A 42,752-nucleotide genomic window follows, 5' to 3' on the forward strand; every position below is an offset into this window, starting at 1 on the left:
ACAATGCTCGGCATAAACATCATCGCTGCGGATACCGATGAAAGGGCGAAGTGGCTAGCAACTTCTCACCAGCAGATGTTCCTGAATATCCGGAGGGGGATTACGACGGAATTCAAGCCGCCGATCGATGATGTCGACGCTGTCTGGAACGACTTAGAAAAGGCGGCCGTCGCGGAGCTATTGGAATGGCCATCGACGATTGTAGGCAGCCCTGACACAGTCAAACGAAAATTGGAAGCATTCATGGAAATGACGAAAGCGGACGAATGCATTATCAGCTCAGGCATCTTCAACCATGAAGACCGTCTCCGCTCGTATGAAATTGTCGCTGAACTGATGGAATGACCAGCTCTCTTTATGAATAAAATAGCCAAGCATCGGATTTGAACCCGATGCTTGGCTTTTCTCATCTATTCCTTCTTCTCTCATGCTGATCAATTAATTTTGTCCCAACGAGGTCGCCCGTGACGTTCACAGCGGTCGCTCCCATACCGATCAACGCGTCAATTGCAGTCAGCAACGCCACCGCCTCCATCGGCAAGCCGAGTTGTACGAACACGGTCGCAATCATGACGATACCTGCGCCCGGAACGCCAGCTGTCCCGATCGAAGCGAGCGTCCCGATCAATACGACCATCACCATATCGGCAATGGTGAGCGGTGTGCCGGCGACGTTGGCTGCGAATACAGCAGATACGGCGATGCGGATCGCGGCACCATCCATATTGACGGTCGCGCCGAGCGGCAGGCTGAAGCCGTATAAGCTTTTTGGAACCCCCATTTTTTTCGCCGCATCCAATGTAAGGGGCAATGTGCCCGTGCTGCTTTGCGTGACAAATGCGGTGATCATCGGTGTGCGTGCATATTTGAAGAATGGTCCAGGTTTGATTCCGAACAGAAGCATTAGGATGACATAGAGCACGATATGTACGAGCAGCGCAATGTAAAAGACGCCGATCATTCCACCTAATGACACAAGGGTATCGATGCCTTGGCTCCCGACCGTAGTTGCAATGATCGCGAAAATTCCGATCGGCACGTATTGCAGGATCGCTTTCAAAATAAGAAGGGATGCTTCATTCAACGCTGTAATCGTCGTCAGTAATGAATCGCCCAACCCGCCGTGTTTTGCAGAGGAGCGCATGGCGGAAATCGCAATGCCGAAAGTCAGCGCGGTGAAAATGATCCCGAGCAGATTCATTTCCGTAAAAGCAGTGACGATATTGGACGGCACGATGTTGAGCAGTACTTGGACGATGCCTGGATTGTCCGGAACGTCGAACGATTCATTGCCGGTGAGATGCATTCCCCTCCCTGGCTGCAAAATGCCCGCGACGAACAGGCCGACGACGATGGCAAGCGCCGAAGTGACTGTGTAGTAGATGAAAACCTTGCTGCCCATGCGCCCTAGGTTGGCGATGTTCGTCTGATTCACCCCGACGATCAGTGTGAATAAAATGAGGGGGATGATCAGAAAGGTGAGAAGACGGAGAAGGAGGTCGCCAAGCGGTGCCAAGACGGCGGCTTGTTCACCCAATACGAAACCTGCAACAACCCCGATAACTAAGGCAACCGATATTTTTAAAATTAATGAAGCGTGAAAATATGCCTTGACTATACTTTTCATCACGCCGCCTCCTTTTCAGAACCGCAACTAGTGAAGGAATTCTGAATTCAACGTTAATACAGTTGTGGCCGGCGTGTCAAAATACATGCTTCTGAAAAGGGAAGTAGCGCCAGTATGGCGAATAAGTAGGAAAGGAGGGATGGACGATGGTGCAGTTGCAAGAACAAGTGGATACTGCTGAACGGAAGGAATTTGTCGAGACACCCGTCAAAACATTGTTCCAAAAGTTCGCGGATAATAAGGACGTCTCGCTTGTATTCGGAGATCCAGTCGAAGTCGGCTTGACCAAAGTGATTCCTGTCGCGAAGCTGCAATACGGTTTTGGAGGAGGAGGCGACAACGCAGGCAATAACGGAGGCGGTGGAGGCTTTCGAATCAACCCCGTAGGTGTCTATGAAATCACACCAGAACGAGTTACATTCAAACCGACACGCAGCGGCAGGCAAATCATCGGTTTGGTGTTGCTATCAGGTCTGTTTTTCTTCTTGGGAAAGAAATCAAGTAAAAAACGGTAAATGAAAAGGACTCCCAGTATGCATAACAGGTTCGGTACATGGGAAGAAAACGATAAAAGCATAGCAAATGGGGACGCAATTCACACTTGAATTGATGTCCCCATTTTTATTGCTATACCGATGTTTAAGACGATTATCAATTAAAAAAAGCAATACAATTGGTAAACCAATTAACAGAGGCACATAAATTTTTGTGCCTCTGTTAATTGTACTGCTAATAAGATTGTTAATTGGGGGGTGGAAAAATGTTCTGGAAATAACTGAAAAAAATAAAGGGAGTATAAGATTTTGTGCTAAAATAGAGTTGCGAGAAAACGGACTATTCGGCAAACGGTCAGATTGCTGCATACAAACTGTTGCTTTCCGTTCCGGCGCACGCTTTCCGCGGGCACGGCCTCAGCCGCTTCCTTCGCTGCGCTCCGTCCAGGGTCTTCGGCTCGTGCTGTTCCCGCAGGAGTCGGCGCCTACACTTCAAGCATTGGAGCGTATTATGTATAAAGTGTCTATTTATCAATCGGGCCATATTGGAGAAGAAGAGAAGGAGGAATTTATAATATTATCAAGAATAGGTCATAGAGTCTGGGAGTCTGTATCTATTCAAAAAGTTAATACACGTTCATCTAACCAATGATTTAGAGGATGTGGTTTAGATTTGAAACTGAAATACTTGTTGTAGAAAAAAACTATGAAATAAAAAATCGTAGTCTATACTAACGGACGCTATTACGGCATGGTGGTGTTCAATCATCAGGCTAGATTAATGAAATATGAGGTATGGAAAAAATCATGAAAAATTCGATTGTGAGTTGGGGTTTAGTTGCAATTTTAGGTATATCAATTTTGTTATTATGGGCTTACTCCTACGAGTTGAAAAATAAAGTAATCCAACTTGATGACCGTAATAATTTAGCTTATTTTTCTGGGATCAGTAATGAGATAGCTCGTTATGAACAAATATTGGCATATGAAAAATCAAATATATCAGATGAAACGGATGGCTTAGAAAAATTTAAGAAAATTAATATTAATTCTATTACTGCTGGGGCATTGTTCCCGATGGATTTCAACGATGATACCGTTATAGAGATGAATCGATTTACAGATGAAATAAATTTATCAATATCTCTTTTTCAGAAAGCTTTAACAGCTGAAGAAAAACAAAAATATGCAAGAGAACTTGAAAGTTCTTTACTTAAGTACAAAGAAAGGTTTTATCAGCTTGCAGAGAAAAGGGGATATTGCTCTGACGATAAAGCCAATTTTTGTCCTTAATAGAGTTCATAAAACAAGAAATGCTTTTCAATCATTGGTCGCATTTCTTGAATAAAGAACTGCGCCTTATGTTCTGTAATCTAGCCATAGAAAGGGAAAGGTGAGTGTCAATGAATCGCTATATGAAAGTCTTTAAAGAAATTGTTGATATCGTACACCATGACTACGCAGGTTATGATGAAAAACGAGGCTGGGATGACCCTGCCCATTATCTTGGAGAAATTCAGAGATTGATAGCCGGCCGCCAAATCACACCGCAAGTTTTTACGGATCTCGTCAGCGAATATCTCATGGCTTTTCAAGATCGGCATATGTATTTCAATCTGAAAGGGTCGGATGACATAAAGGCGAGCACTCGCGGTTTCCGGACAAGGAGATTTGAGGATGCGCTCTATGTAGTGGAGACTTGCGAGGAAAACAGGTTTCCGATCGGCTCCAAGATCGTTTCGATAGATCACCAGGAAATCGAAACGATCATTACTTCGGATCGAAGCTTCTTGCGGGAGACAAGTGCAGAACGTGAGGATTGGACACATCTACTCAATAAATCATCATCCATTGAAATAGAGGATGAGAACGGAGAACTGTTAAGGTTCGATTTGAAAGATTACGAACCCGCCTCCAAAAAGTTAGCACCCTCGATGGAGGAAGTTGATGAGGAGACGTTGCGGATCACTTTACCAAGCTCCGTCAACGTTGATGGGACTATGGACTTTGTGAAGAACCATGAAGGGAAGCTGAAGGCATGTACAAATCTGATCATCGACGTACGAAACAATCATGGAGGAAACGGAAAATCTTTCTCGAACTTATTGCCGTATATTTTTCCACCACATGAACACCCGAGCACGGACGGTGAGTTGAAGGAGTTCAATTATACCGATCGAAACTCGGAGCTGTTCATTCAGCTCTGCCAGCAGCATAGGAAAGACATAACTGATGAAGAGACACTGAAATTCTTTGACTCAATTGAAGAGGAATGTGAAAAATATCGTGGTCAAGGTTTTGTTACAATGGACTTTTCGGATGAATTGGAGACGGAAGCCTTAAAGTTTAAAGGTACTGATTCCCCTAAGAATGTGATCGTGATGACGGATGTCTATTGCGCAAGTGCCGCCGAATACTTTGTGGAAATCTGCATGGAGTCATCCAAAACCACCGTAATAGGACGCGCCACAATGGGCGTCAATGACTACAGCGATTTGCTCATCAAAGAATGGGATGGCATGTACGCACTCTACTACCCAATGTCTCGCCGTATCCATAAGACGTCGAACGACCCGTTGCACGGAAAAGGGATCCGACCTGATCATTATATCCCTTGGACCCCTAAGCATATAGATGAAGATTTAGATCTTATGTTTGCGATGGACATGTTACGAGAAAGCAAGACTGCGGAAGCATGATTTGCGGGCGTTTCTGAGGGAATTGGGCGCGGTTGCTGGAGAAGGGCTGCGCTCCAAAGGGGCCAGATGATCGGAGTGGGGAAACATGATAATACTTAGAATTATTTTAGCGATCACGGTAATCACGTTATCGTGTTATGGTTTTATAACTGGGGATGTCGGAACAATTGTGCCTTATATGTTGCTGTCATGCGGACTGTTGTTTATTGTGATGGGAATTACTGAATTTAAAAAACGGAAAGCAGATGCTTTTTACTATTTTATTCTATCGGCATTTGTTTTATATATTGCGATTTATATCCTGTAAAGCAAGCGGGTGCGTTTGCTTTATAAGTGATCGCGCCTTTATCGCAATCAGGCCAGATTGTTGAACATTATAATTTATTTCAATTGTGAAATATGCGAGAGAGGAACGAATTTCTATGTCGATACCTCTGGTTACAGGGGAGGGGAAAAGTATTGTCAATTTACCATAAAGTAATTGGAGAAGGGTATCCAATCGTCATGTTGCATGGTTGGTCACTCGACCATCAAGTAATGTTCTATGCAATGGAACCTTTATTCGAAGTGCGAAGTGGTTGGAAGAGAATATATATTGACTTACCTGGAATGGGACAATCAACGGCAATACCGTCTATACAGAACTCTCACGATATTTTAGAATCGATATTACAACTCTTAGATGAGATTATCCCTGGTCAACCGTTTGTTATTTGTGGTAATTCATATGGCGGGTATATAGCCAGGGGGATAGTACATTCACGGCAGGGAACAGCTCGTGGATTACTTTTAATCGCACCATTGACTATACCTGAATTTGAAAAAAGGATAGTGCCGCTTCAAACAGTTCTAAAAAGTGACAGCAATCTACTATCCAAATTGCCAGCAGAAGATGCTAATCAATTTTGCTCAATGGGAGTAGTGCAAGGACAAACTGAATGGGAAAAATTTCGAAATGAAATTTTGCTTCCTTCAAAAAGGGCAAATTATGAATTCTTAGATCACATTCGTCACAATGGGTATGGCTTAGCCTACGATATTTCTTGTGAATTTGTGTATCCTACGCTAATTATCGCAGGGCGCCAGGACAATATAGTCGGTTATCACGATGCTTGGCGGCTTATTGATGATTATCCAAGGTCAACTTTTGCAGTTCTTGATATGGCTGGCCACAACTTACAAATTGAACAAAGCGATGTATTTAACGCATTAGTTGATAACTGGTTGAACAAACTTGAGTCCGAACTTTTTTGACAGTGGCTTACTTAGTTGATTGGAGTGGAAGCCGGCGACTCCTAGGGGTTAGCGAGAGCCGTAACGAAGTACGGCTTTTGCGAGTGAAGCGAAGCGGACCGAGGAGGCTCACCGCACGCCCCCAAGAAAGCCCGGCAGGAACGTAAATCAACAGTTGATAATACTATTCCAGATAGCGCGTTTATGGAACACGTGATAGGACAAGAAAAATGCCCAGGTTAGTATGCCTGAGCATTTTTTTATTGCTTTTTTCTATTGTCTAGTCGCGTATTGGGGTGTGTTTTTGTAACTTCACCCCACATCAACCGAACCCGTTACAAAAAGGGGGAATCCTTTATTCATTCCTATGGACGTGCGCCCTTCTGAACCGTAGCGATGACGTAACCGATTCCAGCGAACACGATGGCGGGGAGTATCCAACCAATCCCTTGTTCGTAAAGGGGCAAGTGGCGGAGCACATCAGTAACCGGAGCGATCGGTAGGCCGAATGCCTTCAGCATATCGGCAAATCCGACAACTCCAGCAGCAGCCAGTGCGAAGAGATACACTTCCCTATGTCCGTTGAACCAGTTATGGAAGAAACTGACCGTAATCAAGACGATTGCCAACGGGTAAATTCCGATTAGAACCGGTAATGTAATATGGATTAATTGCGTAAGACCGATGTTCGCAATGAACGCACTGAAAATGCAGATGATCAGCACCACGAGCCGATACGAAAACTTAGGAAATGTATCTGAGAAAAAGGCAGCACATGAAGAAGTGAGGCCGACGGATGTTGTCAGGCAAGCAAGGAGTACAGCCAAGCCTAGCAATACTTGTCCAGTCGTCCCAAGCAGTGAATAGACGAGCTGTGTTAAAACTTCCCCGCCATTTGCAGCATTCGGAGCAACAAGCCGACTCGTTGTCCCGAGGTAAGCGAGTCCGGCATACACGAGGCAAAGACCGGCAACGGCAAAGGCGCCTGCCTTCATCGTAATGGCGAGGGTCACTTTCTTATCCGAAACACCTTTAGCTTTGATTGCATTGATGACGACGATGCCGAATACGAGTGCAGCCATCGCATCCATCGTCAAATACCCTTCGATGAATCCTTTGATGAAAGGGTTTTGGACGTATGGTTCTTGTGGCGGTCCGATTGTCCCGGCAGGCCTGATAATCCCTATCGTGACAATGAAAGCGACAAGGGCCAGGAGAACCGGGGTCAGTACATTCCCGAAACGGTCGACTAATTTACTCGGCTTCATTGACAGCCAAGCGGTGACCGCGAAAAAGAGGAATGTGAATAACAGCAAAGCGATCCTCTCCGCCGAATCGGAAGTGAAAGGAGCCAGTCCCATTTCAAACGTGACCGTCGCCGTGCGCGGAACAGCAAACAATGGTCCGAGCGCTAAATAGACAATAATTGCGAAGACAAGGCCGAATAAAGGATGTGCCTTGCCTGCGAGATCCCTCAACTGGCTGCCACTCATCGCTACCGCAACGACACCGAGAAACGGAAGGCCGACACCGGTAATGAGAAACCCGGCAATTGCAATCCAAACATTTCCTCCTGCCAGCTGACCGACGAGCGGCGGGAAAATCAGATTTCCGGCGCCGAAAAACAGCGCAAACATCAGTAATCCTAACTTCAATGTATCCTTATTTGTAAAATCATTCATACCTGTTCCCTCCAACATATTTAGAAAGCGCATAAAAGCGATCTACACGCATTAAATGGTCATAGGTCCGCATAACCCACAATAGTTATGCATAAATCTCCCAATAAGTCCATAAATGTAAATGGTAACGCATAATTCGTCATAAAACGCCATTAACGATTTTATCATACCCATGCCATAACTTTTACCCATATTTGTCGAAAAGAGAAAAATTATTAATTTCTGATAATAACTATATACAACTTTGAAAGTATGCTATTATTCAGAAGAGCATATCATTTTGTGAAAATGAAATGGAATGGAGAGGAAATGGGATGTTAAACGTTACAGAAAATCGATTTGCCAACTACCCTCAACAGCCGCACGGGGGAAAACTGGTGGACAAAGTATTGACGGGGACGGAGAGGGAAGAGGAGCTGGAAAAGGCCAGATTGCTGCCTTCCATCATGGTGGATCTGGAAGCGGTCATCACACTTGAAATGATTGCCACAGGTGTCTTGTCTCCGAATGAAGGATTCATGAATGAAGTGGATTATAAGTCTGTGTTGACTGAAGGACGCCTGGCGAATGGAACGGTTTGGCCGGTTCCACTCAGCTTTGCTCCGATCGGAAACCGGAACAAGGAAATCATTGAAACGCTATCCGTGGGGGACGAAGTGGCGCTTTGCAATGAACAGAACGAGCCAGTAGCAATTTTACGTATTGACGATATTTTTGCTTATGATAAGGAGTACCGGGCTTCCCATCTATTCGGCACGACCGATCGCAATCATCCGGGTGTCGATGCGATTTTCAGGAGGATGGGCGATGTCGCGCTCGGCGGCCCGATCCGGTTATTGCAGCGGGTTGACTGGGGACCGTTTGAAAAGCTTCGTTTGGAACCGAAAGATACATGGCATGAATTCTATGAAGTGAAGAAATTCCGTTCCGCTGCAGGTTTCATTACAGGGGCGAATCCTTTGCACCGCGGACATGAATACATTCATAAAAATGCATTGGAGGAAATTGACGGTCTGCTTCTTCAGCCGCTTGTCGAGATGGCGAAACGAGAATATACACGCCATGAATTCCGGATGCTCTCGTATAGAAGTGTGCTGGACACGTATTATCCAAAAGGCCGGTCCATCCTTGCACCGCTCAGGGTGACGTATATCTTTGCCGGTCCGCGGGAGACGGTGCTTCATGCATTGATAATGAAAAACTATGGATGCACCCATGCGCTCATCGGTCGTGATCACGCGGGGATCGGCGATTATTATGATAAATATGCGAGCCATACCATTTTTGATCAATTCAAACCGGAGGAGCTTGGAATCGATATACGGCTTTTCCACGAGGTGTTCTACTGTACACGCTGTGACGCACCCGCGACAGAGCAGTCTTGCCCGCATGACAATCAATACCGGATCAACATTTCAGGAACGGGCATCCGGGAAATGCTCCGCCACGGCATCATGCCGCCGAAGGAAATCGTCCGTCCGGAATCTGCGCGGATCGCCATTCAAGGCGTTCAACCGAAAGGCCTCGATGAATCTGAAAGCGCTATCTCGCCAGTAGGAAAGGTTATTAAGAGCATGTTCCCATTCTATTTGGAGCGTACGAGGCTAGGAGGACGCAAGCGGAAATCGCCTTTGACGGTCGATGAATTGACGAATGATGATCTCGAAATGGTGAATTTGGATGTCCGTGCGAACGCCAATCGGATTTATCAAGACATTTTTGACGAGTATTCGAGCGTAGGCGACACGAACCGGGGCATGCAGCCTGAATGGGTGATGGACGCAAGGGATTCTTTGCAGACGCAGCAGCGGATGGTCATTCAGGATCTCGAGGAGAAAGTGAAGCAGGCGCCGGAGACCGCTTCGGATGAATTCATGTATCAGGATAAAGAGGAATCGCTGAGGGAATTGGAAGTGGCAAAGAAGATTCTCAGCGACATTCCAAAAGTGCTCCGCGCGGCCGATTTCGACTATCGGACGTGGAATGTCCTGCCGTATAAGCGCTACCGCGGCAGTGATGAACCGAATGAGGATAAGTAAGAGTAGACTGCAAGCTTTCCGCTGTACGAGTGGAAAGCTTTTTTGCGGTTGCTGATTGTGTGTGTGCTGGGAGCCGAATATTCCAGTGCCCAGCACCTAGCACTACCGTTAAAAGAAGGAATGAAATGGTATATAGGATTCCTTGATTCCATGGATCATTGCTTTTTTTATCGATGATTGACTAGTAGGTGCTGCTCGGAATGGGATTTTATACTTTTTAGCACACTCCTTGGCTAATCCGCTGCTGCGGTGGGATGAATGCTCGCTTGCTGAAATGATCAAGTCCATATTTTTAAAAGCGGCTTTGATACGGTTCCTGCTTTCATCCCCACTGAAAATCTCCAATGAAAAGTTGCCGTTTTCAGCAAGTGGCATGAAATCCGCGCTTCTGAAATCAGCCCCGATAATAACTATTTTTTTATTCTTTAATAAGTTCAATTCAATATCGGTCCACATATTTTCCTTTTTCGCTGTACCATCTTTATAAAAACTAGATGGTTTCGGTTCGGACCTCACAGGCTCACTCGTGCGTTCCGGGTAGCACCAGACCACACGGAACGATAAGGGATCGGATTCATGGTAAGCAATCGCCACTACGCTTCCATCTTTCAAACTATACGTATCGATATCTCTTTGGCTAATTAAAAATTGATAGGGAGACTCGCCGTCGAGTTTTATTCTCGTCAGCTTTCCATCTGCAATTGTTTGATCTGCAACTAATAATCCATCAGACGTATTTGTGAGGACACAATAATCGATTTCAATCCGATTGCTCTCTTCCTTAGTCACACTGTTTTTCCGTTTAATAAACACTAAATCTTTTAAACTATCCCCGATCGCTTCAATATAGTCTCCATGTTCGAACCCATGCATTCTCACAATCTTTTCCGGGACGTAAATATCCCCTTGCTTTCCTTTTAATATTCCTCCTTTCAACTTTCTTTCCATAGGTGTTCCCAGGTTCGACGCATCAGAACGAGTCGTGGCAATCATTTTTTGAGAAGTTTCATTTATTGAATTAAGACTTTCCTCTTCACTTTTATCGGGTTCTGCCAATACATCGATTGTTGGAATGGAACCCCATAATGTCAGTGACAGTTCGATGAAATCAAATAATTTATTGACGCGATCCCTCGTCTCCGTAACATTTTCATCCGTCAGTAGATGGATGCAACTTATTAGTTCCTCTGAAATCTGTTTCATTTATTCAACTCCTTTCAACTATTATAACCCAATATTCACAATACAGTGATAAGAGGAAAGTGCTGATGTGCTGCCCGCAATAACTTTTTTTGAAAATATCAAGCAAACCCATTGTGAAACTATCTATATTCATGGTAAGCTATGTCCTGTTTTGAAGATCTTAAATAGAAATGAAGGCGATAAATAGATGGCAGCAGTTGCAGCCAACGGCCCGGGGAAGAAACTTAATTTGTTTCATCTGACGTGGCCGATTTTTCTTGAAATATTTTTGTTTATGTTAATGGGGTTGGCGGATACATTCATGTTGAGTGCGTTGTCCGATGACGCGGTATCAGGCGTCGGGGCTGCGAATCAGTACGTGATGATCGCCATCCTAGTCTTGGAAGTTGTCGGAAACGGTGCGGCAATCGTTGTTTCGCAGTATTTGGGATCGAGGCGTTATATTGAGGCGTCGAAGATTTCTGCTATCGCCGTGTCTTTGAATCTGCTAGTCGGATTAGGAATTAGTGGTGTGTTCATTCTATTCACGAGCCGCATGATGAATGCGATGAATTTGCAAGGTGACGTACTTGCCCATGCGGAAGCGTATTTGATCATCGTCGGCGGCGGGATTTTCCTGCAGGCAGTCATCAATTCCCTCGCGGCAGTCATCCGTGTGCACGGGTTTACGAAACAGACGATGTTCGTTTCGCTTGGCATGAACATCATCCACGTCATCGGGAACTATGCACTCATTTTCGGGAAGTTCGGGATGCCGGAATTAGGCGTGCAAGGGGCGGCGATTTCATCTGTCGGCAGCCGGGTGATCGCAATGTTCGTCTTCATTTGGCTGCTGTATCAGGTGCTTGAATACCGCATCGAGTTCCGCTATTACATTACGTGGTCGAAGGACTACGTCAAAAAGATACTGAATATCGGGCTGCCTTCAGCGTTCGAACAAATTCTGTACCAGGCGTGCCAAATCATTTTCCTCTACTATGTCACCTTCCTAGGTACGGAGGCGCTTGCCGCGAGACAATATGCGACGAATATTTCGATGTTCAGCTATTTGTTTGCGCTCGCGATTGGTCTCGGGACATCCATCATCGTTGGCCGTCTCGTCGGAAGCGGCGAGAAGGATGAAGTATACCGGCAAGTTTGGGCATCTCTGAAGCGTGCGCTCGTCTGTACGGTCGTGTTGGTGGCGCTCGTCATGACGTTCCGTTATCCGCTCATGCGCCTGTTCACTGAAAATGAGCAGATCATCCAGCTCGGTGCTTCTGTCTTGCTGTTGTCATGTTTACTCGAAACTGGCCGGACGTTCAATATGGTTATCATCAATTCGCTCCGGGCATCAGGCGACGCGAAATTCCCTGTCATGATGGGAGCCATCTCGATGGTCATGATGAGTCTGCCGCTCGGCTATTTCTTTGTGTTCGTCCTTGACCTCGGCCTTGTCGGCGTATGGCTCGCCGTTATCATGGATGAATGGGTCCGTGCGATTGTCATGTCATTGCGATGGAAAAGCCGTGCGTGGGAAAGGTACGCGCTTGTTGAACCGGCACCTGAAATGGAACCGAAAGCGGAAACCGTTTGAATGGTCGATAAAAAGAGCAGGTCTCTCACTAGTTTCATAGTGAGAGACCTGCTCTTTTATTATCAAAAGAAGAAAAAGGGAAGTAGCGCAAAGGTTACGATTGAGCCGAGTGCAATGCCTGCACCGAAAGCGAACCCACGCCCAAAGCCAAATCCACGTCCTCCATAGCCGTATCCGTATCTAAATCCGTATCCGAATCCGCCTATATTTCTTTGACGGCCGAATGGTTCTAAAAATACTCGATTGCCTCTGACGCCTTGGATGATCCCTCTATGTGTTCGTCCATCTCTCGTTCCGATGACGACCGCTCTTCCGGTATGCCTGCTGCACAAAGCATGATAATTTTGAACTGACATCGTGTTGTCACCCCATTTCGATTCAACATAATACATCATATGTGAAGGGTTTTTCTTCAGGGGGGACAAACACACCGGTGCATCTGAACCTTTATAGCCGCGCAATTTCTGTTGACGGGAGGGACAATAAATCTTCTGCATGATAGTCCGTACTCTTCAGGAAATTCCGGACGACATAATAGCCGACCGCATACCCCGCCATATGTGGATAGCGGCTCGAACCATAAAGCACTTTTTCGTGGATCGGGCTCCCTTTTATGTGGTCCCTATTCGGGTAAACGAACTCTTTCCAGAACCTTTTTAACTGTCGGTCCGAATATAGTGAAGTCCAGGAAGAGGTGAAATCTTCGCCGAATCGTTCCGCGACAGCAACCTCCGCCAACCCCTCCAGGATGATCGTATCTATCAGCGTACAGTCTTCTTCTCGCTTAGGAAACAGATTCAGGCGGCATACATGGTTGTATTCATGCGTCAAGATCGCCTTGATTTCTGTTTCCGAATTATTGGGCGAAATAAATAAAAAAATCTTATCTGCAAAAGCTAACCCTGATTTCCCGTTGAATTCGCGAGTCAGGACTTTATTGTCTGAATCCGATGGGAAGATGAAGACAGGGACGGAAGGGCCATTCCATTTGCTGCGCAGCAGCTTAAATTCATTCGAAGAAATGTCCCATACGTTATTCGTTTGTAGTTTCTTTGTAAGCGCACTACCTTGTTTTGCGGAGATGTACATTCCGAACTGCGTTAAGTGATGCTGAATTTCCTTAGCGGAAGCAGAGGGGAAGTACCGGGATAATTTCGCGCAAATTTTCGCTGGATCTCCACCCGATTCTTCGATCCATTTGTCAGTCCCAATGACAGTCATACTGCGGCACCTCTTTTTGAAGTATCATATTCTAGACTGAATAGAATTGACTTCGCGTTGAAAGTCTACTAAATTACTATGTATTATAGGAATTAATCTGCTATAATCAATTAAACCCGATACGAGAAGGAGCTGAACGTCTTGCGAGTAGTGAATAATATCGCTGAATTGATCGGCGAAACCCCTTTAGTACGATTAAATCGCCTTCCCGATCAACAGGGTGCTGACGTCTATGTGAAACTCGAATATTTTAATCCGAGCAGAAGCGTCAAAGACCGGGCGGCATACAATATGATAATCGAAGCGGAAAAAGCAGGTTTATTACAACCTGGGGATACCATCATTGAACCGACATCCGGAAATACTGGCATCGGTATCGCGATGAGCGCTGCTGCGAGAGGCTATAAAACGATTATTGTCATGCCTGATTCATCGACAATCGAGCGCATCAATATATTAAAAGCATACGGTGCTACAGTAGTGCTGACGCCGAGCGACTTGAAAATGCCGGGGGCTATTGAAAAGGCGGAGGAAATTGCTGCAGACATTCCGAATAGCTTCATCCCCATGCAGTTTGAAAATGAGGCCAACCCGGATATTCACCGGCATACGACAGGACCTGAAATCATCCGGGCGATGGAATCGTTGAACCGCAAACTGACCGCTTTTGTCTGTACGGCGGGAACTGGCGGCACCGTTACAGGGACCGGTGAATATTTGAAGGGACACGATCATACGATCACAGTGCATGTAGCAGAACCGGCGGGATCTCCCGTACTATCCGGGGGAAAGCCCGGGAAGCACAAACTTGTCGGAACAAGTCCAGGGTTTATTCCATCGATATTAAACACATCCGTCTATGATGAGATTTTCAAGATCGAAGACGAGGACGCCTATAAAACAGTCCGGGAATTGGCGGCGCGGGAAGGATTGCTCCTCGGCCCGAGCGGAGGGGCTTCGGTGTATGCTGCGATGCAAGTGGCGAAACGGCTGACGCCGGATGACACGGTCGTCTGCATTGCGCCCGATAACGGCGAACGGTATTTATCGAGTGATTTATTTGATTTCTAAAGGAGAGGAATAAAAGTCCTCTCCATTTTCACAACTTTAATTCCGACTAAACAAATAAGGGAAGTCGAGGTGCGGAAAATGTATGTAACAATCGATGGGATTGAGAAGAGTTTTGTGAATGAAAGAAAAGAGCAGGTTCAAGTGCTTGACCACATAGATATCGAGATGGAAAAAGGAAGCTTCGTCTCGATCGTCGGGCCTTCCGGCTGCGGCAAATCGACGCTCCTCTATATGATTGCAGGGTTGGAAAGTGCGGATAGAGGCAGCATCCGAATTGCCGGGAATGAAGTGAAGAAGCCTGGTCCCGACCGGGTCGTCGTTTTCCAAGAGGCTGGTCTCTTCCCGTGGCTGACCGTTTTGGAAAACGTGAAGTATGGTTTGCTGCTGAAAAAGATGCCGAAACAAGAAGCCGAGGCGAAGGCGATCGACATGTTGAAAATGGTTCATCTGAGCAACTATATCCATTCCTATCCGCATCAACTTTCGGGGGGAATGAAGCAAAGGGTTTCGATTGCAAGAGCGTTAGTGATGGAACCGGATATTTTATTGATGGATGAACCTTTCTCCGCGCTCGATGAACAGACGAGGATGGTGCTCCATAAAGAATTGATCGACATATGGAAGAAGACGAAAGTAACAATATTTTTCGTTACGCACAATATCCGGGAAGCCGTTTTACTCTCGGAAAAAGTGATTGTCTTCGGCACGCGTCCCGGAAAGGTGAAGGACGTCATTCCCGTTCCGACATCGACGGACGGCGTGTTACCCGATAGTGTAACTTTGCATACGGAGCAGCGGATTTTAGCCATTTTGGAAAAGGAAATCGAGAAGGTGTTGAAGGAGGAAATGGGTGATGACTACAGCTTTACGACGAATCATCTTCATCGCAATGATAGCGGTGATATGGGAAGTCACATCTAGACTTTCGGTATTGCCGGATTTCATGTTTCCCCGGTTGACACAAGTGTTGGAGACGCTTTTCAACGGTCTTGTGAATGGTCAGTTTTTGGCGGCGATTGGAAAAAGCATGAGCCGACTGCTGATCGGGTTTGCCATAGCCATCGTCTTAGGCGTCATCATGGGCTACCTCATTTGGCGCTATAAGTTGGTCGAGGATACACTCGGCTTTCTCGTTACCGCGTTGCAGTCCATTCCGAGCATCGTCTGGTTTCCGCTCGCAATCATCTGGTTTGGACTGAATGACTTCTCGATTCTATTCATTGTTACGATCGGAGCGACATGGACAATGACCGTCAGTGCGACGAGCGGATTCCGGAATGTGCCGACGCTGTACCAACGCGTCGCCAAAACATTCGGTTCGACGGGACTGCATTTCATCCGAACCGTCATCATGCCTGCCTCCGTTCCGCAATTGCTATCAGGACTCCGCATCGCTTGGGCATTTTCATGGCGCGCCTTGATGGCAGGGGAATTGCTGGGCTCCGGCGGAGGGCTTGGGCAATTGCTGGAGACAGGGCGGTCCCTTGGTCAAATGGATCTCGTCATCTCAGTCATGATCATCATTGCAGTGATCGGGACGATTATGGACAATGTCGTGTTTATGCGTTTGGAGCGTTCTGTTCAGAAAAAATGGGGTCTCGCATGACCTATACAAAGGGGAAATGGATAATGAAAAAGTCATTGATCATGACAGTGTTAACGGTTTTAGTAGTGGGAATCCTAACTGCTTGCGGATCTTCGTCATCAGGCAGCAAGTCTGTCAAAATCGGATACTTCCCGAACTTGACGCATATCGCTACGATTGTCGCTCTTGAAAAGGGCTATTTTGAAGAGGAATTCGGGGATGATGTGAAGATTGAAACGAAAACGGTGAGCAACGGTGGTCTCTTCATGGAAGCGATGACGACGAAATCGATTGACGTCGGTACAGTCGGTCCCGGTCCATTGCTCAACTTCTACGTGAAAAACCCGACATTCCGTTTGATTTCAGGAGCGGTGAACGGAGGAGCAGTGCTCGTCGCGAGTGAAGGCGGAGGCGTTTCTGAGCTTGCTGATCTCGACGGTAAAAAAGTCGCCATCCCGGTGATCGGAAGCACTCAAGACGTCATGCTTCGAAAAGCGTTGAAAGAAGTGAATCTAGAAACGACATCAAATGGCGGCACGGTCGAATTATTTGCGGCGGCACCTGCGGATACTGCTACACTCTTCGTTCAAAACTCGGTGGATGCCGCAGCCACACAAGAACCGTGGGGAAATATCCTCGAAACGCAAGCGAACGGCAAGCTGATCCTCGATTGGGATGAATTTGCATGGGGGAAGGAATCCACGAACACAGTCGTTGCAGCTAGCGATGAATTCTTGAAAAATAAGAAGTTTGCCAAAGCGTATTTGAAAGCACATAAGCGGGCAGTCGAGTTCATCCAGCAAAATCCAGAGGAAGCACAAAAGCTGGTCATCCAACATCTTAAAGAGTTAACGGGCAAGGAAATAAGTGCAGAAGAGACAGCCGCGGCATTCGCGAAGCTGGAAGTCACTACTGAGGTGAATGAACAAGTCATCCAGGAAATGGCGGATATCAGCAAGGAAGCGGGCTATGTGACAAGCAGTGATATTAAGGGAATGATCGATGTTTCTTATTTGTTGGGGGAATAACCTAGGGGAAAAACGGAACCTGTTTGCCGGGTTCCCTTTTTTATTGGCAATAAAAAGAGGACCTCGCTGAAAAAAGAGGTCCTCTTTATTTATTAACAATCGGCTTTTGCTTCCCGTAGATTCCTAACCTTGCCGGTGGCAATTGATAAAGAGACTGCTGCGCATAGGAACGCAATGATGACGACCCCACTACCGACAGTCGGCATGCTCGTAACCGAATCGGTATAGCCGTATACGATCCCGCCAATCCCTGAACCTACTGCAATCCCGACTTGTATAGCAGAATTATTGAAGCTCTGATTAATATCAGATGTAATAGGATCCGCCTGGATAATATAATCCTGCAACGGCGGCGCAAGGGCCCAGCTTAATGCGCCCCACACCATCATGACGACAAGGAAGAACGGAAAAGAGAATGTCGAGTAGGGCAATGCGAAAAGGCTGATAGCGAAGGCACCAATAATGATTAGAATGCTTTTCTTCGATCCGATCCAATTTGCAAGGTTGCCCCCGAATGCTCCGCCGCCAACTGCCGCTAACCCAAATAGGAAATAACAGATGCTGATCCAGTATTGGTTCAGGTGCAAATTCGTTTCCAAAAATGGCGTGAAGTAGGCGTAAACCGTGTAATGGCCAGCCAGCATGAATACCATCGCCAAGTGGGCAAATACGATTTTTTTATTCCCCAGTGCTTTGATTTGCGCGGACAGCGGAAGAACATCTCCCGTCTCCATTTTCTCGAGGAATATGGAGATGAGAATGAAAGCGCCGATTGAAAGGACAGCAATCCCTAAAAAGACGCTGCGCCAGCCGAACGCATTCGTAAGAAGAATACCGACCGGCACGCCCAACACGAGGGAAGAACTAAGCCCCATGAAAATATAACCGAGCGCTTTCGCACGGTGGGGCGCTTCGACAATTCGCGCGGTAATCGTCAAGGAAAGAACGATGAGAAGCGCCGCACTCAACGCGGTGATGATACGGGCGATCATCAGGAATGTGAAAGTAGGACTGAAATAGGTCAAAATGTTTCCGATGAAAAAGACAGTCATTGAAATTAAATACAGCTTTTTCCTTTCAACTTTCGCGGTCAAAGATAATAAAACCGGACCGGCAATGGCAAACACGAGCGCGTAAACCGTTATGAGCTGCCCAGCCGTTCCGATTGAAACGTTCAAATCATCTGCGATAATCGGCAAGATGCCACCGACGATCAATTCAACGAGGCCGACTGTAATCGTTGATATGGCAATGATGAATACTCTAAAGTTCATGCGAAATCCTCCTCTGAAAAATAAAAAAACTCACGACTGCAAAGTGAGTTCCTTTGTAGTCAGGAGTTAACGGTTCCTGGTAGAGACCCTCAATCCATATTATTGAGGTTATACATATATATCGGACGTATAAAATTTTCTATTCATCAATCTATCACGGTTAGGGATTTATATCAAGAGAAATTTCCTATTCCGAACGAATATTGTTACATTACATGTAGAGGCATATCATTTTTTGGAGGAATTACTTTGTACGATCCGACAGTATTTGAAAATTTGACAGTCGCATTTGAAAACCAACTATATGATCTTGATACGATTGAAGGTGATATAAGGATCATCAACCGATCGGATCAAATGGATTTTGCTATCCTTGCTAGGAAATTCACTTTGCAATTTACGCTATTCGATGTAGAGGATGTATCAGCTGAGATTATTCTGGAGGCAGCTTTACAGGATTTGGCGAATGAACTACTGGAAATGCCCGGGGGAAATCCCGGCTGTTCATTGACAGTGCGCTTTCAAAAGCATGTCCAACGAGAAACGGAGCAATGCAGGCTCATAGAAGAAGCATTAAGCGATATATGGGAAAATGAAGTGCTCGTCACGCAAACATTGAGTTTTATGTACGGAGAGGAGCGAAACGGCCTCTCGAACAACATCGAAGTGAAGTTCAGGACGAAAATCAATGAGGAAAATATGCGGGAGATCCCGGACTTTCTGCATAGTGTCCTTTTGGCGCTACGAGTGCTGCATGCCGTTTGAGCGCGAAAACTTTTGAAAACGGTCTATCCCGAGAAGCGGAATCACTATATAATGGAGAACAGTTGGGTGAATGAGCGTTTATGCGCTATTGAGAGCGGTTATGCGTGCTTTGCGCCATTTATGCGTCGGAAAATCGTATTATGAGCTTTTAGGACGTTTTATGCGTGTATCCGAGGATTTATGTGTACTTCTACGGTTTTATGAGCAAATGCATGATTTTATGCGTTAGTAGGATTTTATTTTGACAGAAGGTAAAGGTGTACAATATATGAGTTTATTGACAGTAAGTAATTTAAGTCACGGGTTCGGGGATCGAGCGATTTTCGACGATGTTTCGTTCCGTTTATTGCAAGGTGAGCATATTGGGCTCATCGGTGCGAACGGCGAGGGGAAATCGACGTTCATGAATATCATCACGCGGAAGATTGAGCCGGATGCGGGAACAGTCACTTGGGCGAAGCGGGTGCGGGTCGGTTATTTGGATCAGCATGTCGTGCTGCAGCAAGGGATGAGCATTCGTGATGTGCTCCGGACGGCGTTTCAATATCTTTATGATCTGGAAGCGGAAATGAATGTCCTTTTTGCGAAGATGGGCGAAGTCGATGCGGACGAGCTTGAGAAGCTGCTCGAGGAAACGGGGCAGATGCAAGATGAGCTGACAAATAACGACTTTTACATCATTGATTCGAAAGTGGATGAAGTGGCGAATGGACTTGGCTTGGATGAATTCGGGCTGGAACGGGATGTCCATGATCTGAGCGGTGGGCAGCGTACGAAAGTGTTGCTCGGCAAGCTGCTCCTGGAGAAGCCGGATATCCTGCTCCTTGACGAGCCGACAAACTTCTTGGACGTCGAGCATATCGAGTGGCTGCGCAATTATTTGCAGAACTATGAGAGTGCGTTCATCCTCATTTCACATGACGTTCCGTTCCTGAACAGCGTCATCAACCTGATCTATCACATGGAAAATCAGCAGATTACGCGGTACGCCGGGGACTATGACGAGTTCCTGCGTGTCCATGAAATGAAGAAGCAGCAAGTGGAAGCGGCTTTTAAAAAGCAGCAGAAGGAAATTGCTAACTTGAAGGATTTTGTTGCGCGCAATAAAGCGAATGCCGCAACGAGCCGGATGGCGATGTCCCGTCAGAAGAAGCTCGACAAGATGGACATCATTGAACTCGATGCAGAAAAGCCGAAGCCGCAATTCGATTTCAAGCTTGCCCGTACACCGGGACGTTATTTATTCGAAACGAAAGGCCTCGTTATCGGCTATGATGAGCCGCTGTCGAGGGAGCTCGATTTGACGATGGAGCGCGGACAGAAGATTGCGTTGTCAGGTGCGAATGGAATCGGGAAGACGACGCTATTGCGAAGCATCCTCGGTGAAATTCCATCGCTTGCAGGGTCAGTGGAATTAGGCGACCATCTGGAAATCGGCTATTTCGAGCAGGAGATGAAGACGGAATCAAATCGAACTTGTTTGGAAGAGGTGTGGGACGAATTCCCGCATTTCACCCAGTACGAAGTGCGTGCGGCGTTGGCGCGATGCGGTTTGACGACGAAGCATATCGAGAGCAAGGTGAAAGTCCTGAGCGGGGGAGAACGGGCGAAAGTGCGCCTTTGCAAGCTCATCAACCGGGAAACGAATCTGCTCGTCCTTGACGAACCGACGAATCACCTTGATGTCGATGCGAAGGCTGAGTTGAAGCGCGCTTTGAAAGAGTATAAGGGCAGTGTTCTACTCATTTCCCATGAGCCTGATTTCTATGAAGGCGTCGTGACAGATATATGGAACGGGGAAAATTGGACGACCAAAATGTTTTGATGTACTAAGCGCTAAACGTGAAAAAGCACCCGGACGAGTTCAAATCGTCCAGGTGCTTTTTTTCAACTGTATCCGTTGATCCGCGATTTGTTTTCTTGATTGATTTCCTCTTGCAAACCTTCTATTGCTTCTTTACGGCGCTCGTTCTTTTCTTTGATGGTAGCAAGCTCTGCGCCCTCTGCTGTTTTCGCCGCTTCGTTCGCCGCTTCCATATTGCTGATCGTCTTTTTCAACCGGTCGACATTATCGGCGGAATCATTCGGTAGTGGTCTAGGCATGGTTGTTCCTCCTTCTTTATTCAAACATAGTCTTTCCAAATGACTCATAATTATGTATGACCTGGCAATCTCGCATAATTGAAAAATGTCCTATATAATACCTCTAACAAAGAAAGGGGGCGAAAGTCGATGGAATTGGAGCAAATTATTCAATCACCCGAAGCGCAGCGAAAACTCTATAAACGCTCATTAATTGTTGTTATTATTTCACAGATTTTTGGCGGGGCGGGACTTGCGGCGGGAGTAACTGTCGGCGCGCTCATCGCCAAGGATATGCTTGGCAATGAAGGTTTTGCGGGTGTGCCCGCAGCATTATTCACGCTCGGTTCTGCGCTAGCTGCCTTTTTAGTCGGCCGCATTTCCCAGCGATCCGGTCGCAGGTATGGACTGTCGCTCGGCTTCATTGCCGGTGGAATTGGGGCAATCGGCGTAATCCTTGCCGCCGCTTATGACAATTTGTTCTTATTGTTCATATCATTATTCATTTATGGCGCGGGAACGTCGACGAATCTTCAGGCACGTTATGCTGGAACGGATTTGGCGGATGAAAAGCAGCGTGCGACGGCGATTAGCATCGCAATGGTTTCGACTACATTCGGCGCTGTGGCGGGCCCTAACTTGGTGGAGCCGATGGGGGAAATCGCGCTTGTCTTGGGCATTCCGGCTTTAGCGGGTCCATTCATTTTAGCGGCGGTCGCCTATTTACTTGCGGGCTTGACGTTCCTGATTTTTTTACGTCCTGATCCATTTCTGGTCGCAAAAGGGATTGCCGCAGAGCAAGAGAAGCATATAAAGCGGAAGTCGAAGGATGTAAATCATTTATTGCAAAGAACTTCAAATCGCGTCGGCGTTTTGGCAGGTGCGGCCGTGCTGATATTGTCCCATTTCGTCATGGTCGCCGTTATGACAATGACACCAGTTCATATGCAAAATCATGGAAGCGGTTTGTCAGCCGTTGGTATGATTATCGGTTTCCACATTGCGGCGATGTACTTGCCGTCCCTAGGAACCGGTGTATTGGTTGATAAGCTTGGACGGACGTTCATGGTAATCGCTTCAGGTGTCACGCTGTCGCTTGCCGGATTACTGGCCGCTTTTGCTCCGGGGGAATCCTTCTTTTGGCTTGCGATTGCACTCGTTTTGCTTGGGATCGGTTGGAACTTCGGTTTAATTAGTGGTACAGCGATCATTATCGATTCGACTGATATGAAAACCCGTGCTAAGACGCAAGGCACGGTAGACGTTTGGGTGGCACTTTCCGGCACTGCAGGCAGCTTGCTATCCGGCGTCATCGTCGCCTATTCAAGCTATGCCATCTTGGGCTTCGTAGGAATGTATTTATCATTGCTTCTCATTCCGCTTATTATTTGGGTCCATGTAAAAGGGAGAAACAAGAAAGTGGCGAAAGCCGTCACGTAGAACGGCTTTTGCGAGTAAAAGCGCAGCGTTACGAGTAGATAATTTTTAAGAGAATAAATGAGGTAGGCAACGGATTTAATTCGGTTGCCTGTCTTTTTTTTATTTCCGACCCCCACAAAACGACAAGTACCGTCGAATAACTATTATGTCCGACAAAAGGGCAAAAAATTGACGAGGTGATTTATTCATGAAAAACAGATGGAAAAAAACAGGTGCGGCATTACTTATCGCAGGATTGACAATTAGCGGGACAGGCTATGCGCTAGCGGATGAAAAAGCAGGTAAACTTATTGATCTGACACAACTTAACGAAGACGCTTCGACTGAAGCAGTGGAAGAGACTCCGGTAACTGTTGACAGCCCGGTTAAGGAAGTCGTTAATGAAGACGAAACAGACGTAGATGCTGATAAAGAAGCTGGCACAGAAACGGACGAAGAAACTGACAAAGAAGCTGGCACAGAAACGGACAAAGAAACTGACAAAGAAGCGGACGTTGATGCAGATAAGGAAGCCGGTAAAGAAGGCGAAGCAACTGAAACTGATGAAAACGAACTACCTGAAATTCCAGAAGGTTATACAGCAGGGAATCTTGCTGCCCTAGCAAAAGCGTATGAGCAAGCTGGAAATCCAACTGCAAAAGCGGCGATTAAACGCAATATGGAACGCGCCATCGCGAAATGGGAAAGCAAGCAGCCGGTAGTGGAAGCTCCTAAAGAAGAAGTGAAGGAAACAGCACCGGTAACTAAAGAAGCGCCTAAAGTTGAAGAACCTGCAAAAGAAAATCAAGTTACAGAAAAAGCACCGGTCCAAGAAGAGAAGCCTGCTAAAGTAAAAGTGAAAAATCCTCAAGCCGAATTGAATGCAGTGCATAAAGAGCAAAAAGAGACATTGAAAGCGGCTCAAAAAGCTGAACGCGAAACATTGAAGGAAGAGCGCAAAGCTGCAAAAGAACTTGAAAAACAAGAGAAAAAAGAGAAGAAAAACTAATTTACCATAGTTTACTGCTTCCTATTTTCCGTTGCACCTATTAGAATCATAGCAATCGGAATGGATGGGAACGGAGGGTTATACATGCTTTTGACCATCATACAAGGGATTTTCAACAAGAAGTCTGATACAGGATTGAAAGAGCTTGTATGGAAGGCGAAGACTGGCGATGAGAAGGTTATGAACGAACTTCTCATCGCATTTACTCCGTTTATGAAGAAAACGGCTTCTTTTGTATGTGATCGATTCATTGACGAAAGTGATGAGGAATTCAGTATTGCGATGGTCGGATTTCACGAGGCGGTTTTGATATACGATCCTGAAGAAAAGGCATCGCTTACGACTTTTGCTCACTTGATCATGAAGCGGAGGCTGATCGATCATATCCGAAAAGAAGCGGTGAGGAATGCGAAAGTCCTTCTATCCATAGACGATGATGGAAATGCCGCGGCACTTGAATACGACTTTGACCAATCATCGATCAGTACCTACTCGGAAGAGCGGCAAGCGGTAGAACGCCGGGAAGAGATAGCTGAATATAGCGGGTTGTTGGCGGAATATGGCTTATCATTTCGCGAGCTGGCTGCAGCATCGCCGAAACATGCTGATTCGCGAAAGACCGCATTTCAAATCGCCCAAATCATAGCGGAGACACCAGAGTTTTATGAGCATCTCACGGAAAGTAAAAGATTGCCAATCAAGCAGTTGGAACATATTGTTGAAGTTTCACGAAAAACGATTGAGCGACATCGGAAATACATCATTGCGGTTACGCTGCTGCTGAACCACAATTTTACATACTTAAAGGAATACGTCAAAGGGGAACTCATATGATGCGGACATATAGAGGCGTTGTTTGCGAAAAGAAAACTACATATATGGTGTTCCTGACGGAGAAAGGCGAATTTCTGCGCGGAGTTCCGGTCGGGAACCCCCCTGAAGTCGGGGAGGAAGCTGAGTTCACACTCGTTGCTCCTTCTATTATTGCCGGCGGAAAGGCAAAGCAACGGTTTGTCGGAGCCGTCCTGATCGCGGCGGCCGTTCTATTCTTCATGCTGTCCTCAGTAAACCCGTTGAATGAAAAAGTGATGGCGTACGTCCAACTGGATGCAGGCACAGCGATGGAGTTTGGAGTGAACCGGAGCGGAAATGTCGTTTCCTTGCGTTATTTGCAGGACAATTTGAATGAAGAGGATCACCTATCTGCATGGAAGGGTCAGCCCATCCAAGCCATATTGGACATGGCCATGATGGAATTAACGGGGAACGACGACAAGCAGGTAAGTATTACGACCATCTATTCAACCCGTGAAAGGGCAAAGCAGACCCGTCAGCTAATTGGTGACGCCTTGCAGGAAGTCCGCGGGAATCATGAAGAACTCACCTTGGATATTGCTGAAAGCACGCCTGAGGAAAGAAAAGTGGCGAATGAGAAGAATATGTCGATCCAACAGCTCAGGTCGATCGAAAGTAAAGAGAGAAAGCATCCTGAGAAGAATTCGGATCCGGTCGAGAAGAAACCTGCTCAGCCGCAAAAAGATGCTTTGCAAAAACCGAAGAAGGATACCGTTCCTTCTGTTCATTCGCAACAACATAAGACGGAGAAGGAACGTTCAAATAAATCTGGAGAACAGCAAGGTCCACCGGCGGAGAAATATGAAAATAAGCCGACGAAAGGACAAAGTGACAAGGTGCAGCCTCAAACAGACAAGAAGGGCCCGCCGCCTCACTCGTCATCGGGGAATAAGCATAATAATAACGATCAAGGTCCACCCGCCAAACAACAAAAAGAAAATCCGTCAAAAGAAAAGAAAGAGAATCCGCACAATAATAAATGAGGCTGCAGCAGATCATCAGTTCAGTACTGAGTATCTGCTGCAGCCTCTTCTTTTTTGTTAGTAAACAGTGGCTCGCGTCCAAAGCTAGCCTAACGTTAGGAGCACCGGTTCCGCCACCCTCCGCTTTTGTTATTACACTTCTTTCAAAATCGCTTCCACTGTCGATTCGACTTCCGCACGGTTCATCTTTTCCTGTCCGCCTTGCATCGCGCCGATCGTCCGCTTCGCAAGCGCAAGGGGGATCTTGCAGAACAGCAAGATGTTTTTATTGGAAATGGACTCGATATAAGCATCGGCCTTTTTCAAATTCGACTCCGCATACTCGAACAGGTCATGTCTGTCCCATCCTTCAGGAAGGAAACGGACGCCGCGCTCCGCATCTTCCTCTTGATTGCGCAGCATATTCACAGCCTGCAATCCGCGACCATACCCGATCGCCAAATCGCGATCGGTCTTTGTCCCGTCATACTGCTCCCAAATATCGGAAAGCATCACACCGACGAGACCTGCTACATAATATGTATAGTCGTCTAAATCCTCTTTCGTTTGAACAAGGAAATCCTTGCCGACCCATTTTGCCATGCCATCCGCCATGATGCTCGTCGACTCTTTCACTTTGGCGACGATACCTGAGGGACATACGGCGAGCCAGTCGCCAAGTCGCAATGTCACTTCCGGCAAGAGGTTTTCATATGGTTTGAGAAGAGCACGATACGCAGCGACGTCAAAAAAGTCGGTTTGCAGCAGCTTGCTCGTTGACTGCAACAGATGCTGTTTGCTCTGCGGATGGAGTTCTTCATGATCTTCTATTTCATCAATCGCCCGCATACATAAATAAGCAGAGCCTACTGTCTTCCGTAACGTGGGATTCAATAATTTAATTGGAATATAGAAGGTCCTGCTCGTCAGCTTCAGTACGTGCATCGCTTCTTTTTGCAGTTTCGCTTCGTTCATAATAGGGGTCCTCCTTCATTTCTTGAAGCAGTTCTTATTGCATATCATACACTATTTCTTGAAGCAGTTGCCAACCCTATCATTGCGGGATAAATAAAAAAAGAGAAACTTTTTCAAATTACCTATTGACACTGAATAATTGGAAATGGTATCCTCAGGAAGTAAGTTATTCTAATAATAGAGGAGGTACGGAAAATGAAAAACGCTGCACTTACTACACATAACTTCATACTTGATCCGTGCCTACCCAATCTCTCCTTCTAATTGAAGACAGACCGAGGAATGGCATGGTATGCCGTTCTTTTCTATGAGCACACGCTTATGCAAAAGGCGTGTGCTTTTTTGTGTCTTCATATGAAGGAAAATTCGGTGTTTTCACGCTTAGCGTGTGACATAAGGTGAACCTTCAATCAGTGGTGATTTTCCACTGATTGTTAGATGAACCAATCGGGCATTTACTGGCTGTTGATTCCCGACGTGGGAATCTTATAGCTAGTTAATGCGGGATATAAAATACTAAATGAAACGGAGTGTTCGCAATGATTAAAGCAGGACAGCAACGGAAAGTATTGATGGTGGAGTCTTTGGAAAGCGGGTAGCGATGATCCCTGCAAGTGAATTAATTCAACTAAAAAATAAAGGAGGAAAAGGCAAAATGAATATTCAAAACGTAAGACTTCAATGGAATGAACGAATAAATACGACAAAATTGACGGAGTGGGAATCTCCAAACTGTGTGGATGGTAATGGCGGCACGACAGGTGAGCGCCAATTGTAATCTCGTTTTCAGGTCCCTCTCCAAGAGGAGAATATATATGTATACAATTGACCGAGAAGTAGTTCAACGACATATGGAAGAGATGCGGCAGGAGATCGAACAGTTCCGCATGGAGCGAAAAGCGCTCAAGCGGAGAAGGAAAGAGCGGAAAAACGTTCCTTTCTGGATGATTTTCTTCAGCTTCTTCAATTAATAGATGGAACGTTCCTTGAGCAATCGGGGAACGTTCTTTTACTTTGAGCAGATGTAAAGAAAAAGTATCTTGAATGTGAGATAATTAAGGAGTCAACAATTGATGTCCCAGTTTCATAGGGGAATGCATACCTTTCAAGGGAGAGGCAATGCTAAGAAGACAATAGAGAAGGAGTCCAACAACATGGCTATTTCAGTAAAAGCAATTATCGGCAGTACAAGCTCGACTTCCTACAATTTGAAGGTGGTTGAGTATTTGAGGAAGAAATATGCGGGCAAACTCGATATCACGCCTGTATTCATTAATGATGTCGATATGTTTTCCATTGACAGAGAGAGCAATCCGTCAGAAAACGTTACAGATTTCCTGGATAACGTCCGGGATTCCGATGCGGTCCTATTTGCAGTTCCTGAATACAACTTCTCCATTCCAGGCGCAATGAAAAACGCTGTCGACTGGCTGTCGAGAAGCAATTTCGCAATTAAAGACAAGCCCGCTTTCATGATCGGTGCTTCAATGGGTGTGTTGGGAAGTGTCCGCGCTCAATTGCATTTGCGTGAGATTTTGACGAACCCGATGCTTTCACCTGCACTATTGCCGAACAATGAAGTGTACATCGGTTCCATCCATGAAAAAATGGATGAAACAGGTCAAATTACAGACCAAGCGACGATCGATTTCTTGGATACCGTCGTAAACAATTTCATCGCATTTTATTCGCAAAGAAAAGCATTAGCCGAAATTTCTAAATAAGAAGAGCCGTCTCGTTCACTGAGACGGCCTTTTTTTATTGCCTGACAGCTGTCGTCTCTGCGGCGATGGCAATGGCTTGCTTGAGGTCGGCAATTAAATCCGCAGCCTCTTCCAATCCTACAGAAAAGCGCAATAGCCTTCTATCTACACCACGTCTTTCCCGTTCTTCCTCGGGAATTTCCGAATGGGTCTGCGTCGTCGGATACGTGATTAAACTCTCCACGCCCCCGAGGCTTTCCGCAAACGTGATCAGCTTCAAGTTTTGCAGCAGCGGATCGACCCACTCGCTTTCCCGTACTCTAAATGAAATCATGCCGCCTTTGCCTGCATAGAGGACATCATCGACAAGCGGTTCATTTTCCAAATAGGCGACGAGCTCCTTGGCATTGGCATCATGCTGTTTCATCCGCACGTGCAAGGTTTTCAAACCGCGGATGACGAGCCAGGAGTCGAACGGGGAAAGCGTCGCGCCGATTGCGTTATGGTTTGCACCTAAACGGTTGCACAGCTCTTCTCCTTTCGCGACGACGAGACCGGCAAGCACATCATTATGGCCGCCGATATATTTCGTTGCGCTATGGATGACAATATCCGCCCCGAGCTCAATCGGACGTTGGTAGTATGGCGTCAAAAACGTATTGTCGACGATGACGAGCAAGTCGTGCTCTCTGGCAAGCTCCACATACTGTTCGATATCAATTTCCAGCATAAGCGGGTTCGTCGGCGTTTCGATGAAGATCGCTTTCGTGTTTTCGGTAATCAGCTTTTCTGTTTCCTCGACGTTTTCAAACGAGGAGTACGATGTCCGGATGTTATATAGATCTTGATATTGATCGAACAAGCGGAACGTCCCGCCGTATAAGTCGTCGGGAGCAATCAATTCATCCCCCGATTTGAACAGCGAAAGGACGAGCTGAATCGCTGCCATGCCTGAGCTGCACGCATAGCCGCGGTCGCCGTTTTCGAGATTGGCGATGCCTTCCTCGAGGATCGTTCGTGTCGGGTTTTTTGTCCGTGTATAATCGTAGCCAGTTGACAGCCCCAACCCGTCATGCTTGTACGCTGTTGAAAAATGAAGGGGAGGGTTGACTGCCCCGGTTCTCGGATCACTTTGGTTTCCTAGTTGCACCAATTTTGTGTTTATGCTCTGTTTTGTCAAGTTGCCCATCTCCTTTGTCTATAAAAAAAGGCCTCTCTACGTAAGAAGAGGGCCTCCAACATCGTTGAAATCAATCTTCTTATCTTCAAGGCGCAGTTCGCCTTTTGGAAGTAGCACCATACCAAATTCGGGCTGGTTGCTGAGACTTCATTGGGCCAATCCCTCCGTCTCTCGTGATAAGAATCAAAATATGTAATTATTAGAAAATAGATTTATCTAAAGTTATCATGCTTCCTGGAAGATTGCAAGAAGTTTCGGAAATGAATGTCCGTGCCCTTTTGCTATAATGGGGGCATGTTGAATAATGAGGAGGATTTCCATTGGCTTGGCTTTATGTATTATTGGCGGCGATCGTCGAGATCTTCTGGGTGATCGGGCTTCGGTATTCCGATTCGGCACTCGAGTGGGCAGGGACTGTCGTTGCAATTATCATCAGCTTCTATGCAATTATTAAAGCTTGCGAGACATTGCCATCCGGGACGGTATATGCAGTCTTCACCGGTTCCGGAGCGGCGGCGATCGTTCTTATCGACTTCCTGTTTTTCCATGCGGACTTTTCCATCGCAAAAGTGATCTTCATCGCGATTATCATCGTTGGGGTTATCGGGATAAAAATGACGACGACTGCATCCGGCGAAACAGCGGAAGGGGGCGGTTGAGATGGCGTGGATGTATTTAGTCATCGCGAGTTTGGGGGAGATTTTCGGCGTCATGGCCATCAATCTTTATTTGCAGAAAAGATCGTGGCCCCGCCTGCTGCTCATCGTCGGGACGTTTTCGGTCGGTTTTTTATTTCTTTCGCTCGCAATGCGCGACATTCCGATGGGGACGGCGTATGCGATTTGGACCGGACTCGGTGCGGCGGGTGCCGTCCTTATGGGCATCCTGTTTTTCAAGGAAGCAGCGGGATGGAAACGGGTGCTATTCCTTTGCTTGATCATCGGAGGGGCGGTCGGATTAAAGATATTTGGATAAAGGGGTGAGTGCCATGGCGAAACAATATGATTTTACGGAAGGACCGCTAGCCAAGCAGCTGATCTTCTATTCGGCCCCGATCATTCTCACAAATCTGTTGCAAGTGTCCTATCAATTCATCGACAGTCTTTGGGTCGGAAATCTTATCGGCGCCGATGCGCTCGGAGCAGTTGCAATTTCAGGTACGGTTGTATTCACCGTCCTTTCCTTCGTTATCGGGCTGAATAACGCGGCTCTGACAATCCTGTCCCAGCAGAAGGGGAGGGGAAGCGAGACGGGCTTGCGCAATTATTTGAACGCTTTCGTCGTCTTGTTGACGATCATGTCCGTTGTGTTAAGTTTTGCGGGCTTCTTTTTGGCGAAACCGATCTTGGCAATGCTCGGCACCCCCGATTCAATGATCGAAATGGCGACTTCTTATTTACGGGTTAACTTTTTCGGCATCCTGTTTCTGTTCGGATATAACTTCATCAACACAGTGTTCCGGTCTGTCGGCGATTCAAAGACGCCAATCTATTTCGTTTTGACGGCAGTCCTGCTGAACACGGTGCTTGATCCGATTTTCATCGCTGTCTTCGGATGGGGTGTCCAAGGGGCTGCGGTTGCGACGATCGTATCCCAAGGGGTTGCATTTGCGACTGGCGCAATTTATTCCGTTCGAAAAAAGCTCGTGCCGTTTACAAAGCCGCATCTGCCGGCTAAGCGGGAAGTGCTTGATATTCTGAAATTGGGGATACCGGCGGGCTTGCAAATGAGCGTCATTTCGGCAGGCGTCATGGCGATCATGAGTGTCGTCGCTTCTTTCGGACCTGCGGTTGTTGCGGGGTACGGGGCTGCGCAGCGGCTTGATAGTCTGATCATGCTGCCGGCGCAAGCGATCGGGACGGCAGTGAATAGTATGGCAGGACAAAATATCGGTGCGGGAAAGTGGAACCGTGTCCACAGGATTACGTTCATCGGCTTTCTTTATAATCTGGGCATTATGTTTGCCATCGCAGGAATTGTCTACGCTTTTGCGTGGGCCGGCATCCGTCTATTTATAACTGACGCGGAGGCTGTCCGTTTTGGTGCCGACTATTTAAAGATGATTGCATTTTTCTATCCTTTTTTAGGTATCAATTTCGTACTCAATGGCGCTGTCCGCGCATCGGGGGCGATGTTCCAAGTGCTTGTGCTCAATATCATCTCGTTTTGGATATTGCGTTACCCCGTTACTTACTTCCTGTCAGGTTTCATGGGAGATAAGGGGATTGCCGTCGGAATCGGTGTCAGTTTTGTCATCAGCAGCATCATCGCATTCCTCTATTACCGGTACGGAAAGTGGAAGCAAACCGACATTTTTGGAGAATGAGGAAATTTAAGTGCATGTTATTTATAATGAAAACAAGGGTAACTAGTGTATACTAAAACTATCAGAAGATGCGGAAGAAGGAGATTTGACATGACTTCGAAATATGCAGACGACAGTTTGGCACTACATACAGATCTTTATCAAATCAACATGATGGAAGCATATTGGGCGGATGGCATCCATGAACGGAAAGCGGTATTTGAGCTGTACTTCAGAAACTTGCCGTTCGGTAATGGCTATGCGATTTTTGCGGGACTTGAGCGGATCCTTGATTACTTAAAGGATTTCCATTTCAGTGAGAGCGACCTGACCTATTTACGGGAGGAACTCGGCTATAAGGAGGATTTCCTTTCCTATTTGAAAGATATCCGTTTTACTGGCGATGTTTATTCGATGAAGGAAGGGGAACTTGTATTTGCGAACGAACCGATCCTGCGAGTGGAATCGACATTGGCGGAAGCCCAGCTCATCGAGACGGCGCTGCTGAATATCGTCAACTTCCAGACGCTCATTGCGACAAAGGCGAGCCGCATCAAGCAGGTCGTCAAAGAGGAAGTCGTCATGGAATTCGGCAGCAGGCGGGCTCATGAAATGGATGCGGCGATCTGGGGCGCTCGTGCCGCTGTCATCGGCGGAGTGGAAGCGACTAGCAACGTCCGTGCCGGCAAACGCTTCGGCATTCCGGTTGCGGGTACGCATGCCCATTCATTGGTCCAAGCCTATCGGAGCGAATACGAAGCGTTCCACTCATACGCAAGACGGCATAAGGATTGTGTATTCCTCGTCGATACGTACAATACACTGAAAATCGGCATCCCGACGGCAATTCAGGTCGCGAAGGAGCTCGGTGATAAAATCAATTTCATCGGCATCCGCCTCGACAGCGGCGATATTGCATTCCTTTCGAAGGAAGCTCGGAAAATGCTCGATGCAGCCGGATTCCACGATGCGAAAATCGTCGTCTCAAATGATTTGGACGAGTACACGATCCTGAACTTGAAAGCGCAAGGGGCGAAAGTCGACGTATGGGGGATCGGCACGAAGCTGATCACCGCTTACGATCAACCGGCTCTTGGCGCGGTATATAAGATCGTTGCCATTGAGAATGAAAATGGTGAAATGGAAGATACGATCAAGATTTCATCCAATGTCGAGAAAGTGACGACGCCTGGCCAGAAGAAGCTCTATCGGATCATCGACAGGGAAAACGGCAAGGCGGAAGGCGATTACATCACGATGTACGACGAAGACCCGACAGTGGAAAAAAGGATTAAAATGTTCCACCCGGTTCACACATTCATTTCCAAATTCGTCACAAACTTCGATGCAGTGAATTTGCATACGCAAGTGATCGAAGGCGGAAGTGTGATTTACAAAAACCCTGCATTAAATGAGATGCGCCAGTTCGCTCACGATAATTTGGATTTGTTATGGGATGAATATAAACGTTCCTTGAACCCGGAGGAATACCCGGTCGACTTGAGTCAGAAATGTTGGGACAATAAAATGCGCAATATCCGTGAAGTGCAGGATCGAGTGGATGAGTTTTCAATGAGATGAGGAGGTGCGGAAAATGACTTTTCAAGAACAGGTCATTGCGGAGCTGAAAAGCATGCCGTCAATTGACCCGCAAGAGGAGATCCGCAAATCGATTGATTTCATGAAGGAATATGCAGTGAAGAATACATTCGTAAATGGTTTCGTTCTCGGTATATCGGGCGGGCAGGATTCATCGCTCGTCGGAAGGCTTGCGCAGATGGCTGTCGATGAGCTGAACGAAGAGAACGGTACGGACAGGTATAAGTTCATTGCCGTCAGGCTTCCGTACGGGAAGCAGTTCGATGAAGACGATGCGCAGGACGCCCTTGACTTCATTAATCCTTCCTTGCTGTATACCGTGGATATCAAAGGTGCGGTCGATGCGAGCGAACAGGCGCTGGCGAAGGCTGGGGTCGTCATTTCCGATTACACAAAAGGGAATGAAAAAGCCCGGGAGCGGATGAAAGTCCAATACTCCATCGCAGCGGCGCATAGCTGCGTCGTTCTAGGGACTGACCACGCCGCGGAAGCGTTGACCGGATTCTACACGAAATTCGGCGATGGCGCAGCCGATCTCATGCCGATCTACCGGTTGAATAAAAGGCAGGGCCGTGAGCTGATGAAGGCACTTGGCTCCCCGGTACATCTCTACGAGAAAGTGCCGACAGCAGATCTTGAAGACGACAAGCCTGCACTGCCTGACGAAGTTGCTCTTGGCGTCACGTACGAGGAGATCGATGACTTCCTGGAAGGGAAGAAAGTTTCAGATAAAGCACTGGAAACGATTAAAAAGCATTATACAAGATCGGCGCATAAGCGTCACATGCCGGTTACGATATTCGACGATTTTTGGAAATGAACATGAACCCGCCACCGAAGTAAATTTCGGTGGCGGGTTTTTGCTATGACCGGTTTTGCAAATTTTGTAAGCTGTTGTGAAGTGTACGGTTTTACGTTATTATGAAGTTACATTATGTAAATTTTCGGACATGTTATTGTAAAATGTTGGGCAGATTATAGAGAGAAGTTGGAATGGGAGGAAATAGAATGACTCATGCACAAGTTATCGACAAAGTTCTCGCGAATATTGATAAGGTGATGATCGGCAAACGGGATATCGCGGAGCTGAGCCTGACAGCGCTGCTGGCAGGCGGACATGTCCTGTTGGAAGATGTCCCCGGCGTCGGGAAGACGATGATGGTGAAAGCGCTCGCGAAATCGATCGGCGCCTCGTTTAAACGTATACAGTTTACACCGGATTTATTGCCATCGGACGTCCTTGGCGTCTCCATCTACAATCCGAGGGAAATGCAATTTGAATTCAGACCGGGACCAATTGTCGGAAACATCGTACTGGCCGATGAAATTAACCGGACGTCCCCGAAGACGCAAGCCGCCTTGCTCGAGAGCATGGAGGAATCATCCGTCACGGTGGACGGGGAAACGATCCGGATTCCCCAGCCGTTTTTCGTCATGGCGACCCAGAACCCGATCGAATATGAAGGGACGTATCCGTTGCCGGAAGCGCAATTGGATCGGTTCCTCTTCAAGCTGAAGATGGGGTACCCACAACGTGGTGAAGAAATTGAAGTGCTGTCCCGTGCGGAAAAGACAGTGCCGATCGACCATCTCGAAACCGTCCTCACAATTCAGGAATTGGCGGAGCTCCAACTTGCAGTGAAAGAAGTGAATGTCGATCATACGATTAAAACGTATATCGTCGATTGTGCATCAGAAACGCGCAATACTCCACACGTCTATCTAGGTGTCAGTCCGAGGGGATCGCTTGCGCTCATGAAATCTTGCCAAGCGTATGCGCTTATTAAAGGGCGGACATATGTAACGCCTGACGACGTAAAGTATTTGGCTCCTTTTGTGTTCGGCCATCGGATGATCCTCCGTTCGGAAGCGAAGTACGAAGGGATCACTTCGAATGAAATCGTCGACCGGATCCTCACTCGGGTGAGCGTGCCGATCGACCGGGTCGGTTTGAAATGAGAAAAGGGAAAGAATTGCTATCGGTGACAGGCCGCTTCGTTTTCATCGTCGGCCTTTTCTTTTCCGTCTACGTCTTCGCGATGTTCCAAGGTGGTAAAGTGAGCTGGACGATCTTTTACATGTTGACGCCCTTCCTCCTGTATTCAATCGCTCTCTTTGCCTACCCGATGAATACTATAAAAGCCGAGCGCATCATCCGGACAAAAACGATCGAGAGCGGGGGGAAGCTCGCGGTTACCGTGAGGCTTACGCGGACAGTCCCGTTCCCTTTGCTGTATACCGTCGCGATTGAAAAATGGGCGGATCCCGCCATGGTCAGAAGCGCGAAAGCCAACACGAAGCATATCTTCCTATTCGGCTTTAAAAAGAATGTGGAGTTCGCATATGAAGTCGACAAGCTTCCAAGAGGAGAGCATATTGTGGAAGGTCTCGAAATGGAAGTTTCCGATTTTTTCGGTTGGATTCAAAAACGTGTATTCATAGAATTGAAGGATGCAATCCTTGTTTATCCGAATACGACCGCCATTAGCTACGTGCCGATCAATGCCCAATATGACCGAGGATCCCTCATATCCCCATTTTCGCTTGTCAAGGATACGACGATGGCAACAGGGGTGAGGGATTATCAAGCGGGCGACCGGGTCACATGGATCCATTGGAAGTCCTTCGCGCGTACGCAAAATCTGATGACGAAGGAATTCGAAGATCGGCAGTCCGAAGATATAATTGTGCTGCTTGACGGCAGGGAGTCGAATCTGTTCGAAGAGAAGGTTGAACTTGCGGCTTCCATTGTCGAGGAGGCTGGGAACCATCAGGCGAATATCGCTTTCGTTTCCGCGGGGGCCGAGACAAAAGCGTTTCCATTCATCCATTCAGCGGATCAACTGCGCGAAGTATTTGTTCATTTAGCTAAAATAAAGCCAACTGCAACGGAAGACGTTCAACCGGTGGCGGCGTCACTGCCAGGGGTGGCCGGCAGCGTCGTCTTGGTGACGGCCGATCCCGACTGGCTGTTCATCCAATCGATGATGGCTCTAGTGAAAAATACGAAATCGGTTATCTGTTTCGTCATCGTTGACGGGGAAAATGCATTGCATCATCAGCTTCAAGAGCAGATTAAATTTGCTAAAGCAAAAGGGATCACCATGCATGCGCTTAGCAGAAAGCAATTTTCGGAAGCCTTTAAGGAGGTGGCCAGTTAATGAAGGAAGTAAGGACGGATATGCGTTTCCTTATACTCATGTATGCGCTGGCCTTCATCCTGCTCTGGGAATGGCTCTTGCCTGTCATTGAATTGACCGACACGGAATATATAACGGTCTTCCTTTTCTTCATCGGTATATCCTTCATTTTCGGTCTGTTGAGGATGAAATGGTGGCTGTCGATTCCGTTGAAACTCATTTATCTTTTTTGGTCGCTCCATTATGTGTTCTTTGAGACTGTCATTCTGTCGAGAGAAACAGTTTCATTGCTCATTACGGATCTGTTGTCGAATATCGGCATTATCGCCGCTTGGAATTGGGATGGCATTACGAATCCGTTCCGGACAGTCCTCTTTTTTGTCTTGTTATGGATGACGATCTACTTGATCCGCCATTGGATTGAAGTGCGGAAAAGCATCCTCTTATTCTACGCACTGACGGTCATCTTCATCGCAATATTGGATACCTTCAGCTCCTATTCGGCGGAAGGCGCCATTTTCAGAATTATGGTTTCAGGCCTTTTATTAATAGGGTTGTTGACGATTTCCCGCATTTCCGATAAGCATGGACGGAAAATAGGGACGGGGATGTTCGCTGCTTTTTCCCTCCCTTTGCTATTCGCTGTCGTTTGCAGCAGTGCATTCGCGAGCATTATGCCAGATCGGGGACCTGCCTGGGACGACCCAATCCCCTTCTTGAAGTCGGTTGTCCAAGGAGAAGGAATCGGCAGCGGCAGTTTCGTAGCGAAAAGCGGTTATGATACAGATGATTCGAAGCTGGGAGGCGCTTTCTCGCAAGATAGCACCGTCGTATTCAGTGCGACCGTTCCAAAGAAGCAATATTGGAAGATCGAGACGAAAAACACGTATACGTCAAAGGGATGGGAACAACGGTCTGAAGAGGCAATACCTGTCAATATCGAACCGGGATCATTGCTTGCCTTTTCGGGTGCGGATAACCTGCTTGAGGAGGATAAATTCCTTCATGCGGAAATCAATATGAAGGAACAATTACCTTTTCTAGTCTATCCATACGGTACATCCAAAATTCATACGAGGACGGACGTCGTCTTGCAGAACCAGGAGGATAATGGGCGTTTTTGGGTGTTGAAAGACGGGGAAGAGGCGGAGCTCGATTCTTTCGGCATCGATCTTATCGAGCGGAATTACAGCTTAAAAGCGCTTCGTGCAACCTCAATGGATGATTATGCGCTCGAATCCATGGATTTCTCCGAGTATTTGCAGCTTCCTGAGCAATTGCCTGCCCGCGTACGCGAGTTGGCGCTGACGATTACCGGGAAAGAGGAGAGCGTATACGAGAAAGCGAAATCAATCGAACGCTATTTCGCAAGGAACGGATTCATGTACGACCAGCAGAATGTGGCAGTACCTAGAGGGGCTGAGGACTATGTGGATCAATTCCTATTCGATACAAAACGCGGCTATTGCGATAACTTTTCAACGTCCATGGTTGTCATGCTGCGCGCATCCGACATCCCTGCACGCTGGGTGAAGGGCTTCGCGCCAGGCGAAGGGAAAACGAATTCAGAAGGCAAGATGGAGTATCAAGTGACGAACAATGAAGCGCATTCATGGGTGGAAGCTTATATTCCGGGATTCGGATGGATGCCTTTCGAACCGACAATCGGATTTTCGAATATGACCGGCATCGAATACGATCTTGAATTGGATATGAGCGATCCGGAAGCGCCTGACATGGAAGAGCGTGAGAAGCCCGAAACTAATAAGGAAACGCCTGTTAAAAAGGATGAAGATAATGGAGTTCTCGCCTTCTTCAACAAAATGGATAAATTCCTGCGTGAAAATGCGTGGATCGGCATTGCCGTGCTTGCCGTAATTGTATTTATTGCATGGCAGGTGTATAAGCATCGGGGGAAATGGATTCCTAAGCTGCTCATAAACGCTTACCGGAAAAGGCAAGCGGATTGGGTAACGTACACGAAACAATATAAGGGCCTCTTGAAACAGTTGGACCGGTTCGGATTTAAACGGACGGACAGCATGACGTTATCCGAATATGCGAAAACGGTCGATACGCACTTCGGCGGCCGCCGGATGAAAATGCTTACCGAGGCGTATGAACGGGGCCTCTATGGCGGATATACGAGACATGACGACTGGGCAGGTTTGCAGGAAATATGGGAAGATTTAATCAATAGGGCTTCCTGTTGATTTTTGCAAGTCGGAGGCGTAAGATTAAAAAAAAGAACAACCGATATGCCCTCATATAAATCCGATAATATGGTTCGGATGTTTCTACTAAGCCACCGTGAATGGCTTGTCTATGAAGGCAGGACAGTTATGTCTGTTTCTGCCTGCAGTAGAACGTTGAGACGCGTGGAAAGAAGGACTTTCTTACGCGTCTTTACTTATTTAGCGGCAACGGAAACTAATTGGAAGAGGTGGATCAATTGTCGACGGCTCCTTTATTGATCGAACAGGAAAAGATTGTAGTACTGAATTACGGTAACGCATATAACCAACTGATCACCCGCACAATCCGTGAGTTGGGGGTTTACAGTGAATTGCATCCGCATACGATTACAGCGGAGGAAATCAAAAATATGCAGGCTGTCGGAGTCATCCTTTCCGGCGGGTCAAAGGAATTTGACTACGGAATCGACGCTGGCATATTTGATCTCGGCATCCCTGTACTTGGAATCTCTTCCGGTGCAGAACTGATCGCCAAGCAATTCGGCGGAAAAACGGTAGTTGAAGAATCCACAGACGTACAGGAAGTCAATGTGACTCCTGCTTCTAAACTGTTTTCGGGACTTGCAGGAAAGCAATCCATCTTAATGGGCAGAGGAAATGCGGTGTCTGAATTGCCGACGGGCTTTACAGCAATCGCGACAGGCCCTGACGGCGGAACGGTCGCTTTTGCGAACGAAGAAAAACACCTTTATGGCGTCGTGTTCCATCCTGAAGCCCCGCAATCTACTGAAGGTAAGGAAATCCTAAGCCAGTTTGTTTTTGCCGTTTGCGGAGCACAGAAAAGCTGGACGATGAAAGGTTTCATCGACATCGAAGTTGAAAAGATCCGGTCGCAAGTCGGCGATCGGAAAGTCCTTTGTGCACTAAGCGGCGGCGTCGATTCATCTGTCGTGGCAACGTTGATTCACCGCGCGATCGGCGACCAGCTTACTTGCATTTTTGTCGACCACGGCCTTCTTCGCAAAGGTGAAGTGGAAAGCGTCGTCGACACATTCAGCAATCAATTCCATATGAACTTCATTAAAGTCGATGCCCGCAAACGTTTCTTGGACAAGTTGAAAGGCGTCACTGATCCCGAAGAGAAACGGAAGGTGATCGGCAATGAATTCATTTACGTATTCGATGAAGAATCCGCTAAGCTTGAAGGCATCGACTTCCTTGCGCAAGGTACGATCTACGCGGACATCATTGAAAGCGGAACGGCGACGGATGAAGTGATCAAATCACACCATAACGTCGGCGGCCTGCCGGAAGACATGGAGTTCGAATTGATCGAGCCGTTGAAAGCATTGTTCAAAGACGAAGTGCGCGCAGTGGGTGCAGAGCTCGGTTTGCCTGCTGACATCGTGCAACGCCAGCCGTTCCCTGGACCAGGCCTCGGCGTTCGGGTACTCGGAGAAATTACGGAAGAGAAGCTTGAAATCGTCCGTGATGCAGACTGGATCCTTCGTGACGAAATAGCGAAAGCGGGACTTGATCGGGATATTTGGCAATACTTCGCAGTCCTTCCGAATATCCGCAGCGTCGGAAAGAGGAACGAAAAACGCTCCTATGACCACGCAATCGGCATTCGTGCTGTTCATTCGGTGGACGGCATGACAGCGGACTGGGCGCGTATCCCTTGGGACGTCCTCGAGAAGATCAGTACACGCATCACATCGGAAGTCGACCAAGTGAATCGCGTCGTCTACGATATTACTGCCAAACCACCGGGCACAATCGAGTGGGAATAAACAAAACTGAATAATTGCATCGTATATCTTTGGGGATATGGCCCAAACGTCTCTACCGGAACGCCGTAAATGTTCTGACTACGATGATTGAATTAAAGGCGAAAATCGTTTTAATTTGATTGTCATGGGGAAGTATACGTGTAACTATCGTATACTTCCTTTTTTTGGTTTTGATTATCAATAGATTTCCGACCTGACGACAACAGACCCTCGACTTCATTCTAAATTTACATAAAAGGACGGTTATCATGAAGAAATACTTTGAGTTTGATAAGCTTGGAACGAATTACCGGAGGGAAATCATCGGAGGACTCACGACTTTCCTAGCAATGGCATATATTTTAGCGGTCAATCCGCTCATGCTTTCATTGGAAGGGATACCTGACCTTCCCGATGCGATGCGCATGGATAAAGGCGCCGTTTTCGTAGCAACCGCATTAGCAGCGGCAGTCGGTTCATTATTCATGGGGATAATTGCAAAATACCCGATCGGCTTAGCTCCAGGCATGGGTTTGAACGCATTCTTCGCGTTTACAGTTGTGCTCACTTACGGAATCCCGTGGCAGACTGCATTGACAGGCGTTTTATTCTCTGGACTGATCTTTATTATTCTATCGTTATCAGGCTTGCGTGAAGCGATCATTAATGCCATACCATCACAGTTAAAATATGCAGTCGGTGCAGGTATCGGCCTCTTCATCACCTTCCTCGGCTTCCAAAACGCAAATATCATCGTTGCGGATCCGAACACACTTGTGACACTCGGCGATTTGTCAGCGGGACCTACGCTGCTCGCTATCTTCGGCTTAGTCATTACTGTCATCATGATGGTGCGTCAAATTAAGGGCGCCATCTTCTACGGCATGATTTTGACGACGATTCTAGGAATGATCGTCAGCTTAATTGATATCCCGACGAAAGTGGTCGACAAAGTGCCATCCGTCGCTCCGACATTCGGCGCTGCATTCGAAGCAATCTTCAACGATCCCGCTTCATTGATGACAACTCAATTCCTTGTCATTGTCATTACATTCCTCTTCGTCGACTTTTTCGATACGGCGGGTACGCTTGTTGCGGTGGCCACTCAAGCAGGTTTGATGAAGGACGAAAAATTGCCGCGCGCCGGCAAGGCATTGCTTGCAGATTCAATGGCTACAGTGACGGGCTCTATTTTCGGAACGTCCACGACAACTTCCTATATAGAGTCGACTGCAGGTGTTGCAGCGGGAGCCAAAACTGGTTTTGCTTCTATTGTAACGGGAACGCTCTTCCTGTTGGCATTGTTCTTCTCTCCATTATTGTTCGTCATCACCCCGGAAGTGACAGCGCCCGCGCTTATCATTGTAGGTGTGCTGATGGTATCGACACTAGGGAATATCGAATGGTCGAAATTTGAAATCGCCGTACCGGCATTCTTTACAATTATTACGATGCCATTGACTTACAGCATCGCAACGGGAATCGCAATCGGCTTCGTCTTCTATCCGATCACGATGCTGCTAGCCGGCAGAAGGAAAGAGATTCATCCGATCATGTACGGGCTTTTCATCATCTTCATCATGTATTTCATTTTTATTAAATGAAGTAAGTGAATACATTCTAATTTAAGTGGGACGGCTCGTATGAGGCCGTTCTTTTTTTATACTATTGAATGAATAAGGATATAGGTTGTCTTTAAAATCCCTAGTGTAAATGAAGTTGTTAGTTTTGTTGATGTAACGTGCATTTCTATAGAGGAAATCAAGGATATGAAAATTATTCATTAAAACTGTTGACACTTTAAATTTCATTTGGTATAGTAATAAAGCAGTCGAGAGAACGACATTAACCGACAGCAAAATACATGAACCTTGAAAACTGAACAGCAAAACGTCAACAAATAAAGTTCTGGAGCCGACTCTGTCGGTGAATAGAACAAACGAATCTTCGGATTCAAATTGACATCTTAATTGATGCCAGCAAGAAACTCGAGCTACTCGAATTTCTCTATTATGGAGAGTTTGATCCTGGCTCAGGACGAACGCTGGCGGCGTGCCTA

40 protein-coding genes and 4 riboswitches (1 of these 44 cut by a window edge) are annotated in these 42,752 nt (G+C 46.9%); of the genes, 31 read left to right on the plus strand and 9 right to left on the minus strand.

Annotated features, from left to right (window positions below; genetic code table 11):
• On the plus strand, window positions 1-345 hold the end of the coding sequence (locus M3193_RS13945) for an LLM class flavin-dependent oxidoreductase (protein WP_251628854.1). It extends 672 nt beyond the left edge of the window; the window shows 345 of its 1,017 coding nt (coding positions 673-1,017); the start codon falls outside the window, past its left edge; the stop codon is at window positions 343-345.
• Between the two features lie 61 nt (window positions 346-406).
• Here M3193_RS13945 and M3193_RS13950 read toward each other — a convergent pair whose 3' ends face one another.
• Window positions 407-1,627, minus strand: coding sequence for a dicarboxylate/amino acid:cation symporter (locus M3193_RS13950; protein ID WP_251628856.1), 1,221 nt, complete (start codon window positions 1,625-1,627; stop codon window positions 407-409).
• A 146-nt stretch (window positions 1,628-1,773) separates the two neighbouring features.
• Here M3193_RS13950 and M3193_RS13955 point away from each other — a divergent pair, with 146 nt between their 5' ends.
• The 5 genes from M3193_RS13955 (at window position 1,774) to M3193_RS13975 (ending at window position 6,074) form a co-directional block, all read left to right on the plus strand.
• Window positions 1,774-2,142: a spore germination protein GerW family protein gene (locus tag M3193_RS13955; RefSeq protein WP_251628858.1), complete on the plus strand. Its 369-nt coding sequence runs from the start codon at window positions 1,774-1,776 to the stop codon at window positions 2,140-2,142.
• A gap of 774 nt (window positions 2,143-2,916) precedes the next feature.
• Entirely contained in the window at window positions 2,917-3,414 is a 498-nt protein-coding gene (locus tag M3193_RS13960; RefSeq protein ID WP_251628859.1) for a hypothetical protein, read from the plus strand.
• A 110-nt stretch (window positions 3,415-3,524) separates the two neighbouring features.
• Complete coding sequence (locus M3193_RS13965; protein WP_251628861.1) at window positions 3,525-4,820, plus strand: S41 family peptidase; 1,296 nt, start codon at window positions 3,525-3,527, stop codon at window positions 4,818-4,820.
• An 85-nt stretch (window positions 4,821-4,905) separates the two neighbouring features.
• Window positions 4,906-5,127 carry a DUF3953 domain-containing protein gene (locus M3193_RS13970; RefSeq protein ID WP_251628863.1) on the plus strand — a complete coding sequence of 74 codons (222 nt, stop codon included), beginning with the start codon at window positions 4,906-4,908 and terminating at the stop codon, window positions 5,125-5,127.
• A gap of 152 nt (window positions 5,128-5,279) precedes the next feature.
• Complete coding sequence (locus tag M3193_RS13975) at window positions 5,280-6,074, plus strand: alpha/beta fold hydrolase (RefSeq protein ID WP_251628865.1); 795 nt, start codon at window positions 5,280-5,282, stop codon at window positions 6,072-6,074.
• Between the two features lie 344 nt (window positions 6,075-6,418).
• On the opposite strand, the gene brnQ is transcribed toward M3193_RS13975, so the two are convergent.
• Complete coding sequence (gene brnQ, locus M3193_RS13980) at window positions 6,419-7,735, minus strand: branched-chain amino acid transport system II carrier protein (protein ID WP_251628867.1); 1,317 nt, start codon at window positions 7,733-7,735, stop codon at window positions 6,419-6,421.
• Between the two features lie 314 nt (window positions 7,736-8,049).
• Between brnQ and M3193_RS13985 the strand changes: the two genes are divergently transcribed.
• Entirely contained in the window at window positions 8,050-9,774 is a 1,725-nt protein-coding gene (locus tag M3193_RS13985; RefSeq protein ID WP_251628869.1) for a sulfate adenylyltransferase, read from the plus strand.
• 108 nt (window positions 9,775-9,882) lie between these two features.
• Here M3193_RS13985 and M3193_RS13990 read toward each other — a convergent pair whose 3' ends face one another.
• Window positions 9,883-10,977 (minus strand): DUF2325 domain-containing protein, encoded by a 1,095-nt coding sequence (locus M3193_RS13990; RefSeq protein ID WP_251628871.1) that lies wholly within the window; start codon window positions 10,975-10,977, stop codon window positions 9,883-9,885.
• A 187-nt stretch (window positions 10,978-11,164) separates the two neighbouring features.
• On the opposite strand from M3193_RS13990, the gene M3193_RS13995 reads away from it, so the two are divergent.
• Window positions 11,165-12,553 (plus strand): MATE family efflux transporter, encoded by a 1,389-nt coding sequence (locus M3193_RS13995; protein ID WP_251628873.1) that lies wholly within the window; start codon window positions 11,165-11,167, stop codon window positions 12,551-12,553.
• A gap of 62 nt (window positions 12,554-12,615) precedes the next feature.
• Here the strand turns inward: M3193_RS13995 and M3193_RS14000 are convergent, their stop codons facing one another.
• Both M3193_RS14000 and M3193_RS14005 read right to left on the minus strand, forming a co-directional pair.
• The gene (locus M3193_RS14000; protein WP_251628875.1) at window positions 12,616-12,909 is read right to left on the minus strand and encodes a hypothetical protein; all 294 of its coding nucleotides are present in this window, start codon (window positions 12,907-12,909) and stop codon (window positions 12,616-12,618) included.
• Window positions 12,910-13,000: 91 nt separating this feature from the next.
• A complete protein-coding gene (locus tag M3193_RS14005) occupies window positions 13,001-13,774 on the minus strand; it encodes a DUF2268 domain-containing protein (RefSeq protein WP_251628877.1) in 774 nt (257 codons plus the stop codon).
• 141 nt (window positions 13,775-13,915) lie between these two features.
• On the opposite strand from M3193_RS14005, the gene cysK reads away from it, so the two are divergent.
• From cysK to M3193_RS14025, 4 genes are all read left to right on the plus strand, one after another.
• Window positions 13,916-14,845, plus strand: a complete 930-nt coding sequence (gene cysK / locus M3193_RS14010) for a cysteine synthase A (RefSeq protein ID WP_251628879.1) — start codon at window positions 13,916-13,918, stop codon at window positions 14,843-14,845.
• Between the two features lie 78 nt (window positions 14,846-14,923).
• Window positions 14,924-15,766 (plus strand): ABC transporter ATP-binding protein, encoded by an 843-nt coding sequence (locus M3193_RS14015; RefSeq protein WP_251628961.1) that lies wholly within the window; start codon window positions 14,924-14,926, stop codon window positions 15,764-15,766.
• Window positions 15,699-16,451: an ABC transporter permease gene (locus tag M3193_RS14020; protein ID WP_251628881.1), complete on the plus strand. Its 753-nt coding sequence runs from the start codon at window positions 15,699-15,701 to the stop codon at window positions 16,449-16,451. The genes M3193_RS14015 and M3193_RS14020 overlap by 68 nt, the downstream gene beginning before the upstream one ends.
• A 20-nt stretch (window positions 16,452-16,471) precedes the next feature.
• Window positions 16,472-17,458, plus strand: coding sequence for an aliphatic sulfonate ABC transporter substrate-binding protein (locus M3193_RS14025; protein ID WP_435372053.1), 987 nt, complete (start codon window positions 16,472-16,474; stop codon window positions 17,456-17,458).
• Between the two features lie 92 nt (window positions 17,459-17,550).
• Here the strand turns inward: M3193_RS14025 and M3193_RS14030 are convergent, their stop codons facing one another.
• Window positions 17,551-18,732 carry an MFS transporter gene (locus M3193_RS14030; protein ID WP_251628885.1) on the minus strand — a complete coding sequence of 394 codons (1,182 nt, stop codon included), beginning with the start codon at window positions 18,730-18,732 and terminating at the stop codon, window positions 17,551-17,553.
• A 36-nt stretch (window positions 18,733-18,768) separates the two neighbouring features.
• Window positions 18,769-18,868, minus strand: a riboswitch (purine riboswitch).
• Window positions 18,869-18,981: 113 nt separating this feature from the next.
• Here M3193_RS14030 and M3193_RS14035 point away from each other — a divergent pair.
• Together M3193_RS14035 and M3193_RS14040 are read left to right on the plus strand one after the other, a co-directional pair.
• Window positions 18,982-19,497, plus strand: a complete 516-nt coding sequence (locus M3193_RS14035; RefSeq protein ID WP_251628887.1) for a hypothetical protein — start codon at window positions 18,982-18,984, stop codon at window positions 19,495-19,497.
• Between the two features lie 268 nt (window positions 19,498-19,765).
• Window positions 19,766-21,322, plus strand: a complete 1,557-nt coding sequence (locus M3193_RS14040; RefSeq protein ID WP_251628963.1) for an ABC-F family ATP-binding cassette domain-containing protein — start codon at window positions 19,766-19,768, stop codon at window positions 21,320-21,322.
• 62 nt (window positions 21,323-21,384) lie between these two features.
• Here the strand turns inward: M3193_RS14040 and M3193_RS14045 are convergent, their stop codons facing one another.
• Complete coding sequence (locus M3193_RS14045) at window positions 21,385-21,600, minus strand: small, acid-soluble spore protein tlp (protein ID WP_251628889.1); 216 nt, start codon at window positions 21,598-21,600, stop codon at window positions 21,385-21,387.
• Window positions 21,601-21,729: 129 nt separating this feature from the next.
• Between M3193_RS14045 and M3193_RS14050 the strand changes: the two genes are divergently transcribed.
• The 4 genes from M3193_RS14050 to M3193_RS14065 all read left to right on the plus strand — a co-directional run bounded on the left by M3193_RS14050 (window position 21,730) and on the right by M3193_RS14065 (window position 25,845).
• Window positions 21,730-23,019, plus strand: coding sequence for an MFS transporter (locus M3193_RS14050; RefSeq protein ID WP_251628891.1), 1,290 nt, complete (start codon window positions 21,730-21,732; stop codon window positions 23,017-23,019).
• A gap of 187 nt (window positions 23,020-23,206) precedes the next feature.
• The gene (locus M3193_RS14055; RefSeq protein ID WP_251628893.1) at window positions 23,207-24,007 is read left to right on the plus strand and encodes an MSCRAMM family adhesin SdrC; all 801 of its coding nucleotides are present in this window, start codon (window positions 23,207-23,209) and stop codon (window positions 24,005-24,007) included.
• 84 nt (window positions 24,008-24,091) lie between these two features.
• Window positions 24,092-24,841 (plus strand): RNA polymerase sigma-I factor, encoded by a 750-nt coding sequence (sigI, locus tag M3193_RS14060; RefSeq protein WP_251628895.1) that lies wholly within the window; start codon window positions 24,092-24,094, stop codon window positions 24,839-24,841.
• Window positions 24,838-25,845 (plus strand): anti-sigma factor domain-containing protein, encoded by a 1,008-nt coding sequence (locus tag M3193_RS14065; RefSeq protein WP_251628897.1) that lies wholly within the window; start codon window positions 24,838-24,840, stop codon window positions 25,843-25,845. The genes sigI and M3193_RS14065 overlap by 4 nt, the downstream gene beginning before the upstream one ends.
• 132 nt (window positions 25,846-25,977) lie before the next feature.
• Here M3193_RS14065 and M3193_RS14070 read toward each other — a convergent pair whose 3' ends face one another.
• Window positions 25,978-26,802 (minus strand): squalene/phytoene synthase family protein, encoded by an 825-nt coding sequence (locus M3193_RS14070; RefSeq protein WP_251628965.1) that lies wholly within the window; start codon window positions 26,800-26,802, stop codon window positions 25,978-25,980.
• Between the two features lie 652 nt (window positions 26,803-27,454).
• On the opposite strand from M3193_RS14070, the gene M3193_RS16750 reads away from it, so the two are divergent.
• The 3 genes from M3193_RS16750 (at window position 27,455) to M3193_RS14080 (ending at window position 28,523) form a co-directional block, all read left to right on the plus strand.
• Window positions 27,455-27,577, plus strand: a complete 123-nt coding sequence (locus M3193_RS16750; RefSeq protein ID WP_285852003.1) for a hypothetical protein — start codon at window positions 27,455-27,457, stop codon at window positions 27,575-27,577.
• Window positions 27,578-27,614: 37 nt separating this feature from the next.
• A complete protein-coding gene (locus M3193_RS14075; protein ID WP_251628899.1) occupies window positions 27,615-27,770 on the plus strand; it encodes a hypothetical protein in 156 nt (51 codons plus the stop codon).
• Between the two features lie 183 nt (window positions 27,771-27,953).
• Entirely contained in the window at window positions 27,954-28,523 is a 570-nt protein-coding gene (locus tag M3193_RS14080) for an NADPH-dependent FMN reductase (RefSeq protein ID WP_251628902.1), read from the plus strand.
• A 34-nt stretch (window positions 28,524-28,557) separates the two neighbouring features.
• On the opposite strand, the gene M3193_RS14085 is transcribed toward M3193_RS14080, so the two are convergent.
• Window positions 28,558-29,682: a methionine biosynthesis PLP-dependent protein gene (locus tag M3193_RS14085; protein ID WP_251628904.1), complete on the minus strand. Its 1,125-nt coding sequence runs from the start codon at window positions 29,680-29,682 to the stop codon at window positions 28,558-28,560.
• A 76-nt stretch (window positions 29,683-29,758) separates the two neighbouring features.
• A riboswitch (SAM riboswitch) is annotated at window positions 29,759-29,865 on the minus strand.
• Between the two features lie 137 nt (window positions 29,866-30,002).
• On the opposite strand from M3193_RS14085, the gene M3193_RS14090 reads away from it, so the two are divergent.
• The 10 genes from M3193_RS14090 (at window position 30,003) to M3193_RS14135 (ending at window position 42,297) form a co-directional block, all read left to right on the plus strand.
• Window positions 30,003-30,341, plus strand: a complete 339-nt coding sequence (locus M3193_RS14090) for a DMT family transporter (RefSeq protein WP_251628906.1) — start codon at window positions 30,003-30,005, stop codon at window positions 30,339-30,341.
• A 1-nt stretch (window position 30,342) separates the two neighbouring features.
• The gene (locus M3193_RS14095; RefSeq protein WP_251628908.1) at window positions 30,343-30,657 is read left to right on the plus strand and encodes a DMT family transporter; all 315 of its coding nucleotides are present in this window, start codon (window positions 30,343-30,345) and stop codon (window positions 30,655-30,657) included.
• Window positions 30,658-30,670: 13 nt separating this feature from the next.
• On the plus strand, window positions 30,671-32,008 hold the full coding sequence (locus M3193_RS14100; protein WP_251628910.1) for an MATE family efflux transporter: 1,338 nt from the start codon (window positions 30,671-30,673) through the stop codon (window positions 32,006-32,008).
• A 90-nt stretch (window positions 32,009-32,098) separates the two neighbouring features.
• Complete coding sequence (locus M3193_RS14105) at window positions 32,099-33,568, plus strand: nicotinate phosphoribosyltransferase (protein ID WP_251628912.1); 1,470 nt, start codon at window positions 32,099-32,101, stop codon at window positions 33,566-33,568.
• Between the two features lie 13 nt (window positions 33,569-33,581).
• Entirely contained in the window at window positions 33,582-34,406 is an 825-nt protein-coding gene (nadE, locus tag M3193_RS14110) for an ammonia-dependent NAD(+) synthetase (RefSeq protein ID WP_251628921.1), read from the plus strand.
• Window positions 34,407-34,594: 188 nt separating this feature from the next.
• On the plus strand, window positions 34,595-35,545 hold the full coding sequence (locus tag M3193_RS14115; RefSeq protein WP_251628929.1) for an AAA family ATPase: 951 nt from the start codon (window positions 34,595-34,597) through the stop codon (window positions 35,543-35,545).
• Window positions 35,542-36,747, plus strand: a complete 1,206-nt coding sequence (locus M3193_RS14120) for a DUF58 domain-containing protein (RefSeq protein WP_251628931.1) — start codon at window positions 35,542-35,544, stop codon at window positions 36,745-36,747. Before M3193_RS14115 ends, M3193_RS14120 begins: the two co-directional genes overlap by 4 nt.
• Window positions 36,747-38,939, plus strand: a complete 2,193-nt coding sequence (locus M3193_RS14125) for a transglutaminaseTgpA domain-containing protein (RefSeq protein WP_251628933.1) — start codon at window positions 36,747-36,749, stop codon at window positions 38,937-38,939. Before M3193_RS14120 ends, M3193_RS14125 begins: the two co-directional genes overlap by 1 nt.
• 31 nt (window positions 38,940-38,970) lie before the next feature.
• A riboswitch (purine riboswitch) is annotated at window positions 38,971-39,072 on the plus strand.
• 106 nt (window positions 39,073-39,178) lie between these two features.
• Complete coding sequence (guaA, locus tag M3193_RS14130; protein ID WP_251628936.1) at window positions 39,179-40,714, plus strand: glutamine-hydrolyzing GMP synthase; 1,536 nt, start codon at window positions 39,179-39,181, stop codon at window positions 40,712-40,714.
• Window positions 40,714-40,815: riboswitch (purine riboswitch) on the plus strand. Its footprint overlaps the gene before it by 1 nt.
• 147 nt (window positions 40,816-40,962) lie before the next feature.
• Window positions 40,963-42,297: an NCS2 family permease gene (locus M3193_RS14135; RefSeq protein ID WP_251628938.1), complete on the plus strand. Its 1,335-nt coding sequence runs from the start codon at window positions 40,963-40,965 to the stop codon at window positions 42,295-42,297.
• Window positions 42,298-42,752 lie beyond the last annotated feature (455 nt).

The sequence above is a fragment of the Sporosarcina luteola genome, assembly GCF_023715585.1.
Taxonomy (GTDB): Bacteria; Bacillota; Bacilli; order Bacillales_A; family Planococcaceae; genus Sporosarcina; species Sporosarcina luteola_D.

Excerpts from the sequence above, each read along its gene's own strand:
- M3193_RS13950 (WP_251628856.1), bottom strand. The coding sequence starts at position 1,627 with ATGAAAAGTATAGTCAAGGCATATTTTCACGCTTCATTAATTTTAAAA.
- M3193_RS13955 (WP_251628858.1), top strand. The coding sequence starts at position 1,774 with ATGGTGCAGTTGCAAGAACAAGTGGATACTGCTGAACGGAAGGAATTT.
- M3193_RS13960 (WP_251628859.1), top strand. The coding sequence starts at position 2,917 with ATGGAAAAAATCATGAAAAATTCGATTGTGAGTTGGGGTTTAGTTGCA.
- M3193_RS13965 (WP_251628861.1), top strand. The coding sequence starts at position 3,525 with ATGAATCGCTATATGAAAGTCTTTAAAGAAATTGTTGATATCGTACAC.
- M3193_RS13970 (WP_251628863.1), top strand. The coding sequence starts at position 4,906 with ATGATAATACTTAGAATTATTTTAGCGATCACGGTAATCACGTTATCG.
- brnQ (WP_251628867.1), bottom strand. The coding sequence starts at position 7,735 with ATGAATGATTTTACAAATAAGGATACATTGAAGTTAGGATTACTGATG.
- M3193_RS13985 (WP_251628869.1), top strand. The coding sequence starts at position 8,050 with ATGTTAAACGTTACAGAAAATCGATTTGCCAACTACCCTCAACAGCCG.
- M3193_RS13990 (WP_251628871.1), bottom strand. The coding sequence starts at position 10,977 with ATGAAACAGATTTCAGAGGAACTAATAAGTTGCATCCATCTACTGACG.
- M3193_RS13995 (WP_251628873.1), top strand. The coding sequence starts at position 11,165 with ATGGCAGCAGTTGCAGCCAACGGCCCGGGGAAGAAACTTAATTTGTTT.
- M3193_RS14000 (WP_251628875.1), bottom strand. The coding sequence starts at position 12,909 with ATGTCAGTTCAAAATTATCATGCTTTGTGCAGCAGGCATACCGGAAGA.
- M3193_RS14005 (WP_251628877.1), bottom strand. The coding sequence starts at position 13,774 with ATGACTGTCATTGGGACTGACAAATGGATCGAAGAATCGGGTGGAGAT.
- M3193_RS14015 (WP_251628961.1), top strand. The coding sequence starts at position 14,924 with ATGTATGTAACAATCGATGGGATTGAGAAGAGTTTTGTGAATGAAAGA.
- M3193_RS14020 (WP_251628881.1), top strand. The coding sequence starts at position 15,699 with ATGACTACAGCTTTACGACGAATCATCTTCATCGCAATGATAGCGGTG.
- M3193_RS14030 (WP_251628885.1), bottom strand. The coding sequence starts at position 18,732 with ATGAACTTTAGAGTATTCATCATTGCCATATCAACGATTACAGTCGGC.
- M3193_RS14040 (WP_251628963.1), top strand. The coding sequence starts at position 19,766 with ATGAGTTTATTGACAGTAAGTAATTTAAGTCACGGGTTCGGGGATCGA.
- M3193_RS14045 (WP_251628889.1), bottom strand. The coding sequence starts at position 21,600 with ATGCCTAGACCACTACCGAATGATTCCGCCGATAATGTCGACCGGTTG.
- M3193_RS14050 (WP_251628891.1), top strand. The coding sequence starts at position 21,730 with ATGGAATTGGAGCAAATTATTCAATCACCCGAAGCGCAGCGAAAACTC.
- M3193_RS14055 (WP_251628893.1), top strand. The coding sequence starts at position 23,207 with ATGAAAAACAGATGGAAAAAAACAGGTGCGGCATTACTTATCGCAGGA.
- sigI (WP_251628895.1), top strand. The coding sequence starts at position 24,092 with ATGCTTTTGACCATCATACAAGGGATTTTCAACAAGAAGTCTGATACA.
- M3193_RS14065 (WP_251628897.1), top strand. The coding sequence starts at position 24,838 with ATGATGCGGACATATAGAGGCGTTGTTTGCGAAAAGAAAACTACATAT.
- M3193_RS16750 (WP_285852003.1), top strand. The coding sequence starts at position 27,455 with ATGAATATTCAAAACGTAAGACTTCAATGGAATGAACGAATAAATACG.
- M3193_RS14075 (WP_251628899.1), top strand. The coding sequence starts at position 27,615 with ATGTATACAATTGACCGAGAAGTAGTTCAACGACATATGGAAGAGATG.
- M3193_RS14080 (WP_251628902.1), top strand. The coding sequence starts at position 27,954 with ATGGCTATTTCAGTAAAAGCAATTATCGGCAGTACAAGCTCGACTTCC.
- M3193_RS14095 (WP_251628908.1), top strand. The coding sequence starts at position 30,343 with ATGGCGTGGATGTATTTAGTCATCGCGAGTTTGGGGGAGATTTTCGGC.
- M3193_RS14100 (WP_251628910.1), top strand. The coding sequence starts at position 30,671 with ATGGCGAAACAATATGATTTTACGGAAGGACCGCTAGCCAAGCAGCTG.
- M3193_RS14105 (WP_251628912.1), top strand. The coding sequence starts at position 32,099 with ATGACTTCGAAATATGCAGACGACAGTTTGGCACTACATACAGATCTT.
- nadE (WP_251628921.1), top strand. The coding sequence starts at position 33,582 with ATGACTTTTCAAGAACAGGTCATTGCGGAGCTGAAAAGCATGCCGTCA.
- M3193_RS14115 (WP_251628929.1), top strand. The coding sequence starts at position 34,595 with ATGACTCATGCACAAGTTATCGACAAAGTTCTCGCGAATATTGATAAG.
- M3193_RS14120 (WP_251628931.1), top strand. The coding sequence starts at position 35,542 with ATGAGAAAAGGGAAAGAATTGCTATCGGTGACAGGCCGCTTCGTTTTC.
- M3193_RS14125 (WP_251628933.1), top strand. The coding sequence starts at position 36,747 with ATGAAGGAAGTAAGGACGGATATGCGTTTCCTTATACTCATGTATGCG.
- M3193_RS14135 (WP_251628938.1), top strand. The coding sequence starts at position 40,963 with ATGAAGAAATACTTTGAGTTTGATAAGCTTGGAACGAATTACCGGAGG.